This is a genomic window from Myxococcus sp. MH1 (assembly GCF_059738865.1).
The window spans coordinates 463097-519266 of the sequence record NZ_AP026947.1; the positions used below are offsets into that span (position 1 = coordinate 463097).

At 71.4% G+C, this 56170-nt stretch carries 46 protein-coding genes (2 of these 46 cut by a window edge); 21 read left to right on the forward strand and 25 right to left on the reverse strand.

The genetic code is table 11. From position 1 onward, the window contains the following. Positions 1-899: the 3' portion of an adenosylmethionine--8-amino-7-oxononanoate transaminase gene (gene bioA / locus AC6JA9_RS01870; RefSeq protein ID WP_483576755.1), read on the forward strand. 433 nt of this gene lie to the left of the window's left edge; only the last 899 of its 1332 coding nucleotides appear in the window; the start codon falls outside the window, past its left edge; it ends in the stop codon at positions 897-899. A 104-nt stretch (positions 900-1003) separates the two neighbouring features. Here the strand turns inward: bioA and AC6JA9_RS01875 are convergent, their stop codons facing one another. Both AC6JA9_RS01875 and AC6JA9_RS01880 read right to left on the reverse strand, forming a co-directional pair. Further along, positions 1004-2053, reverse strand: coding sequence for an AI-2E family transporter (locus AC6JA9_RS01875; RefSeq protein WP_223751464.1), 1050 nt, complete (start codon positions 2051-2053; stop codon positions 1004-1006). 245 nt (positions 2054-2298) lie between these two features. Further along, positions 2299-2823, reverse strand: a complete 525-nt coding sequence (locus AC6JA9_RS01880; protein WP_223751463.1) for a phage tail protein — start codon at positions 2821-2823, stop codon at positions 2299-2301. 364 nt (positions 2824-3187) lie between these two features. On the opposite strand from AC6JA9_RS01880, the gene AC6JA9_RS01885 reads away from it, so the two are divergent. Then, the gene (locus AC6JA9_RS01885) at positions 3188-5065 is read left to right on the forward strand and encodes a DUF7151 family protein (protein ID WP_497960618.1); all 1878 of its coding nucleotides are present in this window, start codon (positions 3188-3190) and stop codon (positions 5063-5065) included. A 584-nt stretch (positions 5066-5649) separates the two neighbouring features. Here the strand turns inward: AC6JA9_RS01885 and AC6JA9_RS01890 are convergent. Beyond that, positions 5650-6162 (reverse strand): GNAT family N-acetyltransferase, encoded by a 513-nt coding sequence (locus AC6JA9_RS01890; protein ID WP_223782188.1) that lies wholly within the window; start codon positions 6160-6162, stop codon positions 5650-5652. 165 nt (positions 6163-6327) lie between these two features. Here AC6JA9_RS01890 and AC6JA9_RS01895 point away from each other — a divergent pair, with 165 nt between their 5' ends. Next, positions 6328-6852 carry a hypothetical protein gene (locus tag AC6JA9_RS01895; RefSeq protein WP_141329688.1) on the forward strand — a complete coding sequence of 175 codons (525 nt, stop codon included), beginning with the start codon at positions 6328-6330 and terminating at the stop codon, positions 6850-6852. Positions 6853-7337: 485 nt separating this feature from the next. After that, entirely contained in the window at positions 7338-8087 is a 750-nt protein-coding gene (locus AC6JA9_RS01900) for a DUF1338 domain-containing protein (protein ID WP_046710520.1), read from the forward strand. 6 nt (positions 8088-8093) lie between these two features. On the opposite strand, the gene AC6JA9_RS01905 is transcribed toward AC6JA9_RS01900, so the two are convergent. Further along, on the reverse strand, positions 8094-8654 hold the full coding sequence (locus AC6JA9_RS01905) for a sugar O-acetyltransferase (RefSeq protein ID WP_223782189.1): 561 nt from the start codon (positions 8652-8654) through the stop codon (positions 8094-8096). Positions 8655-8870: 216 nt separating this feature from the next. Between AC6JA9_RS01905 and AC6JA9_RS01910 the strand changes: the two genes are divergently transcribed. Then, a complete protein-coding gene (locus AC6JA9_RS01910; RefSeq protein ID WP_483576760.1) occupies positions 8871-10946 on the forward strand; it encodes an alpha/beta hydrolase family protein in 2076 nt (691 codons plus the stop codon). Positions 10947-10955: 9 nt separating this feature from the next. Here the strand turns inward: AC6JA9_RS01910 and AC6JA9_RS01915 are convergent, their stop codons facing one another. From AC6JA9_RS01915 to AC6JA9_RS01930, 4 genes are all read right to left on the reverse strand, one after another. Beyond that, positions 10956-11276, reverse strand: coding sequence for a DMT family transporter (locus tag AC6JA9_RS01915; RefSeq protein ID WP_497959000.1), 321 nt, complete (start codon positions 11274-11276; stop codon positions 10956-10958). Positions 11277-11393: 117 nt separating this feature from the next. Beyond that, positions 11394-11984 carry a GNAT family N-acetyltransferase gene (locus AC6JA9_RS01920; protein ID WP_267698437.1) on the reverse strand — a complete coding sequence of 197 codons (591 nt, stop codon included), beginning with the start codon at positions 11982-11984 and terminating at the stop codon, positions 11394-11396. 107 nt (positions 11985-12091) lie between these two features. Further along, entirely contained in the window at positions 12092-13378 is a 1287-nt protein-coding gene (locus AC6JA9_RS01925; RefSeq protein ID WP_223782192.1) for an OmpA family protein, read from the reverse strand. A 24-nt stretch (positions 13379-13402) separates the two neighbouring features. Beyond that, positions 13403-13762 (reverse strand): DUF4398 domain-containing protein, encoded by a 360-nt coding sequence (locus tag AC6JA9_RS01930; RefSeq protein WP_046710524.1) that lies wholly within the window; start codon positions 13760-13762, stop codon positions 13403-13405. A gap of 222 nt (positions 13763-13984) precedes the next feature. Between AC6JA9_RS01930 and AC6JA9_RS01935 the strand changes: the two genes are divergently transcribed. After that, a complete protein-coding gene (locus tag AC6JA9_RS01935; RefSeq protein ID WP_223751456.1) occupies positions 13985-14869 on the forward strand; it encodes a 5'-3' exonuclease in 885 nt (294 codons plus the stop codon). Here the strand turns inward: AC6JA9_RS01935 and AC6JA9_RS01940 are convergent. Continuing rightward, positions 14866-16515, reverse strand: a complete 1650-nt coding sequence (locus AC6JA9_RS01940; protein ID WP_497959001.1) for a hybrid sensor histidine kinase/response regulator — start codon at positions 16513-16515, stop codon at positions 14866-14868. The genes AC6JA9_RS01935 and AC6JA9_RS01940 overlap by 4 nt on opposite strands. 177 nt (positions 16516-16692) lie before the next feature. On the opposite strand from AC6JA9_RS01940, the gene AC6JA9_RS01945 reads away from it, so the two are divergent. The 3 genes from AC6JA9_RS01945 to AC6JA9_RS01955 all read left to right on the forward strand — a co-directional run bounded on the left by AC6JA9_RS01945 (position 16693) and on the right by AC6JA9_RS01955 (position 18795). After that, positions 16693-17148, forward strand: a complete 456-nt coding sequence (locus AC6JA9_RS01945; protein ID WP_223751454.1) for a globin domain-containing protein — start codon at positions 16693-16695, stop codon at positions 17146-17148. A gap of 55 nt (positions 17149-17203) precedes the next feature. Beyond that, positions 17204-17803 (forward strand): TetR/AcrR family transcriptional regulator, encoded by a 600-nt coding sequence (locus AC6JA9_RS01950; protein WP_046710528.1) that lies wholly within the window; start codon positions 17204-17206, stop codon positions 17801-17803. A gap of 89 nt (positions 17804-17892) precedes the next feature. Continuing rightward, positions 17893-18795, forward strand: a complete 903-nt coding sequence (locus AC6JA9_RS01955) for an alpha/beta fold hydrolase (protein WP_497959002.1) — start codon at positions 17893-17895, stop codon at positions 18793-18795. Positions 18796-19439: 644 nt separating this feature from the next. Here AC6JA9_RS01955 and AC6JA9_RS01960 read toward each other — a convergent pair. Together AC6JA9_RS01960 and AC6JA9_RS01965 are read right to left on the reverse strand one after the other, a co-directional pair. Further along, a complete protein-coding gene (locus AC6JA9_RS01960) occupies positions 19440-19946 on the reverse strand; it encodes a hypothetical protein (protein WP_408888382.1) in 507 nt (168 codons plus the stop codon). A 96-nt stretch (positions 19947-20042) separates the two neighbouring features. Continuing rightward, positions 20043-20675, reverse strand: coding sequence for a hypothetical protein (locus AC6JA9_RS01965; protein ID WP_426748436.1), 633 nt, complete (start codon positions 20673-20675; stop codon positions 20043-20045). A 266-nt stretch (positions 20676-20941) separates the two neighbouring features. Here AC6JA9_RS01965 and AC6JA9_RS01970 point away from each other — a divergent pair, with 266 nt between their 5' ends. Beyond that, entirely contained in the window at positions 20942-21589 is a 648-nt protein-coding gene (locus tag AC6JA9_RS01970) for a hypothetical protein (protein WP_223751449.1), read from the forward strand. 10 nt (positions 21590-21599) lie between these two features. Here the strand turns inward: AC6JA9_RS01970 and AC6JA9_RS01975 are convergent, their stop codons facing one another. From AC6JA9_RS01975 to AC6JA9_RS02000, 6 genes are all read right to left on the reverse strand, one after another. Further along, complete coding sequence (locus AC6JA9_RS01975; RefSeq protein WP_483576772.1) at positions 21600-22529, reverse strand: fatty acid desaturase; 930 nt, start codon at positions 22527-22529, stop codon at positions 21600-21602. Positions 22530-22669: 140 nt separating this feature from the next. Beyond that, the gene (locus AC6JA9_RS01980; protein ID WP_497959003.1) at positions 22670-24295 is read right to left on the reverse strand and encodes a caspase family protein; all 1626 of its coding nucleotides are present in this window, start codon (positions 24293-24295) and stop codon (positions 22670-22672) included. A 433-nt stretch (positions 24296-24728) separates the two neighbouring features. After that, positions 24729-25550 (reverse strand): hypothetical protein, encoded by an 822-nt coding sequence (locus tag AC6JA9_RS01985; RefSeq protein ID WP_408888379.1) that lies wholly within the window; start codon positions 25548-25550, stop codon positions 24729-24731. A gap of 16 nt (positions 25551-25566) precedes the next feature. Further along, positions 25567-26253, reverse strand: coding sequence for an RNA polymerase sigma factor (locus AC6JA9_RS01990; protein WP_141332987.1), 687 nt, complete (start codon positions 26251-26253; stop codon positions 25567-25569). A gap of 12 nt (positions 26254-26265) precedes the next feature. Beyond that, positions 26266-27486, reverse strand: coding sequence for an RCC1 domain-containing protein (locus AC6JA9_RS01995; protein WP_223751445.1), 1221 nt, complete (start codon positions 27484-27486; stop codon positions 26266-26268). A 111-nt stretch (positions 27487-27597) separates the two neighbouring features. After that, entirely contained in the window at positions 27598-29064 is a 1467-nt protein-coding gene (locus AC6JA9_RS02000; protein ID WP_497959004.1) for a DUF4397 domain-containing protein, read from the reverse strand. A 135-nt stretch (positions 29065-29199) separates the two neighbouring features. On the opposite strand from AC6JA9_RS02000, the gene AC6JA9_RS02005 reads away from it, so the two are divergent. The 3 genes from AC6JA9_RS02005 (at position 29200) to AC6JA9_RS02015 (ending at position 32596) form a co-directional block, all read left to right on the forward strand. Continuing rightward, a complete protein-coding gene (locus tag AC6JA9_RS02005; RefSeq protein ID WP_497959005.1) occupies positions 29200-31221 on the forward strand; it encodes a S9 family peptidase in 2022 nt (673 codons plus the stop codon). A gap of 111 nt (positions 31222-31332) precedes the next feature. Then, complete coding sequence (locus AC6JA9_RS02010) at positions 31333-31881, forward strand: hypothetical protein (protein WP_483576780.1); 549 nt, start codon at positions 31333-31335, stop codon at positions 31879-31881. Positions 31882-32050: 169 nt separating this feature from the next. After that, positions 32051-32596: a hypothetical protein gene (locus AC6JA9_RS02015; RefSeq protein ID WP_141324180.1), complete on the forward strand. Its 546-nt coding sequence runs from the start codon at positions 32051-32053 to the stop codon at positions 32594-32596. Between the two features lie 9 nt (positions 32597-32605). Here AC6JA9_RS02015 and AC6JA9_RS02020 read toward each other — a convergent pair whose 3' ends face one another. Then, the gene (locus tag AC6JA9_RS02020) at positions 32606-35341 is read right to left on the reverse strand and encodes a sensor histidine kinase (protein ID WP_223751441.1); all 2736 of its coding nucleotides are present in this window, start codon (positions 35339-35341) and stop codon (positions 32606-32608) included. Positions 35342-35555: 214 nt separating this feature from the next. Here AC6JA9_RS02020 and AC6JA9_RS02025 point away from each other — a divergent pair, with 214 nt between their 5' ends. Together AC6JA9_RS02025 and AC6JA9_RS02030 are read left to right on the forward strand one after the other, a co-directional pair. Then, a complete protein-coding gene (locus AC6JA9_RS02025; protein WP_370640435.1) occupies positions 35556-37502 on the forward strand; it encodes a potassium transporter Kup in 1947 nt (648 codons plus the stop codon). Positions 37503-38091: 589 nt separating this feature from the next. Further along, positions 38092-39114 carry a hotdog family protein gene (locus AC6JA9_RS02030; protein WP_223751439.1) on the forward strand — a complete coding sequence of 341 codons (1023 nt, stop codon included), beginning with the start codon at positions 38092-38094 and terminating at the stop codon, positions 39112-39114. Here the strand turns inward: AC6JA9_RS02030 and AC6JA9_RS02035 are convergent, their stop codons facing one another. Both AC6JA9_RS02035 and AC6JA9_RS02040 read right to left on the reverse strand, forming a co-directional pair. Further along, complete coding sequence (locus AC6JA9_RS02035; protein WP_223782206.1) at positions 39115-39696, reverse strand: TIGR02265 family protein; 582 nt, start codon at positions 39694-39696, stop codon at positions 39115-39117. A 63-nt stretch (positions 39697-39759) separates the two neighbouring features. Continuing rightward, positions 39760-40497 carry a metallophosphoesterase gene (locus AC6JA9_RS02040; protein ID WP_074948436.1) on the reverse strand — a complete coding sequence of 246 codons (738 nt, stop codon included), beginning with the start codon at positions 40495-40497 and terminating at the stop codon, positions 39760-39762. 441 nt (positions 40498-40938) lie between these two features. Here AC6JA9_RS02040 and AC6JA9_RS02045 point away from each other — a divergent pair, with 441 nt between their 5' ends. Both AC6JA9_RS02045 and AC6JA9_RS02050 read left to right on the forward strand, forming a co-directional pair. After that, positions 40939-42567 carry a golvesin C-terminal-like domain-containing protein gene (locus AC6JA9_RS02045; RefSeq protein ID WP_223751438.1) on the forward strand — a complete coding sequence of 543 codons (1629 nt, stop codon included), beginning with the start codon at positions 40939-40941 and terminating at the stop codon, positions 42565-42567. Positions 42568-42592: 25 nt separating this feature from the next. Next, positions 42593-43675, forward strand: a complete 1083-nt coding sequence (locus AC6JA9_RS02050; RefSeq protein WP_497959006.1) for a TolB family protein — start codon at positions 42593-42595, stop codon at positions 43673-43675. Positions 43676-43678: 3 nt separating this feature from the next. Here the strand turns inward: AC6JA9_RS02050 and AC6JA9_RS02055 are convergent, their stop codons facing one another. The 3 genes from AC6JA9_RS02055 to AC6JA9_RS02065 form a co-directional block, all read right to left on the reverse strand. Then, positions 43679-46075 (reverse strand): sensor histidine kinase, encoded by a 2397-nt coding sequence (locus AC6JA9_RS02055; RefSeq protein ID WP_473566670.1) that lies wholly within the window; start codon positions 46073-46075, stop codon positions 43679-43681. Between the two features lie 194 nt (positions 46076-46269). Next, complete coding sequence (locus AC6JA9_RS02060) at positions 46270-47025, reverse strand: carboxypeptidase regulatory-like domain-containing protein (protein WP_223782209.1); 756 nt, start codon at positions 47023-47025, stop codon at positions 46270-46272. 796 nt (positions 47026-47821) lie between these two features. Then, positions 47822-49087: a hypothetical protein gene (locus AC6JA9_RS02065; RefSeq protein WP_497959007.1), complete on the reverse strand. Its 1266-nt coding sequence runs from the start codon at positions 49085-49087 to the stop codon at positions 47822-47824. A gap of 241 nt (positions 49088-49328) precedes the next feature. Here AC6JA9_RS02065 and AC6JA9_RS02070 point away from each other — a divergent pair, with 241 nt between their 5' ends. Further along, entirely contained in the window at positions 49329-50321 is a 993-nt protein-coding gene (locus AC6JA9_RS02070) for an RING finger protein (RefSeq protein WP_497959008.1), read from the forward strand. Positions 50322-50387: 66 nt separating this feature from the next. Here the strand turns inward: AC6JA9_RS02070 and AC6JA9_RS02075 are convergent, their stop codons facing one another. Together AC6JA9_RS02075 and AC6JA9_RS02080 are read right to left on the reverse strand one after the other, a co-directional pair. Continuing rightward, positions 50388-51059: a DsbA family oxidoreductase gene (locus tag AC6JA9_RS02075; protein ID WP_046710549.1), complete on the reverse strand. Its 672-nt coding sequence runs from the start codon at positions 51057-51059 to the stop codon at positions 50388-50390. 161 nt (positions 51060-51220) lie between these two features. Next, positions 51221-52222, reverse strand: a complete 1002-nt coding sequence (locus AC6JA9_RS02080) for an ATP-grasp domain-containing protein (RefSeq protein WP_223751432.1) — start codon at positions 52220-52222, stop codon at positions 51221-51223. 79 nt (positions 52223-52301) lie between these two features. Here AC6JA9_RS02080 and AC6JA9_RS02085 point away from each other — a divergent pair, with 79 nt between their 5' ends. The 3 genes from AC6JA9_RS02085 to AC6JA9_RS02095 all read left to right on the forward strand — a co-directional run. Then, the gene (locus AC6JA9_RS02085) at positions 52302-53735 is read left to right on the forward strand and encodes a sigma 54-interacting transcriptional regulator (RefSeq protein WP_194869094.1); all 1434 of its coding nucleotides are present in this window, start codon (positions 52302-52304) and stop codon (positions 53733-53735) included. A 153-nt stretch (positions 53736-53888) separates the two neighbouring features. Further along, positions 53889-54671: a TadE/TadG family type IV pilus assembly protein gene (locus AC6JA9_RS02090; protein WP_141324167.1), complete on the forward strand. Its 783-nt coding sequence runs from the start codon at positions 53889-53891 to the stop codon at positions 54669-54671. Continuing rightward, positions 54668-56170 carry the 5' portion of a TadE/TadG family type IV pilus assembly protein gene (locus AC6JA9_RS02095; protein WP_141324166.1) on the forward strand. The gene runs 153 nt beyond the window's last position, so the window shows 1503 of its 1656 coding nt (coding positions 1-1503); it begins with the start codon at positions 54668-54670; its stop codon lies off the right edge, out of view. Before AC6JA9_RS02090 ends, AC6JA9_RS02095 begins: the two co-directional genes overlap by 4 nt.

Here is a 56170-nt window from a genome sequence, read left to right on the forward strand (position 1 = left end):
GGCAGCCCAAGCGCACGCGCTTCATCACGCTGACGGGCGCGTTCCACGGCGAGACGCTGGGCTCCACCAGCGTGGGCGGCGTGCGCGAGTTTCGCGACATCTTCGGCCCGCTGCTGTTCGACGTGGTGCACGTGCCGTCGCCGGCGGAGGAGGGCGGCTGGGAGCGCGCCTTCGCCCAGGTGCAGGCCGCGCTGCGCGAGCACCCGGAGGACATCGCGGGTGTCATCGTTGAGCCCGTCATCCAGGGCGCCTCTGGCATGCAGATGTACTCGCCGGACTTCCTGCGCGCGGTGCGCGAGGCCACCCGTCGGGTGGACACGTTCCTCATCGCGGACGAGGTCTTCACCGGCCTGGGGCGCACGGGCGCGCGCTTCGCGGTGGACCTGGCGGGCGTGGTGCCCGATTTGCTCTGCCTCGCGAAGGCGCTGTCGGGCGGGCTGATGCCCTTCGCGGTGACGCTCGCGTCGGAGCGCATCTTCTCGGGCTTCCTCGGCGCGTCGTCGCGGGCGCTGTATTACGGGCACTCGTACTGCGGCAACCCGCTGGGCGCGGCCATCGCGCGCGAGGTGCTCGCGGTGTACCGGGACGAGGACGTGCTGGGGCAGGTGGCGCGCAAGGCGCCGAAGGTGAAGGCCGCGTTCGAGCGGATGGCCGCGACGATTCCGGGCCTGGTGCGCCCGCGCGCCGTGGGCATGGTGGGCGCGGTGGACCTGGGCGGCGGTGGCTATCTCGCCAGCGGTGGATGGCGTGTGTACGAGGCCGCGCGCAAGCGGGGGCTGTACCTGCGCCCGCTCGGCGACACCGTGTACATCGCCCCCGCGCTGAACATCCCGGACACAGCGCTCGACGAGCTGCTGGGCGGCATGGAGGAGTCGCTGCGCGAGGTGGCGGGCGGCTGAGGCGCTCGCCGCTTCGGGTCTCACCGGGACGCGTGTCGCTCGCGGCCGTGCATGCGGAGGTCCGCCGCGTGGAGCGGCCACCGTCTCGCGTCAGCCTGGGTGACTCAGGTCAGCACGGAGGGTGGTGGTGGAGACTCGGGCCTGGCGATGCGGCGCTCCTGCCGGAAGAGGAGGATCTCCCGGAAGATGATCTGCACCGTGGCCGCGACGGGCACCGCCACCACCGCGCCGACGATGCCGCCCAGCTCCGCGCAGAAGAGCACCGCGAGCAGGATGAGCAGCGGGTTGACGTGCACCGTGCGCCGGAAGACGAGCGGCGCCAGCACGTTGCCCTCCAGCTGTCCGTACAGCACGAAGTACGCGAGCACGCCCAGCGCCATCCACATGCCGCCCGTGGCCCACGTCAGCAGGGTGATGAAGCCGCCGGCCACCACGGGGCCCGCGTAGGGCACCATGCTGGAGAAGCCGCTCATGATGCCCAGCGGCAGGAAGTACGGCACGCCCATGGCCGCGAGCACCGCGGAGGTGAGCAGCGCGTTGAACGTGCAGATGAGCGTGAGCCCCGTCAGGTAGCCGCCCGTGGCCCGATACACGTTGCGCATCACGCGCACGTAGCGGAGCCGGTGCTCGGGCTTGGGCAGGTCGAGCAGCCGCTTGAGCAGGCCGCCGCCGAAGACGAGCATGAACACGACCAGGAAGAAGACGCTCAGCGCGCCGCCGACGAGCCCCACCATGCTGCCCAGCGCGTACATGAGCAGCGAGGGCAAGGTCCCCGTCGCCAGCTCCGGCGTCGCGTCCTCGAGCGGGCGAATCCAGCCCAGGTTGTGGAGCCGCTGGTTCAGCCCTCGGAACGGGCGCGAGTCGCGCACCTCCTGCCAGAGCTGCGGCCACTGCACCACGAGCGCGTCCACCTGCGCCGCCGTCGCCGGAATCACCAGCAGCGCCAGCGTCGCCAGCACCGTCAGGGCGCCGGCCAGCATCAACGCGATGGCCAGCGCGCGCGGCACCCGCCAGCGCTCCAGCCGCGACACGCCGTGCTCCAGCGCGAGCGCTATCAGCGCCGCGATGCCCGTCAACGTGAGCGCCACGCGCGTGCGCACCACGAGCACCACGAGCGCTACCACCGCCAGCACCGCGAAACACACGGTGAACACCGTCTTCGGTGTCACCTGAGAGCGCTGTCTGGCTCCATCCTGCTCCGCCACCGTACCCCCGGGCCCCGGCTCACCGTTCACCGTGTCGCGGTAAGCACGATGGGGCCGGAGCGCCAGTGCCCGCATGCCCGGAGCGGCCCGGCTGTGGAGTGGGCTCCAGCCCGACGCCCGGCCATCACGAGGCCTGTCCACGGGTCGACAGCTGGCGCGTGAGGGGAACGCGCCTGGCCGTGACGCGGGATGCGTCAGTTGCGCGAGGGGAAGATGCCTTCCAGCGCGATGATGAAGTTGAGGCAGAGGAACGGCGACATGTTGTTGTGGGGCTGGCTGCCGCCCGCGATGCCGATGGCCGCCGGGTTCATGGTCCCGTCGATGGGCGCCGCGCGGTAGTTGAAGATGGTGCCGTTGTTGTCCGCCGCGAGCACCGTGCCCACCGGCGTCTCCGTGTCACCCTGCTGCGAGCTGACGTTGAGGCTGTGGGTGTGCTGCGGCATCTGGTTCGAAATCAGCGTCACCGTCTCGCTGCCGCCCTGCTCGCCGAGCGTCCGCGGCGACAGCCCCGGCCCCTGGCCCGGCTGCATCGGATAGCGACCGCGCAGGTCCGGCAGCGCGAACGTCGTCTGCCCGTTGCCGCCATACGTCGTGCCCAGAATCGAGAACAGCGCGGTGTTCTGCGCGATGGCGAGGATCTGCCCCTGGCAGAAGGCCCAACCGCGCGGCGCGAAGTTGCCCGCGAACATGCGGATCTCACCAATGTATGGCTCGGACATGGGTACACCTTTCGTGTGTGTGTTTCACGCGCCAATGAGTACGCGTCACACACACCAGAGCAAAGCATCGGCCAGCCCTTCCTCCTGGGTCGGGAACGAATCAGGGCCGTGTGTCGGTCCCTGCTTCACGAGGAGGGGCGCCCACGAAGGGATTTCCCGTCCGCGTGCGTCATGCGTTCCGGTGTGACGGCGCCGCGTCCCGAGGGAACGCGAACGGTCGTTCTTTGACGGACGGGATTCGAATCACAAGCACGCCTGCCCTGGTGGGTCGGTGGCGAACGGCTCGATAATCCATCCTGGCTCGTGACTTGCTCTGGCTCGCGCGCCGAGGTTCGACAAGAGGGGAGACGCATCAATGGCTCAGATGAAATGGCAAGGCGCCGCGACCTGGTCGCGGTGGCTGACGGCTCTACCCGTGGTGGCGCTGCTGTCGCTGACCGGCTGTGACGAAGGTCAGCAGGGGCCCCAGGGGCCGCAGGGACCGCAAGGACCCGCGGGGCCTGCCGGTGAGCAGGGACCCGCGGGGGCACAGGGTCCCGCGGGCGCGCAGGGGGACGTTGGACCGAAGGGTGACACGGGCGCTGTCGGCCCCGTGGGTCCGCAGGGTCCGCAGGGGCCAGAGGGCCCCGCGGGTGGTCCCGCCGGTCCTCAAGGGCCCGAGGGCAAGCGCTCCCTGGCCCGCACGTCCGTGGAGGACGCTGGCGCCAACTGCGCGACGGGCGGCGTGAGAATCGACACCGGCGTCGACGACGACAGCGATGGGACGCTGGACGAAGCCGAGGTGGATGCCACCAGCTACGTGTGCAACGGCCCCCAGGGTCCGCAGGGCGCGCGGGGTGAGACGGGCGCGCAGGGCCCCGTGGGTCCTCAAGGCGAGGTGGGTCCCCGGGGGGAGCAGGGGCCTCGCGGTGACACCGGCGCGGTGGGCCCGGTGGGCCCGCGAGGTGAGACGGGTCCCCAGGGCGAGCAGGGCCCGCGCGGCGAGCAGGGCCTGCGCGGCGAGCAGGGGCCGCAGGGCCTGCGCGGCGAGACGGGGCCGCAGGGCGCCGCGGGCATCCACTCGGTCGCGGCCACGGCCGCGGAGGCTGCTGGAGCCAACTGCGCGACGGGCGGCGTGCGGCTGCAGTTCGGCCAGGACGCCAACGGCAACGGCGTGCTGGACGCGGGCGAGGTCAACGCGGCGCTGACGCGCTACGTGTGCAACGGAGCCCAGGGGCCGCAGGGGGTGCCTGGCGCGACGGGCGCGACGGGTGCCACCGGCGCCACGGGCGCGCAGGGCCCCGTGGGAGCCACGGGCGCGACGGGTGCCACGGGCGCCACGGGTCCTCAGGGGCCGGCGGGCTCGACGGGGGTGTTCGGTGATGGCTCGGCCGGTGCGTACACCGTCTCGAACACGGTCGACCTGACCACGGTGAGCGGGTTCTCCACCCTCGCGGGACGGCACCACATGCAGTTCACCACCGTGAACGTCTCCGGCACGCTCATCGTCCCGAGCGGCACCGTCATCCGGGCCACGGGCGACGTCACCATCAGCGGCACCATCATCGTCGACCCAGGCTCGTTGGACACGGGCCCGGGCGGGGCGGATTCGGGCCTGTCCCGCGCTCCGGCGGGTGAGCCCTCGGGTGGGCTCGGCGTGTCGCCCGTCCACGCGGCGCAGCTGTTGCGACCCGGCAACAAGGGCGGCGGCTCGGGCGCGCGCACCGTGGCGGGTCCGTTCGGCGGCGGCGGTGGCTCGCTGGTCATCCTGTCCCAGGGCACCGTGCGCATCCAGGGCTCGGGCGTCATCAATGCCTCGGGCGCGTCGGGTGGCAATGTGCTCGACAACACCCCCGGCGCCGGTGGCGGGGCGGGTGGCGTGGTGGTCATCCTCGGCAAGGCCGGCGTGGTCGTGCAGGGCTTCGTCCGCGCGCAGGGCGGCCCCGGCGTGAACGGCAACAACCTGGGCGGCGCGGGCAAGGGCGGCGGCGGCGGTGGTGGCGGCGGCATCATCCAGGTCGTCTCCTCCGTTGCGCCCACCATCACTGGCGGCCTCGTCGTCACCGGCGGCGCGGCTGGGACGACGGCGCTTCCCACTGGCACCAGCCAGGTCATCCAGGCGGGCGGTGGTGGTGGCGCCATGGGCGGCGCGGGCGGCTCGGGTGGTGTCGGAAACATCACGGCCCCCACCCAGCCCGGCGCGGGCGCGGATGGCTACGTCATCCAGACGGTGGTGCCGACCCCGGAGAACCTCTTCCTCTGATTCGAGGGAGTCGATTGCGGCCATCGTCGGTCCCTCCGGACCGGCGGTGGTGCGCGGCCTCCTCCCGCGAGGTCTCATCGAGGGTCGTGGGTCGCGGCCATCGTCGGTCCCTCCGGACCGGCGGTGGCGCGCGGCATCCTCCGAGGTCTCATCGGGGAAACGAGGACCGCGCGGCGGCGCGCGGAGCCACGCGGTTCATGCTGACGGTGAGGCGGCCCGAGCGGGCTTCGCCTCGGCAGGACTTCGCGGAAGCGACAGGACGCCCGGCCCTCGTGTGCGGGTGCCTCGTGTCGCCCGCGGAGGTTGCACCCCGGAAGGTCGGCCCACCTCCGGGCGGCGGTGCATCCCGGCGCGCGCCGCGCGGCTCCTCACGGAGCCCATGACGCGGCGTCGCGGTGGATGCGGTCTGAAGCCGGGCGGAACGACTCGCCTTCGTGTCGGAGGGGGCCGCGGTAATCACGCGGGCCACGAAGGCGAGGCGGTCCGTTGCCTCAAGGACACGGGCTGCCTCGCGCGCAATCGGCGCGAGGCCCGTTCGTCCTTCGAGGCATGGCGCGTTTCCCCCGAGACGGCCCTCCTGGCCCTCACCCCGCGCGCGGCGCGGGACTCCACTGCATGGCGACATACGGCGGCCCCGCGTCCGGGGGCTGTGAGGACGGCTCCTCCTGGAAGCCCAGCCGGGCGTACAGCTCGCGCGCGGGACTGTCGTGCAGCACGTGCAGCCGCACGGGCACCCGGGCCTCGGTGGCCGCGTCCAACAGCTCACGCAAGAGCCGTGTCCCCAGTCCACCGCCCTGGTGGGAGGGAAGCAGGGCGATCTCCACCAATCGCCACTCCCGCGCACCTCGGTCCACCAGCAGCCTGCCGGCGGGCTGACCCGCCACCAACACCACCCGGTCCTCGGCCGTCGGATGGCGCACGGCCCAGTCGCGCCCGCGCGCCAACCACTGCATGCGCAGGAACGCCTCGCGCTGCGCGGGTGTCCAACCCCACGTCGCCAGCTCGCCCGCACGCGTGCTGGCGTACAGGTCGAAGAGGAAGCCGTCGTCGGAGGGAGCGCGGGGACGCGAGGTGAGCGGCACGGTGCCGGGCAGCATGGACGCGCGGACACCCGGGCGTCCACCACCCGACACGCCGCCAGGCGCCCGCGTCCAACCGACGACGCGGATTGAAGCAACCCCCGGCCCCCCACGTCCGCGAGGCGAGGGGCCGGACGTCAGACCTGGATGAGAGCTTCGGTGCATTCCCGATAGGAGTACGCGATGAAGAAGACCCGAGACCCCGAGCTGAGCCGGGCCCTCCAGGAGGCCCGCGAGACAGAGGAGAAGTGGCGTGGACTCGCCGCCCGGCTCCTGGAGCTCGGGGACGACGCGATGGACGCGCAGCTGCTGGTGGCCTTTCGCGCCGCGCGCGAGGAGGGCGTCGTACCGCCGGACGCCGGCTTCTTCCTGGTGGCCCACATCCTCACCGCCATGGCGGACGAGGCGCTGACGGAGGTGCCGCGCGTCCAGCGGCTCGCGCTGGAGCTGGACCTGATGGAGCGCGAGTACGGCATGGAGGACGGCGTGTGGCACGACGCCGACGAGCCGCCCCCCGAGGACTGGGAGGCCCTGCTCGCCGAGTACGAGGGCGCCTGCGACGAGGCTCGCGCCGCCTTCTTCCGCGCCTACGGCGAGGAGGACATGGCCCGCCTCTACGTGGAGGACCGCGTCTCTTTCCACCGCCGCTTCGAGTCCGGCCGCCGCTTCTTCCACGGCCTGCCCATGTACCCCGAGCACCTCCACTGACCTGCTCCACGCCGCATGGAGCGGCGCGTCAACCCCGAGGGCAGGCCGCCATGTGCCTTCCGAGCGGCGAGAAATCGAGAGGGGACGAGGTCATCCGCGCCGCTCTCCTTCTCGGAAGGTGGTGCGCACGCGGGCTCGCTCGGGGGTTTTCGTTTCAATCCGGCGGTGCGGGCACAGCGGGGACGAAACTTTACGTTCACAATTGTGTCAATTAGTGGGGCTACAGGCTGGCGCAATGGGACTTTGATGCTCACTCTTGCGTCGCGCTGGCGTTTTCCAACGTCACACCCTATTTGGCCGCACGACTTCAAGTGGTGCGGAGCGGGCCGGTACGGAAGTCAATGCATACCAAGGACAAGGACACAGAGACTCGAAACTCCAAGGCGAGTCTCTAGCGCGCGGCGCGCGTCTCCGAACGAAATCCCCTCCAAGGGCTCGGGGCCGCGCGCCGCCGCACTTTTCCTGGCGGATTAGACTGTTCCGCCATGTCGACCTCACAGGCCACCCGACTGTTGGACCTCCTCTGGGAGCGTTATGCCTCGGAGGTGCCGTACGCGCGCACCTTCGTGCAGCTCTCCGGGGGCAGCTTCCGCAATGACCACGTCGCGCTGCGCTCGCTGGCCCGGCCCGGCGGAGGCATCGCGCTGTTCTCGCGTCCCTTCGAGCGGCTGGGCTGGAAGCCGGCGGGGGCGTACACGTTCCCCGACGCGCACCTGTCCGCCATCTACCTGTCGCACCCGGAGGGGCTGCCGCGCGTCTTCATCTCCGAGCTGAAGTCGGAGGAGCTGTCGCCGCGCGCCCGGGAGCTGCTCGCCACGCTGCCGGACGACCCGCCCCCGCCCGAGGACGTGGACGCGCTGGCGTCGTGGTTCTGCTCGCCGCCGCCGCCGTCGGAGGCCGCGCTGCTGGAGCTGGAGAAGGAGTCGCAGTACGGCGCCTGGCTGCTCGCCTTCGGCCGCAAGGTGAACCACTTCACCGGCTCCGTGGATGACGTGGAGGCGTGGCAGCACCGCATGCGGGAGGCGGGCGTGCCCATGAAGGCGGACATCGAGGGCGCGCCGGGCACGTCGCTGAGGCAGACGGCCACCCAGGCGGCCCCGCTGTCGGTGGCCCTGCGCGAGGGAGGCCGTCGCCCCTGGCCCTACGCGTACTTCGAGATTGCGCAGCGCGCGCCGGACTTCGACGGCTTCCTGGGTCCGCAGGCGCGCGCGCTGTTCGACATGACGAAGCGCTGAAGTCCGTCAGCGCAGCGCGCGGATGACGCGGGCGGGGTTGCCCGCGGCGAGGACATGGGGCGGCACGTCCTTCGTCACCACGCTGCCGGCGCCCAGCGTGACGCCCTCCCCGACGGTGATGCCGGGGAGGATGATGGTGCCGCCGCCCACCCACGTCTTCGCGCCGATGGTGACGGGCTTGGACAGCTCCGGGCCCTTGATGCGCTCGTCCGCGTCGAGCGGGTGCGTGGCCGCGTAGATGTGCACGTTGGGGCCGAAGGACACGTCGTCTCCAATCGTCACCCGGTTGCAATCCAGGATGACGCACTGGAAGTTCATGTACACGCGCTTGCCCAGCTGGATGAAGGTGCCGTAGTCGCAGTGGAACGGCGGCTCCAGGTAGACGCCCTCGCCCACCTGTCCCAGCAGCTGTCCGAGCAGCTGCTTGCGCAGGTCCTCGTCCTCCATGAGCGTGTCGTTGTAGGCGCGCAAGAGCCGCCGCGCCCGTGAGCGCGCCGCCGTGAGCTGCGCGTCCCAGCCGTTGTACAGCTCGCCGGCCAGCATCTTCTCCATCTCGGTCCGTGCCATGGCCGGCAGTGTCCACGCCCGCGCCGGCGCGACGCGGAAGATGTCCGGTGCTTCGTTGGGGGATGGACGTGAGGGATTGTGCTCGCACGCCCAAATTTCCGAGGTCCAACGAATGCGGCGGGGCTGGGAATGGGCGCGAAGCGCCGTCCCACTCATGTAGTCTGGTGCCCTCTTCCTGACCCGTGGGGGGACGTGTTGATTCGGATGGTGGCGAGAATGCTGGCCCTGGCCGCCGTGCTGGGATTCGCGGCGCCCGTCGGCGCGCAGGAGTCGGCGCCCGCGCCGTCCGCGTTCGACCTGGCGGTGAGCGTCCCGCGAGGGGGCGCGGCGAAGTCGAGCAAGCCGTCGGTGGAGAGCCTGCTGGGTGTGATGGGACGCACCACGCGCTTCAAGCAGGTGGCAGTGTCTCCGGACGGCGAGTGGCTGGCGTGGGTGGAGGTGGCGGCGACGGGCGGCACGCTCATCCAGGCGATGGAGCTGGGCGCGCGCGAGCCGAAGGCGCTGCTGGTGAGCGCCTGTCCCGAGGGCAAGACGTGCGACGAGTCCTCCATCCAGTGGAGCCCGGCGGGGCGGCGGCTGCTGTTCCTGTCGGACGGGCACCAGCGCGGCAGGACGCAGGTGTACGTGGCGGATTTGAAGGAGGGCGTCGCGACGAAGCTGACGTCCTTCGAGAGCCCCATCGCCTCGCCCCGGTGGTCGCCGGACGGCGCGTCGGTGGGGGTGCTGGTGATGCAGGGCGAGGGCGCGGCGCAGGCCCTGGGGCCCCGCGGTCCCGGCGCGCGAGAGACGGGCGTGGTGCGCGAGTCGCATCCGGTGCAGCGGGTGGCGGTGGTGTCGGTGGCGGAGGGCTCGCACCGCTTCGTCACGCCGGAGCAGACCTTCGTCTACGAGTTCGCGTGGAGCCCGGACGCGGCGCGGCTGGCGTACACCGGCGCGCCGCCGCCGGGGGACGCGAGCTGGTGGCTGGCGAAGCTGCACGTGGTGGAGACGGCGAGCGCGCGCTCGCGTGTGCTGTACGCGCCGAAGTGGCAGCTCACCGAGCCGACCTGGAGCCCCGACGGCAAGCAGGTGGCCGTCATCGAGGGGCTGATGAGCGACCACGGCTCCAACGGCGGGGACGTGATGCTGGTGCCGCTGGACGGTGGCAAGGCGCGCAACCTCACGGCGGGGATGAAGGCGACGGCGATGTCGCTCGAGTGGGTGTCGTCGCGCTCGCTGGTGTTCGGCGCGCAGGTGCGGGGCGAGTCGGCGGTGGCCACGGTGGACCCGACGCAGCAGGGTGAGCCGCGCGTGCTGTGGAAGGGGGCCGAGCGCATCAGCGCGCGCGGTCAGGTGGGGCTGTCGCTGTCGCGCGACGGCAAGGTGAGCGCGGTGGTGCGCGAGTCGTTCTCCAGGGCGCAGAACCTCTGGGTGGGGCCGGTGGGGGAGTGGGAGCGCGTCACGCGGCGCGAGGAGGACCTGCGCGCGCTGGTGGGCGAGGCGAGGGATTTGACGTGGAAGAGCGACGGGGCGGAGGTGCAGGGCTGGCTGGTGGCGCCGCCTCCGTCGATGATGCCGCCCCCCGGTGTGCGGGCGCCCATGGTGACGATGGTGCACGGCGGGCCCGCGGCGGGCGTCGTGCCGGGCTTCCGTCCGGACGTGCTGATGTTCACCGCGCGCGGCTACTACGTGTTCCTGCCCAACTACCGGGGCAGCTTCGGCCAGGGGGCGCAGTTCGCGCAGGCCAACCGGCGCGACTTCGGCTTTGGAGACTTGCGCGACATCCTGTCCGGCGTGGACGCGGTGCTGGCGCGCGCGCCGGTGGACCCCGCACGGCTGGGCGTGACGGGGTGGAGCTACGGCGGCTTCATGGCGATGTGGGCGGTGACGCAGACGCAGCGCTTCCGCGCGGCGGTGGCGGGCGCGGGCATCTCCAACTGGCAGAGCTACTACGGCACCAACCGCATCGACGCGTGGATGAAGCCGTACTTCGGCGCGTCCCTGTACGACGAGCCGGAAATCTACACGCGCAGCTCCCCCATCAACTCCGTGAAGCTGGCGCGCACGCCCACGCTGGTGCTGCACGGCGAGCGGGACCTGGAGGTGCCCGTGACGCAAGGGCACGAGTTCCACCGCGCGCTGAAGGAGCTGGGCGTGAAGACGCAGCTCGTGGTCTACGCGGACGAGGGCCACACCCTGCGCAAACCCGAGCACGTGGTGGACCGGATGCGGCGCACGGTGGAGTGGATGGACGCGCACCTGCCCTCCGGCTCGGCCGGTGGCGCGGCGAGGACGTCGCTCCTGCCCCGCTGAGACGGTGCTTCAGTGGGCGCCGCGCAGGTTGAGCAGCACGACGCCGCCGATGATGAGCAGGATGCCGGCCACCTTGGTGAGGTTGATGGCCTCGCCGAGGAAGGTGACGCCGATGACGACGATGGCCGCGGTGCCCAGCCCGGACCACATCGCGTACGCGACGCCGATGGGCACCTGCTTCACCGCCTGCGAGAGCAGCGCGAAGGCCACGCCGTAGCCGGTGAGACACGCCACGGTGGGCCACGGCCGGGTGAAGCCCTCGGTGGACTTCATCAGGCTCGTCGCGGCCACCTCGAAGGCGATGGCCCCGAGCAGGAAGAGATACGCCATGTGCCGACCTCCAATCCCTGCTGTCCGTAGCCGCTCCGGGGCCACGTCGCCAGCGGGTCCTCGCTCCGGCTGGGACCGTGGGTCGGTGGACGCGGACGAATGTCTCGCGAGGGGGGGCTAGCGGGCGGCGGGCCTGTCCTCGGGGGCGACGAGGGAGGTGAGCACGTGGTCCCTCCAGCGGCCGTTGATCTCCAGGAAGTCGCGGGCGTAGCCCTCCACCACGAAGCCCAGCCGGCGCAGCACCGCCGCGCTGCGCAGGTTCTCCGGCAGGTGGTTGGCCTGGATGCGGTGCAGGCCCATGCCGTGGAACGCGTGGGCGCAGACGGCGCGCAGGGCCTCCGTCATCAAGCCCTTGCCCTCGTGGCGATGGTCCAGCCCGTAGCCCAGGTCCGTGGCCTGCAAGGGCCCTCGGCGGATGTGCGCGAGCGAGATGTTGCCGATGACGGGCGCGGAGGAGGGCGGCGCGTCGCGAGGCAGCACGACGAGGCGCAGGGAGCGGTCGAAGCGCGCGTCCTCCAGGTCCTGTGCCAGCCGCGTGCGCCAGTACGTCAGCGTGTAGAAGTTGCCGGGCCGCGAGGGGGACACCAGGCCCAGGTGTTCGCGGTTGGCCTCGTGGTAGGCGACGACGCGCGCGGCCCCGTCCGGAGGGAGCTGGGTGATGCGCAGGCGCTCGGTGGTGAGCAGGACGATGGGCTTGTCGGAGTCCATGGCGTGTCGGCGGCCGCGGAAGCTAACGCGCCACGCGCTGTCCCGCACGCCCCCGGAAAAGAAAGCTCCCGCCCGGAGCGTCTTCTCCGAGCGGGAGCGGTGAGGCGTTACTGCCGCACGTCCTGACTCGCACCGTCGCCCGAGCCATGGAACTGGTGGTGGTCGTCGGACGTGTCCTGCTGGCCGCCACTCTCCGAGGTGTCGCCCGAGCCGCCCGTGCCGGGCTGCTGGACGTCCCCCAAATCCTCGTCATGCACCGCGCCCGACTCCGGCGCCTGCTGCTGCTCGTCGCCGCTCGAGGAGCCGCCGGTGCCAGGCTGCTGTTGTTCGCCGCCGCTCGAGGAGCCGCCCGTGCCGGGCTGCTCCTGGCCGCTGCCGCCGACGGCGCGCGAGCCTCCGCGCTCCAGGATGATCTCCACGCGGCGGTTGTTCGCGCGGCCCTCGGCGGTGGAGTTGGAGGCCACCGGCCGGTACTCACCCATGCCGCGCGCCTCGATGCGGTTGGCGGGCACGCCCTGGTTGATGAGGAACTCCTTCACCCGCTCGGCGCGCTGATAGGACAGCCGCTCGTTGAGGGCGTCGGAGCCCTGCGAGTCCGTGTGTCCCTCGATGAGCAGCGGCCGGTCCCCTTCCTTCAGCACCTGGGCCACGTCCGCCAGCCTGTCACGCGCCACCGGCAGCAGGTCCGAGGCACCGGACGCGAAGAGCACGCTGCCCGACAACGTCAGCACCGTGCCTCGCGCCTCCTCGCGGACCTTCAGGTCCTTGTTGGCCCGGTCCAGCTTGGAGATGGCCTCGGCCGCCTGTCGCTCGGCCTCCACGCGCGCCTGACGCTCCGCCTCCAATTGCTGCGCGGCCTGCTGGTCCGCCTGGCTCTGCGTCTGCTGCTGGCCCTGGAGCAGCTGCGCCTGTCGCTGCAGCTCCTCGTTCTGGGCGCGCAGTTGCTGCGCCTCCTGCTCCACCTGCTGACGCCGCGCGGCCTCCTCGGACAGCCGCAGCTCGCCCTCCTGCTGACGGGCCTGCGCCAGGCGCTGCTGCTCCTGGAGCGCCTGGGCCTGGTTCAGCGCGACCTCCGCCTGGGCCTGCTGGCGCGCGGCGATGTCCGCCATGCCCCAGGCGCCCGCCGTCTCCGCCTTGCGCAGGGCCACGTAGGAGAGCACCCGCGTGCGCTGGGACTTCTCGTCGCGCTGGTACTCGCGCTCGGCGGCGCGCAGGGCGTCGCGGGCCTCGGCCACGTCGCGGGGACGCTCACGCCCCTGCGGACTCGCCGCGAGCTGTTGATAGGCGGCGCGGGCCTCCACCAGCTCCTTCGGCGCGGCCGCGCTCGCGCTCCCCGCCACGAGGAGCGCCGAGGCTCCGACGAGGGCCTTCCAACCATGTTTGCTGCCTGCCATGACGGTCTCCTCCCGGACTGGGGCTCACTGCAGGCCGCGCCGCAGCGCTTCGGCCTGCTGGGTGGTTCTCTTCGCCTGCTGCTCCATGGGCAGCGCGCGTGCGAGCGCCAGCGCGAGGTCCGCGTCCGCGTCCGCCTGCATGAAGCTCAGCTCCGCGCCTTCCGCGTCATCGTCCATCAGCAGCTGCTCGCCATGGTTGACTTGCTGGCGGGCGAACTCCAGATGGCGCGCGGCTTCCGGGATGCGCGCTGCGCCGGCTCCTTCCGCGGCGCGCATGGAGGCCACCGCCTCCGTCCGTCGGGTGTTCGAGGTGGGTTTCACGCTCTGACTGGCGCACCCCAACAGGGTGGCGCACAGCATCGCGGCAAGCAGCTTCGGGCGCACGGTCTACCTCCAGCCGTCGGTCCACGGAGCGCGGGTGTCGCGCCCCAGGTCCAGAAGTGTGCTCGGGCCGACAGCGCGGCAATCCACGAGGGCACAGGCCGCATGGGGAGGGACCGGGCATCCCCGGGGTGGGGCGGGCAGGGGTTGCGCTCGCCAAGCCGCGTGACGGTGCCGCAGCGCGCGCTGGCCGCCCGTCGTCGCAAGCGATAGGACGTGGGGCCTATGCGTCTGCACCTGGTGGATGGCACGTATGAGCTGTACCGCGCCCACTTCTCGCCCCGGCCGGGCCACGCCGCGCCGGATGGCCAGGACGTGAAGGCGACGGTGGGGTTGATGTCGTCGCTGCTCATGCTGCTGCACGACGCGGACGAGGCGGTGACGCACGTGGCGGTGGCGTTCGACAACCCCATCCGCTCGTTCCGCAACAGGCTGTTCGCCGACTACAAGGGGGACGAGGGCGTGCCGCCGGAGCTGCGCGCGCAGTTCGACCTGGCCGAGGAGGCGGTGGCGTCGCTGGGCGTGCGCGTGTGGTCCATGAAGGAGCACGAGGCGGACGACGCGCTGGCCACGGCGGCGGCGCGCTTTGGCGGCGAGGTGGAGCAGGTGCGCATCTGCACGCCGGACAAGGACCTGGGCCAGTGCGTGCGCGGCCAGCGCGTGGTGCAGGTGGACCGGCGACAGGAGAAGGTGCTGGACGAGGACGCGGTGCGCGCGAAGCTGGGCGTGCCGCCCACGAGCGTGCCGGACCTCCTGGCGCTGATGGGCGATGTCGCCGACGGAATCCCCGGGCTGGACGGCTTCGGGGAGAAGGGCGCGTCCGCGCTCGTGTCCGCGTATGGCCGGCTGGAGGCGATTCCGGACGACGCCTCCACCTGGTCCGTGCGGCCGCGCGGCGCGGACAAGCTGGCCGCCACGCTGCGCGCCCACCGTGAGGACGCGCTGTTGTACCGCAAGCTCGCCACGCTGGTGGAGGACGCGCCGCTGCCCGGGACGAAGACGCTCGCGGACGTGGCCTGGGCGGGCGTGCCTCGCCAGCGGTTCGAGGCGCTCTGCGACAGGCTGGGCGTCACCACGCTCAAGCGCCGACCGAAGCGCTGGGTGGACTAGCCCGCGGCCTTGTCGCCCTGGTCGTCCTGGGGCACGAGGGCGACGGGCGCCTGTCGCGGCAGGCGCACGGTGAAGGTGGTGCCGTCGTCCTGCGTGGAGCGCACGTCCACCGTCCCGCCGTGCGCCACGACGATGCTGCGCACGATGTAGAGCCCCAGGCCGATGCTGCGCATGCCCCGGTCCTCGGGCCGCTCCAGGCCGCGCTCGAGCGGCTCGAAGATGCGCGACTTGAGCTCCAGGGGGATGGGCAGGCCCTGGTTGTGGACCTCCAGCACCACGCCGCCCGAGTCCTCGCCCCGCGCGACGACGCGCACCACCGTGTCCGGCGCGCTGTACTGCATGGCGTTGCCCACCAGGTTGCCGAGCACCTGCGCCACGCGGTCCGGGTCCCACTGGCCCACGCCGTTGCCCGTGTACTCGGAGAGGATGCGCCGGTCCGGCCACGCCACCTGCAACTCGTCCAGCGCCGCGTGCACCACCTCGTGCAGGTCCATCAGCCTCGGGTACACCGGCAGGCCCCGGCCCTGGCGCGCGCGCGTGAAGTCGAGCAGGTCGCGAATCATCCGCGTGGCCCGGTCCGCCGCGCGCTGGATGCGCTGCACGTTGCGCTGCTGCCGCTCGTCCGCGTCCGGCGTCTGCGCCAGCAGCGACGCCGCCAGCGTGATGGCCCCCAGGGGGTTGCGCAAGTCGTGGCTGACGATGCCGATGAGCTGCCGCTCGAAGTCCGCCTGGGCGTGCACCTCCGCGAGCAGGCGCAGGCGCTCCGACTCCGTCTGCTGCATCTCGGTGACGTCCTGCATGGCGCCGACGACCTGCACCGCGATGCCCTCGGTGTCGCGGACGATGTGGCAGCGGTCCACCACGTGCGCCCAGGTGCCGTCGCCGCGCTGGAAGCGGTAGTTCTCCTGCCACTCGTGGCTCTGGCTGGACACCGCCAGGCGCAGGCCTCGCACCACGCGCTCGCGGTCCTCGGGGTGCAGCCGCTCCTCCCACCAGGCACGCGTGTCCCGGATGAGGGAGGAGGCATAGCCGAACTGCTCGTGCAGGCCGCTCGTCCAATCCACCGCGCCCGTGCGCGGGTCCCATTCCCAGACGGCGTCCCGCGTGGCCCGGGCGGCCAGCCGGAAGCGCAGCTCGCTGCGCCACGCGCGCTCCTCGGCCGCCTGCATCTCCGTCAGCGTGCCCTCCGCGAGCAGCCGCCGCGCGCGCTCGTCCTCCAATTGCTGGCGCCGCTTGCGCTCGTGGCTGGCCAGGGCCGTGACGCGCGCCTGGAGCTCCAGCGGGCGGAAGGGCTTGAAGACATAGTCATTGGCGCCCGCGGCCATCGCCTCCACCACGTCGGCCGCGCGGGTGTTGACGGTGAGCAGCAACACCGGCAGCAGCGCGGTGGTGGAGCCCTGGCGCACGAAGCGGCACACCTCCAGGCCCGTCATCCCTGGCAGGTACCAGTCCAGCACGAGCACGTCCGGCGTGCGGCCCTGACCCAGCGCCTCCAGCAGCGCGGCGCCATCCGTGAAGGTCACCACCTGGCAGATGGGCGTGAGCGCGCGGAGGATGGCCTCCGTCTCTCCGGCGCTGTCGTCGAGCACCCACACCAGGGGCGCGGCCTGCATCGGGTCCGGCAGGCGGGGGTCGGTGGGGGGCACGGGTGGAGCGAGGCTCTAGCAATCGATTCTCGCCTCGGTCAATTCTTCGATGGGCAACGCACGGCGGGACTGCCAACCTGTCGCCCGCTCGACACCTCTGATGGCGGCGGTGCGAGCGCTCGTGACGAGCAGTACGAGAGGGAAGCCGCCGGGCCCCGCGTGCCGTTGAAGGAAGTCATGTCTGTTGATTTGAAGCCCTTGGAGCTCAACGCTCCTGCCTCGGATGACTGGGTTCCCTCGCTGGAGGACACGCCGTACCAGCGCCTGGGCGGCGCGGACGCGGCGATGGCGCTGGCGGGCGCGTTCTATGACGCGATGGATGCCCACGAGCCCGCCCTGGCGAAGCTGCACGAACTGGATGCCGAAGGCCGGGTGAACCCTGGCACGCGTGAGCGCTTCGGCCTGTTCCTCATGGGTTGGCTGGGAGGACCCCAGCATTACGCGGAGCGCCATGGGCATCCGCGGCTGCGCATGCGCCATGGCCATGTGCCGGTGGATTTGTCCATGCGGGATGCCTGGCTTCGGGCCATGCAGCGCGCCATGGATGCCCGGGGCGTGACGGGCGGCCTGCGCCGCTTCCTGGACGAGCGCTTCGCCCAGGTGGCCGACTTCCTGCGCAACACCGAGGGCTGAGCCTCCGCATCGCCGTCGACTTGCGGAAAAAAGCACGGGCGTTTAGAAAGGCGCCATGCGCAAGGGCGAGCTCACCCATCAGGCGATTCTCGAGCGGGCCATCCAGCTCGCCAGCCGGGTGGGCCTGCAGGGGCTGAGCATCGGCGGGCTGGCGGAGGAGCTGCAGCTCTCCAAGAGCGGCCTGTTCGCGCACTTCCGTTCCAAGACGTCGCTCCAGGTGGAGATCCTCGAGGCGGCCACGGCGCTGTTCACCGAGCGGGTCATCCGTCCGGCGCTGATGCAGCCGCGCGGCGAGCCCCGGGTGCGGGCGCTCTTCGAGAACTGGCTGACGTGGGAGCGGGAGCTGGTGCCGGAGGGCGGGTGCATCTTCGTGGCGGCGGCGACGGAGCTGGATGACGCCCCGGGCCCCGCGCGCGACAGGCTGGTGCAGACGCAGCGCGACTGGATGGACTGCCTGGCCCAGGCCGCGCGCATCGCCGTGGCCGAGGGGCACTTCCACAAGGACGTGGACGTGGAGCAGTTCGCCCACGACGAGAACGCCCTGCTGTTGGGCTTCCACCACGCCGCCCGGCTCCTGAAGGAGCCCCGCGCGGAGACCTGGGCCCGCCGCGGCTTCGAGGCCCTGCTGCGCGCCGCCCGTCCCACGGGCTCCTGACTTCTTCAAAGGCTCTGTGTCCCTCCGAGGAGGACCTCGTCATGGCGGAAAATAGCACGAACGTTCGCGTTAAACTGGCGAAGTGGGGAATGCGTGCGGCGGCGTTGGGGGCGGGGACGGTGGCGCCCGGCCTGACGGCGGCGTGGGCGGACGAGCGGTTCCGCACGCCGTGGCGGCCGCACCGCTCCCGGACGGCGGAGGCGGTGCTGGCGCGGGGGCAGCCGAGGATGCTGACGCTCGGTGGCGAGGAGGTGGCGGTGTGGAGCTGGGGCGAGGGGCCGCGGGTGCTGCTGGTGCATGGGTGGAGTGGGTACGGCGGGCAGCTCACGGCGTTCGTGGACCCGTTGGTGGCGGCGGGGTTCTCGGTGGTGACGTACGACGCGCCGGGGCATGGGCGCTCGTCGGGGCGGACCAGCTCGCTGCCGGAGATGGCGGAGGTGGTGGCGGACGTGGCGAGGGCGACGGGGGGGCCGTACGCGGTGGTGGCGCACTCGCTGGGGGCGGCGGCCACGGCGGTGGCGATGCGGGACGGGCTGAAGGTGGGGCGCGCGGTGTTCGTGTCGCCGCCGGCGGACCCGCGTGGGGGCATCCAGGCCTTCGCGCGCGCCTTCGGGCTGACGGACGGGGTGTGGATGCGGATGGAGGAGCGCATCGAGCGGCGCTTCCACGTGCGGCTCAAGGACCTGGCGCTGCCGAACTTCGTGCCGCTGCTGGGGCAGGTGCCGCTGCACGTGTTCCACGACGTGGGGGACCGGGAGGTGCCGCTCGTCGCGGGGGAGGCGGTGGCGCGGGCGTGGCCGGGCGCGAGGCTGACGCGCACTCAGGGGCTGGGGCACCACCGCATCCTGTACGCGCCGGAGGTGGTGGCGCCGGCGGTGGAGTTCCTCACGCACGGCAAGCCGGAGACGCTGTCGCCGGAGGTGCCCATGCTGGCGGCCTCGGCGGCCACGGGCGCGCGAGTGCCATTGCGGCTGGTGCGCTCGGCGCCGTGAGGTGATGTCTGGCTTTCGGGCCGAGCGGGGATTCAACGCCAGCCGATTGCCTTTCAGATGAAGACCTTCGTCGTCGCGGTTCGCCTCAGGGCGGGGAAATGGCGGGAGGTCGTCTGCGTGGAGGGAGCGATGCTCTCCCTCGCATGCGGGTGAAGGTGTATCCGGGGCCGGTGTCCGCGCTGCGTGGCGTGGACCTGGAGATTCCGCTCGGGATGTTCGGCCTGCTGGAGCCCACGTCGGGTGAGGTGACGCTGGAGGGCGTGGACATCGTCCGCCAAGGTGTGCGCGGAGCTGCTCGAGCGGTTGGACCTCACGTTCGCGGCGAAGCGCGAGGTGAAGGAGTGTTCAGGAGGCATGCGGCAGCGGCTGGGCATCGCCCAGGCGCTCGCGGTGCGGCTGAGCGGACGACGCGCGGCGGACTCGGTGAGCCTGCTGGAGAAGCTGCGCCCCAGGGGGCTCGTGCGCGAGGCGTGGCGGCTGGCGCCGTGGGCGTTGGTGCCCGTGGTGGCGGCGGCGGTGCGGGTGGGCGAGGGCTGGCAGGGGACGCGGCGGAGGAGCGCGCCAAGGACTCCTGGCAGCGCAACCTGGCCACGTGGCTCCACGCGCGCCCCGGAAGCTCGTCGGGGCGCGCGGTGGCACAAGGGCTACTCGCCGGTGCGGTTGCCGGTCAGCTCCATGGTGAACTGGCCGGTGACGGGGATGGGGGCGCAGTTGCGCGAGGAGAAGTCGCCCTTCATGGAGAGGTGGAGCATGCCCGCCTCGTCCCGGTTGCCGGTGCCCGAGCGCACCGTCAACGTCCCGTCGCAGTTCTGCTCGTCCAGGTGGACCTGGCACTCGGTCTGCTGGACGGAGAACGCGCGCTCCCCGGTCATGGTGCCCGGGAAGCCGTCTCCGCACTCGAAGGCATCCGAGCGCAGGTTCAGGGCCGACTTGTTGGAGCCCGCGCTCGCGGCGATGCGAATCGTGTCCGAGAAGTCATTGGTCTGCGACTGGCCGAAGATGACCAGGGTCATCGTCCCCGTGCTGGCGTAGGCGCCCGTCACGTTGGGGCGATGGTCCACCGTCCCGCCGTCGTCGCCGCCGTCGTCACCTCCGCCACACGCTCCGAGCCCCAGCAACAGCGCCGCCGTCACCACGCGCATCCGCATCATCGACATCCTCCGCTCCCGACTGGAATCCTGGGGCCGGAGTATTCTTACGACGTCTCGGTCACGCAATTCACGGCGACGGCGCGTCGTCCGTCCGTGTCACGGCGTGTGTCCGGTTTCCGTCGACAGCAGCTCCAACGTGTCGGAGATGCTCGTCCCGAGCGACAGCTTCTCGAACGTCGTGTCCGGGGCGGACAGCCCGGAGGACGTGCCCGCCAGTCTCATGACGAACATCCGGCGGCTGGAGACCGGCCCGCACGTCATCGAGACTTCGCCGCGCAGTTCGAGCTGGAAGGCGCCGCCCGCGTCACGGCTGCCGCTCCCGTTGTTGACCTTCATGCTCGCGGTGCAGCCCGACTCCACGTCCACCGGGCACGTGCCCCCGCTGACGTCGAACGTGCGCTCCCCGTTCATCGCCGCGCGGATGCCGCCGCCGCAGCTCATGCTGGCGATGTTGATGCTCAGCAGGTTGAGACCACTCGTGTTCTCCGAGACGGTGATGGAGTCCCGGAGGTTGGCGATGTTGTGCCCGCTCCCGTCCGGAGCGTTGCTCTGCAGCGTGCCCGTGACGGCGTAGGTGCCCGTCACGTTGGAGCGCTGATATGTGACGGGAGGATTGGACCCGCCCGGCGGCGGCCTGTTCCCCGGCTCCTCCTGGGGCTCGCGGTCCTCACCCCCACACGCGCCAAGCGCCAACAACCCCACCACCCACAGCACACGCGAACGCGACATCGAAGGGCTCCATTCCCATACGAGAGAGTCAACGCGGGGAAGAACCCTGGCCGCGGGTTTCCTGCGCAATGCCTTGCGTCGAATCCCGGAATCGCTGTCAGCATGTCCGGCCCTGGAACGCGGAGTGCTGACAGGTTGTCCTCGGCGTCGGTCCTCGTCGAGCGCGGCTCCCTCTCGAAATGGGTTGTGCACGCGCGTTGCAGTGGGCGCGTGATGCCCAGGGAGGACCCTCCCGGGGTGTTGCATGCACAGGGGGAGTTCCGCACATGAGCGTCATGTCGTCGCTGTGTCTGGTGTTGCTGTCGTCCGCCGTCGCCCATGCCGATTCGTCGAGCACCGGGTCGACCGAGGCCGTGCCTCGCAAGACGGTGCTGGGGCTCGCCGTCAATCCCACGGACTGGGGACAGCTGGTGTTGGAGGGGGAGCGGGTGGTGGCCCCGCGCGTCAGCGTGGGGTTGGGGCTGCTCGTCGGATTCCATGTCTCGAATGGCAGCAGGGACCTGGAGCGGACGGAGCAGCGACTGGAGACGAGGGACTCCCTCTTCCAGCTGGGCGTCGTGCCGCGCGCCCGGTTCTTCCTGTCCGGGACGGCGCCCGAGGGGCTCTGGGTGTCACCGCAGCTGGAGGTCATCCACCAGTGGCGCGAGTACGAGCAGTTCGTCGTCGAGGACGAGGGCAATGAGAGCAGCATCCGCTCCCTGCAGCTCGGGGGCGCGGCCCTGGTGGGCTACACCGCCATCCTGGGACAGGGGCTCGCGGTGCAGGCGGGGGTCGGCGTGGGTGCACGTCATTCCTCGGACCGGTATGAGAGCCGTCAGCCGGTGCTGCCAAGCGGCGAGGTGAGCAGCACCACGAAGGGGCGGAGCTGGACCTTCGATGAGCGACTGCAAGTGTCCCTGGGCTGGGCCTTCTGACACGGTGGCGCTACAGCGCGGCGCCGTGCGCGCCTCGGGGGCAGGGGCCCTGTCCGCGTGGGGGCGCGGGGTGCTCCTTCACGCCGGGGCGCGGCGGGAGGTTGGCGGGCGTCTTGACGTCGTGCACCAGCCCCAGCGCGGCGAGCCCTCGCACCATCCACCATCCCGGGTCCGGCTGGCGCCAGCCGAGGCCCATCCGCGCCGAGCGCGGCCACGCGTGGTGGTTGTTGTGCCACGACTCCCCCATGCTGACGAAGGCGAGCCAGCCCGCGTTGCGGCCCTGCTCCGCGCAGCCGGGCAGCTCGTAGGGCTGCTCGCCCTCGACGTGGCTCACGTAGTGGACGAACCAGAAGCCGTCCTGCGTGAGCGCCAGTCGCACGAACACGCCCCACGCCACCCACGCGGGGCCGCCGAGCGCGTACAGCCCGAGCGCCAGCGGCACCTGGAGCCACAGGCCCCAGCGCTCCAGCGCGAGGAAGAAGGCGTCGTCCGCCACCGCGGGCTCCACCGGGGCCGCGGCGGTGGGCCTCTTCGGGTGCCACGTGCGGAAGAGGGCGTGGCTCATCGCGCTCAGGAAGCCGTCGCGGTAGCCGAAGTACTCGGGGCAGTCCGCCTCCGGCTGGTTCTGATGGAAGTCGCGCAGGTGGTGCATGCGGCTCATCGCGATGACGCCGCCCAGGCCCGCCAGGGTGCCCAGCAGTCCGAGCGCGCGCTCCACCGCGAGCGGCGCGCGGAAGGCCCGGTGGATGAGGCCGCGGTGGATGCCCACCGAGACGCCCAGGCACATCGTCAGGCCCGTGAGTGCGGCCCACACCGCCACGGCGCTCCACTCCAGGTACCGCGCGCCGCCGAGCAGGGCCGCCACGTGGAGGACGCTCCACCGGACGAGCTTCCCCGTGTCCCACCGCGCCTCGCCCCACCGTGTGTCGCTCGTGTCCATGGCCCGTCCCTTTCGGGAGGGGGCCATCGCAAGCGCCCTGCCAGCGCGGGGCGGGCCTGATTCCAGGGGCTTGGGCGGCCGAGCGGGCAGGACTGTCAACGCCGTTCACAGCGGCCGTGCACCGGGTGGACGGCGGTGGCTCAGCGCTCCAGGCCCAACTCGACGCCGGGTATCCACCGTCCCCGCCGTTGTCCGTCCACGCGGACCGAGTCCCAGTCCAGCCCCAGGGTGCCCCTCAGCGCGAAGTCACCCGTCTTCCAGCGCAGGCCCGCGGCGGCGCGCGCGGAGAGGCCCAGGGCGTCACCTTCGCGGCGGCCTGGTCGGTCCACCACGGTCATCAGCCAGCCAGCGCCCACCTCGGCGAAGGGGGCCAGGGTGCCGCGTCCTCCCAGGCCCGCCATCGCGAGCACGGACATGCGCTGGAGCGTGGCGTCGTCCGCCCAGGCGTCGGGTGCCAGCGCGTAGGTGGCGCGCGCGCCGAATCGGGTGAGGCCCGGGCCGGGGGCGCGCCAGGACAGGGCGAGGCCGCGAGCGACGCCGCGTCCTCCCAGGGGTGGCGTGCCCAGGGTGAGTCCGACCTCGAGGCCCAGTGAGCGCGGGACGCCGGAGGGTTCGCCGGGAGAGAGGGCGGTGGAGAAGTCGACGGCGGGCACGCCGGTGGAGGCGACATAGCCCTCGTAGAAGTCGCGGCCGAAGGGCAGGGCGAAGAGTCCCTGGAGGAGGCTCTCCTCGGCGGCGCCGCGAGAGGCGACCTCGGGTGGCGAGGAGGGCGGGAGCTCTCCGGACCTGAGGTCCGAGCGACGCACGCGCGCCTCGCCGCCGGGGGTGCGCAGCCAGTACGCCGCGCGCTCCGGCAACGCGAGCGTCAGGGGCTCTCCCGCCGCCTGGTGCGCGTCCACGAGACGCACGCCGGAGGTGTCCTCCACGGAGATGCGTGCGCCTCGGGGGGCTGGGGGGAGGTCGAGGCGAGGGCCGTCCGGGGCGGGGCCGACGAGCGCGCGCGAGGGGCTGAGGGCGGGAGGGAAGGTGCGCACCGCGAGCCGGGCCTGGGGGGACTTCACGCCGCGGATGGCGGCGGCGACGAAGGCGTCCAGTTCGCTGTACTCGACGCGACCATCGCCGTTGACGTCCGCGCCGCCGAGCAGCGCCGAGCGCGCCGCGTGACTGAAGACGCCCGCGCGGATGCGGGACCATTCGTGAGTCTCGCCCTCGGTGCTCTCCGCGAAGATGGCGCCCACGCGGGGGTGGCCGGCGAGCTGCTCCTGTTCCAGCGCGCGTCGCAGCCTGCGCAGCACGAGCGGGTCTCCGCCGCGGCTGCCGACGACGCCCGCCGCGTGGCACGCGTCGACGAGCAGGTGCACGTAGTCCGCGTCGAGCTTCTCCACCACGCGCGAGTAGAGGCCCTCCTGGTCCAGCTGTCCGTCGGCGAGCGTGAGGTAGGCGCGGCCCGACTCGCCGGTGCGGCCATGGCCCACGTAGATGAAGAGGAAGTCCACGGCGCGCCCGGCGGCGCGGTCCTCGGCGTTGCGACGCGCGAGCTGGTCCACGGTCTCATCGAGCACCGTGAGCGTGGGGAGGCGGGCGTCGGTCAGCCGCTCGCGCTCGGCCTGGGCGGTCTCGGCGTCGGGGACGGTGAGCAGGACCACGTCCACGCCGAGCCGGCGCAGCGTCTCGGCCCAGCGCACGCCGTCGTCATCCGCGTAGCGCAGCGGCGGCATGCCCGGGGTGTCGCTGCCGTTGTATGCGACCACCAAGGCGCGTCGCACGGGAGACGGCTCCGGCGAGGCCGGATTCTCGGCCTGCGCGGCGCTCATCGTCGCCGTGCACAGGAGCAGCAGCGCCCATGACCGCCCGAGGAGTGCGTAGCGCTCTCGACTCATCGCAGCCCCCGGGACCTGGAGAGGGAGCGAATCACCATGCTGCATGGAGTGCGCGTCACGCAGCTCGACGCGCCGATTCGTTCCGTGTCGATGCGCTCTTGGATGGATGAGGCTTCGAGTTGCCACACCTCGATGCGGCCTGAGGTGCGCGTCACGCGCTGCGATGTGACGGTGCACTCATGGAGGGGGCGCGATGCTTCGCGCCATCTCCCGCGCCGAGACTCCCGCATGCGCCGCGATGCCCCGAGCCGCCTCGCGCACGGCGACTCCCTCCCGGGCCCTTCGTGCGCGCCTCCACGCTCCCCTTCCATCCAGTGCGTCATGGCTTGCCGCCCCCCACTCGAACCCTGTGCCGCACCTGGACCACTTCGCCTTGCACCGTCTCTCCGCGCGCGGCCGAGAGCGCGACGCTCGCGCTCGACGCGAAGACCGCGGTGAGCTCCACCTCGCCCGACGCGGGCAGCCGTGGCGTGATGTCCAGCGCGGCCTCCGCGCCCGGAGCCGCCTTCACCTCGAACGGCCCCTCCACGCGCGAGCCCTGCTGCGTGCGCACCACCACCGCGACATGCGTGTACGGCGCCCGCACGCCCGCCGCGAACGCGAGGGACGCTCCCGAAGGACACGTGCCCTGTCCGCGCACTTCACGCAGCTCCGCGTCCGACGGCACGCAGAACAGCCGCAGCACCGCGGTGCCGGGGCCCTCGCCGCGCGCCGCCCACTCTCCCGTGTCTTCAGGCACGCCCATCCACAGCACCCCGGCGGACACCATCAGCGCCAGCACCCACGCCGTGCCCACGTGCCCGAGCGTCGGCATGTCCCACGCTCCGCGCACCCACTCGACCACGCGCGCCCACGGCCCCTTCGTCCCGTCGAAGGACTCCGAGGCCTCACGCCGCTCCAGCGCCCCCAGCACCGCCTGCAGGCCGTGTGTGGACAGCCGCTCCAGCTCTCCCGGGGTCGGCTCGGTGACGGTGTCCCGCGCGAACACGCGACGCAGGTTCATCACCTGTGCATAGCGGGCGCCACAGCGCTCGCAGCCTCGCGCATGACTCAGCACCCGGCTCCACTGTCGCGGAGGCAGGGTGCCGTCGTTGGCGAGGTGGACGAGCTGTCGGTCCACGTGGGGAGTGAACAAGGCCATGGGCAACTCACTCTCGTCAGGGCACGAAGAGGGGGAAGAGCAGGGCCACCATCGCGGCCGTGGCCGCGGCGGAAGGCAGCCCATCGGGCGACTCCGCCACCAGCCATCCCTCCTCCACGAGGAACGCCGTCATCGCGCGCCGCAGCTTCATCTCGCGCGTCCTCAGCTCCTGTCGGGACCACCCCAACAGCAGCCCCGCGCGCTCCTGGGACAACCCCTGCACGAAGCGCAGGTCCGCCAACCTCCGCGTCCCCTCGTCCAGCCCCGCGAGGAAGCGCCTCACCAGCTCCCGCAGCTCCCCCTCGAGCGCCCGGTCCTCGGGAGAGGGCGACGTGCTCGCCAGCCGCTCCGCCATCGGCGTGTCATCCAGCGCCACCGCCTCGCGCGCGATGCGGCCCGCCGAGCGCAGCACGTCCACCGCCGCCTGCTTCGCCACCGCGTTGAGCCACGTCGAATACGGACGCACGCCGTCGTACGCCAGCCGCGCCTGCTCACGGAAGGCGCGCACGAAGGTCTCCTGGTGCGCGGCCTCCAAATCCAACGGACCCACGCGTCCCAGGCCCCCAGGCCCGTGGGACACGTACGTGCGCGACAGGAACCGCGCCACGTGCGCGGAGTAGGCCCGATAGACGCGCGCGAGCGCCTCCGGTTCTCCTCGGCGGAAGGCCTGCAGCAACCGCGGGTCGTCCCTCAACAGTGACATGCCGTCCTCCCCTCAAGGGGCCTCGAGCCCCTGGACCTCGACGGGCCCGGCGCGCTCCGTCTGTGTCCCGTCACCCAGCTGCCCGGCGGCGTTGGCGCCCCAGCACTGCACGCGCCCATCCCTCAGCACCGTGCACGTGCTCGTCACACCCGTGCCCAGGTCCACCACCTCGTTCGCCAGGCCCGACACGTCCACCGGCGCCGCGCGATGCACCCGCGTCCCGTCGCCGAGCTGCCCGGCCTCGTTCAGGCCCCAGCAGCGCACCCGTCCCTCGGCGCTCAGCGCGCAGGTGAAGCCCGTGCCCGCGCGCACCTGGCGCATGTCCGCCGTCAGCCCCACCGGGCGCACCGGCACCGTGCTGTCGAGCGCGGTGTCATCCCCCAGCGCTCCCGAGGCATTGAAGCCCCAGCACTCCACCGCCCCGTCGCCCACGCGCGCGCAGGTGTGTCCCTTGCCCGCCGTCAGCGCCCTCACGGGCAGGGCCAGGCTCCGCGCCCGGACGGGCGGCGACTTCAGTCCCACGCCCGCGAGCCCATCTCCCAGCTCGCCGTAGGCGTTGTCGCCCCAGCACCACGCCTCGCCCGCCGTGGTGGCCGCGCAGGTGTGGTACGCGCCCGCCGCGAGCACCGTGAGGTTCGCGGGCAGGCCCCGCACCTCGACGGGCGTATAGCTCCGCTCGCTCACCTCCGACGCGCCCAATTGGAGTCGTGAGTTGTCGCCCCAGCACGTCACCTGTCCCCCCGCGTGCAGCGCGCAGGTGTGCGCTTCACCCGAGGCGACCGTCAGCACGTTGGAGCCCACGCCGCCGACATCCAGGGGCTCCAGCGACGACGACAGCGAGGCCTGACCCAGCTGCCCCGACGTGTTGTCTCCCCAGCAGCGCACGGTGCCGCCCTCCAGCACCGCGCAGGTGTGGTCCGCGCCCGCGGAGATACCGAGCACGCCGGTGGACAGGCCCTTCACCGCCACGGCGGAGGCCCGCAGCGCGCGTGTGCCGTCGCCCACCAGTCCCGTGCCGCCCCAGCACCGCACGCCGCCGCTCTCCAACAGCGCGCACGCGTGCTGCCGTCCCACCGTGACTTTTTCCGCCACGCCCCTCGGCTCGGAGTCCGGTTCCGGACACTCCTCGGTGTCCTCCTCGCACGCATCCGTCGGAGCGCTCCGGATGGGGTCCAGGCACGCGCCCGTCAGCGCGGTGAGGAGCAGCAGGATGGGCGCGACGCGGCGCTTCATGGAGCCTCCCTCCCGACGGCAGAACGAACGACTGGCGCCGCGGGCACGAGGCTTGCGCGGCGCCAGCTTGCTGGCCTGGATGTCCTCGCAGACGGACGGCGGGAAAATGCGTTACGGCTGCGGATGCACGTTGAGCGCGCTCCAGGGCGAGGTGCTCGTGTCCACCAGCACCAACCGGAAGGCCGCCTCGCTCTCCGTCGAGGGCGACAGCGCGCCCGCGGCCACCGCGAAGACGCCCCGGCCCAGGAAGGCGCTGGTGTCCAACTGGAACCGCGCCACCGGCGAGCGGTCGGCGGAGTTGGCCGCCGCCACGCCCACCAGCAGCTGGGCGCCGGGCAGCTCCCGGCCCTCCACCGAGGTGGCCAGCCGGTAGGGGAGGTCATCGAAGGCGGCGCTGGCCGGGACGACGCCGTTCTCCACCGGTGACACGTCCACCACGGGCGCGTCCGGCGAGGCGTGCACCACGCGCAGCCGCAGGCTGTCGGTGTCGGGCGTGAAGCCCTCCGTGAAGGCGAGCAGCTCGAAGGTGGAGTCCGCCGGGTCGTCCGCCGCGGGGCTCAGGAAGCCGGAGGCGAGGACCAGGTAGCTCTCACCGGCGACCAGCGCGGGCGTGGGCCGGCTGGCGGCGGGGGCGCCCGAGGGGCGCGTGCTCCCGGAGGCGCTGGCGAAGAAGTCCAGGGTGTAGCTGCCCGGCGGCACCTGGATGGGCGCGGACAGCTCGCCGAAGTTCAGGTCATCCACCAGCTCCGCGTTGCCGACGAAGACGTCCACGGAGGGCGCGTCCGGCGAGGCGTGCAGCGCGTAGACGACGGGGTTCTGGCGGACCAGCCCGACGCCCGCGGCGAGCAGCCCGAAGCCCGCGGGCGCGTGCGCCTTCTCGGACAGCCTGCCCGTGGCGATGACGAACACCTCGCCGCGCGAGGGCAGGGCGGGCACGGTGAAGGACGTCACCTTCTGGTTGTCGGTCGTGCGCACGCCCACCTGGAGCGACTGTCCGGAGGGCAGCTCCACGCCCGCGGCCCCCGTGTCCTGGAAGCGCGCCAGGCTGGTGATTTCAGAGCTGCCGTCGTCGCCCACGTCCAGCGCGACCGTGGGCGCGTCCGCGCCCGCGTGGACGATTCGCACGCGCGCACGGCCCTCCGCGGGCGCGCCGAAGCCCTCGGTGAGGGGCAGCACGCGGAAGCCGCTCGCGCTGTCGGTGGCGGTGAGCAGGCCCGCGGCCACCGCGCTCACGCTCTGGTCCTTCGTCAGCGTCAGGGGACCGGTGGAATAGACGGGCGCGGACGTGGCCGCCGAGCCCGCCGCGCGCACCTGCATGTTGTACGTCCCCGTCGGCACCGTGGCGTAGGACGTGGTGTCGCCGTAACGCACGTTGGTGAACAGTGGCGTGGAGTTGCCCTCCGCGTAGATATCCACGGCGGGCGCGTCCGGCGACGCGTGCACGACGCGCAGCTTCGCCTGGGTGGACGGCGTCGGGTCGGGCGGCGTCTCGTCGTCGTCTCCGCAGCCGACGAGCGCGGACAGCGTGGCGGCCAGCGCCAGGGTGATGCCACGGCGATTCCAGGCGTTCCTCTTCATGTGCGCCTCCATTGAAGCGGCCTTCGGGCTCGGGGGAGCCAGGGCCTGTTCGTTGTTGGAGGGCCCTTACGAAATGAGGCGGTGGACCTGGTTGATGGGACGTGTCCGCGCGAGCGCTGCTACCGTGCCCGCCCCATGAACCCAGGCCTGATTCCCCTCGTCGTGTCCTTGCTCTGGACCCAGGCGCCCGCGCCCGCCGCGACCCCCGCCGCCGCCCAGGGCGCCGCCGCGAAACCGTCGCAGGTGCCCGGAATCGCGCCGCTGCCCGGTCAGCCAAACGTGTGGGTGAGCAACGTGCCCCCGGTGCCGGACGCGCTGCGTCGCCGGATGGAGCAGTACCTGGAGTCCCGCACCGCGGCGCTCTCGGACGCCAGTGATGACGGCAAGCAGCTGCTCATCACCACGCGCTTCGCGGACACCAACCAGCTCCACGTGGTGGAGATGCCCATGGGCGCGCGCACGCAAATCACCTTCGCGAAGGAGCCCATCAACCGGGCTGTCTTCCAGCCGGGCGACGCGAACGTCGTCTACTACCTGCAGGACAAGGGCGGCGGTGAGTTCTTCCAGGTGTTCAAGCTGGACCGGCGCACGGGCCGCTCGGAGCTCCTGACGGATGGCAAGAGCCGCCACGAGGCGCTGCGCGTCTCCGCGGATGGCCGCTGGCTGGCGTACGCGGGCACGGGCCGCAACGGCAAGGACACAGACGTGTACGTGGCCCCCACGTCGGAGCCCACGAAGGCGCGCCGCCTCACGGAGCTGGAGGGCACGTACTCACCGCAGGAGTTCTCCGCGGATGGCTCGAAGCTGCTGGTGCAGCGCTTCCGGGCCGCGGATGACTCGGACCTGTTCCTGGTGGACGTGGCGTCCGGGGAGCGCCGTCAGCTCACGCCCTCCGAGGGCAAGGGCAGCGTCGACGGCGCCACCTTCACGAAGGACGGCCAGGGTGTGTACCTGGTGACGGACCGCTACAGCGACTTCTCCGAGCTGTACCTGCTCGACACGCGCACCGCGCCCACGGCCCAGCCGCCCGCGTCGCTGACGAAGGCGGTGCGGTGGAGCGTGACGGACCTGGCGCTGTCCCCGGACGGGCGCAAGCTGGCGGTGGCCTTCAACGAGGACGGCTACACCACGGTGTCGCTGCTCGACACGCGCACGCGCGCCCTGTCCGCGCTGACGGTCCTGCCCAAGGGCGTGGGCGGCGGGCTGAAGTTCCCGCGCAAGCGCTCGGACGTGCTGGCGCTCTCGCTGGGCAGCGCGCGCAGCCCCATGGACGTGTGGACGGTGGACTTGAAGTCGCGCAAGCCGACGCGCTGGACGCGCTCGGAGGTGGGCGGTCTGGACACGGAAGCGTTCGTGGAGCCCACGCTCGTGCGCTACCCGTCCACCGACGGCGTGCAGGTGCCCGCGCTCCTCTACGTGCCCAGGAACACGGGCGGCAAGAAGGTGCCTGTCGTCGTCAGCTTCCACGGCGGACCGGAGGGACAGAGCCGGCCGATGTTCAGCAACTTCACCCAGTTCATCGCCAGCGAGCTGGGCATGGCGGTGCTGGTGCCCAACGTGCGCGGCTCGGACGGGTACGGCAAGGCGTACCGCGCGATGGATGACGGCGTGAAGCGCGAGCAGAGCCTGAAGGACATCGGCGCGACGCTGGACTTCATCGCCTCTCGGCCGGAGCTGGACGCCACGCGAGTGGGTGTCTCGGGCGGTTCGTACGGCGGCTACATGACGCTGGCGTCGGTGGCCTTCTATCCCGACCGCTTCAAGGCCGCGGTGGACGTGGTGGGCATCTCCTCGCTGCCCAGCTTCCTGGAGAACACGCAGGCGTACCGCAGGGACCTGCGGCGCGCGGAGTACGGCGACGAGCGCATCCCCGAGGTGCGCCGCGTGCAGGAGCGCATCTCCCCGCTGGGCTCGGTGGACAAGATTCGCGCGGCGCTCTTCGTGCAGCAGGGGGCCAATGACCCGCGTGTGCCGCAGTCGGAGGCGGAGCAGATCGTCCAGGCCGTGCGTCAGCGCTCGCCGGACGTCTGGTACATGCTGGCCACCGACGAGGGCCACGGCTTCCAGAAGAAGCCCACCCGCGACTACGCGCAGATGACGACGATGATGTTCTTCGAGAAGCACCTGGGCGCGCCCCAGGTGCCCGCGCAGAAGTAGGCGCCCCGGACACAGCGTGCGCCCCCCCCCCCGGGACATCCCGGTATGTCCCGGGCGGCCGCGCGTTCCCTGAAGGTTGTTCCACGGCGTTTCCTGACGAGGAGCTTCCCGATGATGCGTTCTCCGAGCCCGCTCCGGCGGGGTGTTCTGGCGCTGGCGGTGGTCCTGGGCGCGGGGGTGGCGATGTCCGCGCCCAAGCAGGACGCCATCAACCTCCGGTTCGGTCTGCGGCAGGTCAACCTCACCATGCGGGCCGAGGACGTGACGGGCCAGCACTTCCAGGTGAGCCGGAAGGACAAGGGCCTGCGGGGGAGGACCGCCGTGGGCCTGGTGGACGTGAAGTTCGAGGACGGCGCGGTGAAGGGCTCATTGGGCCCCGCGCTGGTGAACCTGAAGGTGAAGCGCGACGGCGACACGGTGAAGGCCGAGGGCGGCTTCGGCGGCCGGCCCGCCACCGTGAAGTTCACCAAGGACGCGTTGGAGATCTACGTCCGGGACTGCACGCACCGGCTGAGCGCGAGCGAGGCGGGGCGCTCCTACGCGGGGCAGAGCAACTGCAGCGCGGGCGGCTCCGGGGGGGAGGCGGAGCTCTGGCTGCCGGACGCTTTCCTCGAGGCCAGCCCCGAGGAGCAGGTGACCCTGCTGCTGCTGGCGGTTTGACGTTGTCCGCCCCAGGGCCTCACGGACCGTCCCGGGGGTGGGGCGAGCAGGCGGCCGACCCGGGCGAGTGTCGTGCCCCGGATGCGAATCCGGGGAGTTGGGGGCATCGCGGTATGCGATGGGAAGAAGGACGTTTCAGGGAAGGTATTCCACGACGAGGAGCATTCCGATGAAGCGCTTTCTGAGCCCGCTGCGGCGGGGGGTATTGGCTCTGGCGGTGGTCCTGGGGGCGGGGGTGGCGGTGTCCGCGCCGAAGCAGGACGCCATCAACCTGCGAATCGCCCGGCAGCAGTACAACCTGGTGATGACGTCCGATGAAGTCACCGGCCAGGACTTCCAGGTGACCCGCACCAAGGATGGGCTCCGGGGCCGGACGTACCTGGGCGTGGTGGACGTGAAGTTCAAGGACGGCGAGGTGAAGGGCTCGCTGGGCCCCGCCGCGGTGAACCTGAAGGTGAAGCGCGACGGCGACACGGTGGAGGCCGAGGGCGGCTTCGGCGGCCGGCCCGCCACCGTGAAGTTCACCAAGGACGAGCTGAAGATCTACATCCGGGACTGCACGTACCGGCTGAAGGCGCGCGAGCCGGGGCGCTCCTACGCGGGCCGCCGCAGCTGCGACTCCGTCACGGTGCCGGAGTCGGAGGTCTGGCTGCCGGATGAGTTCCTCGCCGCCAGCCCCGAGGAGAAGGCCGCCCTGCTGCTGCTGGCGCTGTGAGCCGCTGGCTCAGGGGCGGGTGCGTGGCAGCTCCACGCTGAAGGTGGAGCCCACGCCCAGCTCGCTCTTCACGGTGATGAGGCCCCCCATGGCCTCCACAATCTGGCGCGAAATCCACAGCCCCAGGCCGAAGCCGCCGTAGTTCCGCTCGGACACGGCGCGCTGGAAGCGGTGGAACAGCCGCGCCAGGTTCTCCTCGCTGATGCCGATGCCGCCGTCCTGCACCTCCACGCGCACCGACGCCGGGCCCACCGTCATCACCACGTGCACCGGGTTGCCGCGCCCGTACTTCACCGCGTTGCTCACCAGGTTCGTCAGCACCTGGTCGATTCTCAGCTTGTCCCAGAGCCCGAACGACTCCGGCGCGAGCGTCAGCTCCAGCCGCGTGCCCGTGCGCTCCAGCTCCGGCTCGAAGCGCTCCACCACCTCGCGCACCAGCGCCGACAAATCCAGCGGCTCCGGGCTGAGCTCCAGCCGCCCCGCGCTGATGCGCGACACGTCCAGCAGGTCGTGGATGAGCTGCGTCTGGCGCTTCACCTGCCGGTCCACCACCTCCAGCGCCCGCCCCAGCCGCTCCGGCGTGAGGGCTGACGGCCCGCGCTTGAGCCCCGCCAGCAGGCTCTGCACCTGGAGCTGCAGCGCGCTGATGGGCGTCTTCAGCTCGTGGCTGGCGATGGAGAGGAACTCCTCGCGCAGGCGGATGGCGTGCCGGGCCTCGCGGTACAGCCGCGCGTTGTCGATGGCCAGGGCCGCGCGCCGCGCCAGCTCCTGCGCCAGCGCCAGGTCCTGCGCGTCGTAGTCGCGCCGCGAGGTGACGAAGGACAGCGCCCCCAGCGTCTGTCCGCGCACCTGGAGCGGCACGCACAGCCACGCCCAGCAGCCCTCCCCGCCGGGCGGGCGCACGCACTCGGGCGCGTCCGCGCTCAGCCCGGTGCGCAGCTCCGCCTCGCCGGAGGCCACCACTCGCGCGACGACGGCGAGCCCCGGCGCGGGCTGCCCGTCCGACGCGCGCAAGCCCGCGTCCGCGTGCGCCGAGGCCACGCACCGCACCTGTCCGTCCTCGTCCGCCAGGAAGACGCCGCAGCAGTCCGCGTACGACGGCACCGCCAGGTGCGCCACGCGCTCCAGCGTCTCCTCCTGCTCCAGGCTGGTGGCCAGCACGCCGCCCGCCTCCGCCAGGAAGTGCTGCGCGCTCTCGCTGCGCTGCCGCTCGGTGACGTCCACCGCCATGCTCAGCACCTGCTCGGAGCCGCCGCTCGCCGGCTGCACCACCGCCGTCCACAGCGCCACCTGCAGGGGCGTGCCGTCCTTGCGCATGCGCTGCATCACCGCGCCGCCCAGCGACTCACCCCGGCCCGCGCGGGCCAGGTTGCGGCGGAACTCCTCCTGCTTGCCGGGCGGCACCACCGGCAGCACCTGCCCCATCGCCTCCTGGGCCGTCCACCCGAAGATGCGCTCCGCGGCCGGGTTCCACATCCGCACCGTGCCATCCGCGTCCACCAGGATGATGGAGGCCGGCGAGGCCTGGATGATGGCCGCCAGCCGCTCGTTGACCTCGGCCAGCTGCGCGCGCGCCCGCTCCTCCTGCTCCAAGAGCCGCGCCCGCGCCAGCGCCTGTCCCGCGTGGTGGGCCAACAGCTCCAGGAACGCGCGCTCGTCCGCGTCGAACACGCGCGGCGCGGAGAAGGCGAACAGGAGCGTGCCCAGCGCCCGGCCCTCCACCGTCAACGGCAGACACGCCGACGCGGGGGACGGCGCGCGGATGGCGTGGTGGCGCTTCTGGTCCACCTCCGGATAGCGCGCCGTCAGCGCCTCGGGGGACTCCAGCCACACGGCCCGCCCCTCCCGCAGCGCCTCCGTCACCGGCCCCCGGCTCTCCAGCGGCAGCAGGCCGAACGCCTCCTCCACCGAGTCGGCGTCGTCATAGCCCGAGCACCTCAGGAGCCGCGCGTGTCCGTCCTCCTCCACCCACAGCCCGCCGCGCGCCGCGCCCACCGCCTCCACGCCCTGCTCGACGATGACCTCCGCCACGCGCGACGCCGACAGCACCTGGGACAGCTCCGCCGTCACCCGCTGCAGCCGCGCAAGCCGCCCCGCCGCCACCTCCGCCGCCTGCCTCGCCTGCTTCTCCGCCGCGTACGCGCGCGCCACGTCCAGCGCCATCGCGGCCCGGTCCGCCAGCTCCTGCAGGAGCAGCTGCTCCGCGGCCTCGACGGTGCGCTCGGGCGTGGGGGCCTTCCACACCGTGAGCGTGCCCAGCGCCTTCCCCCGGGCGCGCAGCGGCAGCACCATCCACCGCGTGAAGGGGAAGTCCTCCAGCAGCCCGTGCTGCTGCGGCGGCACCAATTGGCGCAGCTCCTCCGGGCTCGAGTCCGGCGCCCACTGCGCCTCGCCCGTGCGCAGCACCTCGCGCGAGGGGCCCTCGTCCGCGCGCAGCGCCGGAGGGCTGAGCGTCTGGAACAGGAGCCGGGCCTCGGGCGAGGCGGCGGCCGAGGCCATGGTGCGCAGCCACAGGCCATCCTCGGACAGCAGGCGCAGCGTGCACGCGGCGCCCAGGAAGGGCACCACCAGGGCGCACAGCCGCTCCATCACGGCGGGAGGCTCCAGGCTGGCGTCGGCCAGCACCCGCGACGCCTCCGCCAGCAGCGCCAGGCGCTCCTCCACCTCCGGGGCATGCGCCCCGAACTGTCGTGCGTCCGCGTACCGGGATACCGCCATCGTCATCGCGCCCCCGCGAGGTGGCATGGGAGCACGTGAAAGCAGGCAGGGGCATGTCCCCCGTGGCCCCCCGGCCTTCCTTCATGGCCAATCAACATACGCCCCCCTCTGACTGTTCGTTCCGGACGCCTGCTCCGTCGCGAACCGACGGAAGGAGCCGGCCTGGGGCTACCTGCTCGCACATGGGCGCACCTGGACGTTGGAATCCACGGGGCCCGTCTCCGGGTGGGTTGCTACTCATGTGGGTTCGGCTAAAGGGGGGCGCGTGAAAGCCACCACCACCGGAGTACCGGGCGGCGAGGAGATTCGGGAAGGCCCCGATACCTTCAAGCGCACGGCGCTCCTGGCCCTCGGGGCCCTGGGCATCGTCTATGGCGACATCGGGACGAGCCCGCTCTACGCGCTGCGCGAGTGCTTCACCGGCCCGCACGGCATCCACCCCACGCCGGAGAACGTCCTCGGGGTGCTGTCGCTCATCTTCTGGTCCCTGCTCATCATCGTCTCGGTGAAGTACCTCATCTTCGTGATGCGGGCGGACAACCGGGGCGAGGGCGGCATCCTGGCGCTGATGGCGCTGGTGATGCAGCGGCAGAAGGGACAGACCCACCTGAACCGCCCGGTGCTCATCACCCTGGGCATCTTCGGCGCGGCGCTCCTCTACGGCGACGGCCTCATCACCCCGGCCATCACGGTGCTCAGCGCGGTGGAGGGCCTGAGCGTGGCCACCCCCGTGTTCGAGCCCTTCGTCGTGCCCATCACCCTGGCCATCCTCTTCGTCGTCTTCATGGTCCAGCGTCACGGCACGGCGGGCATCGGCGCGGTGTTCGGCCCGGTGATGTGCGTGTGGTTCTTCACGCTCGCGGCGCTGGGCGTGAAGGAGCTGGTGCACAACCCCGCGGTGCTGGGCGCGCTGTCCCCCGTGCACGGGGTGATGCTCTTCGTGCACAACGGTTGGCACGGCTTCCTGGTCATGGGCGGCGTGTTCCTGGTCGTCACGGGCTGCGAGGCGCTCTACGCGGACATGGGCCACTTCGGCTGGAAGCCCATCCGCTGGGCGTGGTTCGGCGCGGTGCTGCCGGCCCTGATGCTCAACTACCTGGGCCAGGGCGCGCTGCTCCTGCGCGACGCGAGCGCGGCGCGCAATCCGTTCTACCTGCTGGCCCCCTCGTGGATGCTCTATCCGCTGGTGCTCCTGTCGGCGGTGGCGGGTGTCATCGCCTCCCAGGCGCTCATCTCCGGCGCCTTCTCGCTGACGCGCCAGGCGATGCAGCTGGGCTACAGCCCGCGCATGGAGGTGGTGCACACCTCCGCCGAGGAGATGGGGCAGATCTACCTGCCGGGCATCAACTGGGCGCTGATGGTGGGCGTCTTCACGCTGGTGCTGACGTTCCGCTCCTCGAGCGCGCTGGCGTCCGCGTACGGCATCGCCGTGTCCACGACGATGCTCATCACCTCCGTCATGGCCTATGTCGTCGCCCGCGAGCGCTGGGGCGTCAGCCGCGCGCTGGCCCTGCCCGTGGCGGGCCTGTTCCTCACGGTCGAGCTGGCCTTCTTCAGCGCCAACGCGATGAAGGTGGCGGACGGCGGCTGGTTCCCGCTGCTGCTGGCCGTCGTCATCTTCACCCTGATGACCACGTGGAAGCGCGGCCGCGACATCCTCGCCGCCAAGCTGCGCGCCGCGAGCATCCCCCTGAAGGAGCTGCTCGGCAGCTTCGGCGACCACCCGCCCGTGCGTGTGCCGGGCACCGCCATCTTCATGACGGGCAACGCCGAGGGCACGCCCCCCGCGCTGCTGCACAACCTCAAGCACAACAAGGTGCTGCACGAGCAGGTGGTGCTCCTGACGATGCAGACCCAGGACGTGCCTCACGTCCCCGCCGAGGAGCGCGTGGAGGTGGAGCCCCTTGAGCAGGGCTTCGTCCGCGTGGTGGCCACCTACGGCTTCACCGAGAACCCCAGCATCCCCGACGTGCTCAAGCGCTGCCGGGAGAAGGGGCTCCAGTTCCAGCTCATGGGCACCAGCTTCTTCCTGGGCCGCGAGACGCTGATTCCCTCCAAGAAGCCGGGCATGGCCATGTGGCGCGAGGCGCTCTTCTCCTGGATGAGCCGCAACGCCCGCAGCGCCACCGCCTACTTCCGGATTCCGCCCAACCGCGTGGTGGAGCTGGGAAGCCAGGTCGAGCTGTAGCCCCCTGGCCCGAGGCTGGCCCCGGGGCGCGCCCTCCACCCGCGCGCCCCGGTGTGGCCCCTCCCGCCCGGTGGAAAACCCCCGATGAAATCCCCCCCGAAATTCCGCCCCGATGCGGGAGTCCCCTGTCCGGTTGCGTCCGGCCACGTGAAACCCGCGTGGCGGCGTCCCTGGAATCCGCGTTTACGTTCCCGGAATCACCGCCAGGGCTGTAATCCTCCGCCGTTGGCATCACTTCCGCTTGGGGGTCAGAAAAGACGCGCTGCGTCTGGGCACCCAGTGACGGTGTAACTCTCCGGAAACACGGGCCGACTCGTCCCGATAATGGGGTGCTGCTCACCCCAGTCAGCGCGTTGACGCTACGCGTTGGGTGTGGGTGTGGGGGGCTCTTCGGCGCACTCCTGGTGCAGTGAAACGGTGATTTCTTTCCTTCCACGGTAGAAAATTACCGCTCACCAGCAACATTCGGCACGCTGTGGCGAGAATATTTTCATCAGGCAGAAATAATCCTGTACTGACGGAAGGCAGCTCGTTTACAGTGCTTTCAGGTGTCGCGCAGAACCCCGTGTCCGAACTGAGGTCATCCCCCATGCTCGACGTCGCCCCCGCCTCGCTCCTCTCCTCCGCTCTCTCCTCCGGCGCCCCCTCCGCGACGCCGTGGAACGACGTCCCGCAGCGCGACTGGTCGAACCTGGCCCCGCACACGGTGCTGAGCGCGCAGGAGCTGTACCCGCGCATCTGCGTGCGTGATCCGTACTTCGCGCTGAAGGACGTGACGGTGATGGGCAAGGGCGAGGTGGTGGCGCGCATCCCGGTGCAGCAGGACCCGGACGCGGAGGCGGGGCTCATCGGCATCGCGGAGGCGGGCCGTCACCTGGCCATCCTGGGCTCGTGCGCGTCCGCGCTGGTGGCGCCCAAGGACGGGCAGCACTTCTACCTGGCGTGCGGCGCGCGCGGTGAGTGGCTGCGCCGCGAGCCGATGGCGCGCTCCACGGACCTGCTCTGGGGCCTGGCGCAGGCCAGCCTCACCGGCAAGCGCACCGCCACCGCGCGCACGCTGCTGTCCGCGCCGGACGGCACCCCGGTGTTCCGCCTGGAGGTGGACTACAACGTGCTGTCCGCCGCCGCCTTCACCCGCCTGTTCGGCGAGGCGCGCCAGGACATGCGCCGCGAGCCGCGCCGCGACGACGGCATCCAGCGCACCCCCGAGGAGTGGGCCCGCCTGCGCTCCAACCCGTACGGCAAGGCGCTGGCCCTGCGCGACTGGCGCCCGGACGATGAGAGCCTCACCGCGTCCCTGGGCCCCGTCACCCCGGAGATGTGCAAGGGCCACTTCGCCCTGCACCCGGTGATGCCGGTGGCGATTGTGGCGAGCGGCATGACCCGCGTGGCGACGACGCTGTTGCGCAAGCTCGAGGGCGCGCCGTGGGCGCGGGTGCTGGCCAAGGACGTGCGCCTGAAGGCGGACAGCCTGGCGTACGCGGGCCAGACGGTGGTGTTCGGCGCGCACCGCCGCTCGCGCGATGGCGCCAACCACGTCTTCTCCTGCCAGGCCTCGGTGGGCGAGCGCGTGGTGGCGGAGCTGGACGTCACCTACGAGCGCGTGGAGTAGTCACTCCCAGGTGATGTCGTAGTCGACGCGGTCGATGCCCTGCGGATGGGCCTTCGCCGTGCCCTTCAAGCCCAACACCTTCAATGCGCCGGTGAGGATGCCCTCGTGGTACGCGGGGGGCAGCATGTCCCGACGCACGCGCAGGGTGCCGGACTTGGGCCCCGTGGTGACGTACTCGCGGGTGCCGTACGTGACGGCCGCGCTGTAGCCCATCTGCGCCCCGGAGAAGAGCTTCTGCGGGTCTCCTCGGGAGATGATGCCGAAGATGAGCATCCCCGGGCCCGTGGAGTAGCGCGTGACGTTGGACTCACCACACGCGTGGTACACGGCCTCCTCGGAGCCCAGCGGCTCCTCGAGCGCGTCCGCCGCCAGGTACAGCAGGTTCAGGAACTCCTGCACGGGGTAGGTGCGCAGGTCCGAGTAGTCCTTGGCCAGCGCCCCCACGCGCACCTGCTCCATCGCGGCCAGTCCGGCACGCTGTTGGACCAGGCTGAACACCGCCTTGAAGAACAGCCCTCGCACCGCGTCGCCGGGCTGCGTGGCCGCCAGTCGCGCGGCGAGCTCCGACTTGTTGGACGGCATCTCTCCACTCCTGCCTCGGTGACCGGCCCTGGGTGTATGGACGATGAGCGGTGGAGCTTATCCTCACACCTCGTCGAGCAGCACGGGCGAGAAGCCCGCCGCGTCGCACGACGCCAGCACGTAGCGCACGCCGGCCCGCTCGCCGGTGAAGCCCGCGGGGATGCCCGTCGAGTGCAGGTGGCCGTACACGCACACCTTCGGCTTGAACGCCTCGATGGGGTCGCTGAACGCGGTGGCCTTCTCGTTGGCGTACAGCGGCGGGAAGTGCACGGCGGCCACGCGCACCAGCGGCGTGGGACTGGCCGCCTCCTTCTTCTTCGCGTCCTCGATGGACGTCGCGAGCCTGCGCGTCTCGCGCTCCACGTAGCCCTGGTCGATGGGCTCGTCGCCCATCTCTCCGCCCGGCATCGGCGGGGCCTCGGGCGCCGTCCACAGCCGCGTGCCGGCAATCACCCACGGCCCCATCACCGCCGCGCTGTTGTGGAGGAACGCCTCCAGCGTCTTGAACGGCTCGAGCAGCTTGCGCAGCTTCGACGCCGAGTCGCCCCACCAGTAGTCGTGGTTGCCGCGCACCAGGAGCTTGCGCCCCGGCCGCTCGTCCAGCCACTTCAGGTCGTCCATCACCTCGTGAGGCCGCGTCGCCCAGGAGATGTCCCCCGCGACGATGACGATGTCCTCCGGCCGCACCTTCTCGTCCCACGCGCGCTGCAGGGGCCGCGGGTGCTCCATCCACCCGAAGCGCTCCATGTCCTTGTTCCGCGTGGAGGGCAGGTGCGTGTCGCCGATACCGAAAAGCCGCATGGCCCCCTCATAGCGGATGATTCGACCTCCCGCGCCTGGAACCCGGCCCGCCACCGAGGCCGCCTCCCACCTGGCCGGACGAGGCCCCATCCGCCCCCGTGGGAAAAGACGAGGGACATCAGAAAATGAGTAAAACGTGTTTACATGACCCCTGTCCCGAAACACGCCACTGCGACACCGGCGGCCATTCCGGACACGCCGGGTGGGTAGCCCTCTGTGGGCGACCTCGTGAATTCATGGGCTTGAAATGTTGACTCGGGCTCCGGTTCCCGAGTGGGAGGAGGTAGGGGCTGGAGCATCGACGCTCCAGTTCTCGTGGGTTGGGAGGCTGAAAGCGGGGAAGTCGGGGTTGGCACGCATGGTGCTCAGGGCACGCCGCACCGCCGCTCCCGAGGACGGGTGCGGAGCGCAGAGCTGCTGATCCCCTCTCAAGGAGCTCCCATGCACGTGTTGAGTAAGACGTTCGCGGCCACCGCCGCGGCCCTGGCCCTGTCTGCGTGTGGTCCGCAGCAAGAGGCGCCGCCGCCGGAGGCCCCGCCTTCCACGGAGGTGCCCTCGGGCGCTGCGGACGACGCGGCCCGCGCCATCGCGGACCAGGCGCGCCGCACCCCCAGCGAGCTGGACGCGCTGTTCGCCCAGGCGGCGAAGGAGTTCGACGTCCCGGTGAGCCTGCTCAAGGCCATCTCCTACACGGAGACGCGCTGGGAGCACGTGAAGGGCGAGGAGGAGTTCGAGGGCCGCCCCGCGGCGTTCGGTCTGTTGGCCCTGCGCGGTGAGAAGATCACCCAGGGCGCGGCGCTGGCCGGTGTGACGGAGGACCAGGTGCGCGGCGAGCCGCTGGCCAACCTGCGCGCGGGCGCGGCGCTGTTGTCCAGGCACGCGGCCGAGGCCGGCATCGACCGGAAGGATTTGGGCGCGTGGGCTCCGGTGGCGGTGGCGCTGACGGACATCACCGACCCGGACGTGCAGGCGTACTACGTCCACAACGAGGTCTACGCCACGCTGCGCGACGGCGCGGGCGCCTTCACGCCCGAGGGCAAGGTGGCCGTGTCGCTCGAGGGCGCGGCGGTGGAGGCGAAGTTCGCGCTGCCGAGGATGCAGGCGATGGCGGCGGGCCCGGACTACGCGGCCTCCATCTGGCGCGCGTCGCCCAACTACAACGCGCGTCCGTCCGGCACCAACGTGTCGATGATCATCATCCACACCTGTGAGGGCGGCTACTCCGGGTGCTGGGGCTGGCTGACGAACTCCGCGGCGGGCGTGTCCGCGCACTACGTGGTCAACGAGAGCGGCAGCGAGATTTCGCAGCTGGTGCGTGAGTCCAACCGCGCATGGCACGTGGGCGCGTCCTACGACTGCAACCTCAACGGCAAGGTGGACTGCGGCCTCCAGGGCACGTCGGTGAACCACTTCTCGGTGGGCATCGAGCACGGCGGCTTCGCCAGCCAGTCGTCCTTCCCGGCCGGGCAGATCGACGCGTCCGCGAAGCTGTCCTGCGACATCACCAAGGGGCAGGGCATCGTCCGCGACAGCTACCACATCGTCGCGCACGGCCGGCTCCAGCCCGCGTCCCGCACGGACCCGGGTCCGAACTGGCCGTGGAGCAGCTACATCAGCAAGATCAAGAGCTACTGCGGTGACGGCGGCACGCCCACGGGCACCATCGTCGTGGACAGCCACAACGCCAACAACGACACGAGCAAGGCGCGCGCGGACGTGCCTGCCTCGTGGGCGGCCGGCACCAGCGCGGGCTACTACGGCAGCGGCTACTACTACGCCTCCACGCAGCCCATCTCGGAGCCGGTGGTGTTCAACTTCTACCTGGCCTCGGCCGGCACGAAGACCATCGACGCGTGGTGGGTGGCGGGCACCAACCGCTCCCCCGCGGCGCCCTTCATCATCAACCACGCGGGCGGCAATGCGACGGTGACGAAGAACCAGCAGACCGGCGGCAGCGCGTGGAACACGCTGGGCACGTACTCCTTCAACGCGGGCTGGAACACGGTGCAGCTGAGCCGCTGGGCCACCGAGGGCTACGTCGTCATGGCGGACGCCATCCGGGTGCGGTGACGTGAGGATGCGAGGCCTCGAACGGATGCCGCGTTCCTGGCCGTGGTGGGCGCGGTGGAGTCTCACCGCGCTCGCCGTGCTCGGCGTCGGATGTTCCGGCCGGTGTGGCGGGACGTCGGGCGCCGGGCCGCTGTCGAAGGAGGAGGCGCGCGCCATCCCCGGCGCGGTGGTCTTCCTGTCGGAGCGGGCGGGTCAGAAGGACGTGTGGCAGGTGAGCCCTGACGGGACGGAGACGCGAATCACCAAGGGCCCCGAGGACGAGTACCCAGGTCCCGTGGCGCCGGATGGGAAGTCCCTGCTCGTGGTGGCGGTGCGGGAGCAGGGCGGGATGCAGTTCCAGCAGCTGCGCGTCCAGCCGCTCGCCGGTGGAGACGCTTTGCCGCTGCATGCGCCCCGGGCGCGCTCGCGCAACGCGAGCTGGGCGCCGGACGGCACGTGGCTGGTGGCCGAGTCGGACGCGCAGGGCTTCAGCGACCTGGTGCGACTGGAGCCGCGCGAGGGGGTGCAAGAGGTGCGGCTGACGCAGGTGAAGGAAGGCTGCTTCGAGCCCGCCATCTCCCCGGACGGTCAGGAGGTGGCCTTCGTGTGCAGCCGCGAGGGCGACCCGGAAATCTACGTGACGAAGGCCGACGGGACGGCCGAGCGGCGCCTCACCGCGTTCCATCGCGAGGACCGCTCCCCGGGATGGAGTCCGGACGGGAAGTGGCTCGTCTTCATCAGCGACCGGGAGAACCGGGAGCGGCTGTACCTGGTGCGGCCGGATGGCTCGGAGCTGCGCGCGGTGTCGGGCGAGCACTTCTCCGGTGACGAGCGCGAGCCGGCGTTCAGCCCGGACGGCCAGACGCTGGTGTACGTGAGCCGGGCGTCGGATGGCAGAAGCCGCATGTGGCGCGTGCCCGTGGCGGGCGGCGTGCCGGTGGCGCTGACGGACGGCCAGCGGCGCGACGACATGCCGGCGTGGAGCCCGGATGGGAAGTACCTGGCCTTCGTGTCGGAGCGCGAGGGGAACGCGGACGTGTACCTGATGCGCGCCGATGGCAGCGGCCAGACGCGCCTCACCACCGCCCAGGCGCCGGACTGGCTGCCGCGCTGGGTGGCGCGACGGTAGGGCTCACTCCTCCAGGCCCTTGGGTCCCATCTCTTCCTCGGGAGGGTGGGGCTCGGGGCCCTGGGGCGTGGCGGGCAGGCTGAAACAGAAGGTGGAGCCCTGACCCGGCTCGCTCTCCACCCAGATGCGTCCGCCGTGGGCCTCGATGATGAGCCGGCTGATGTAGAGGCCCAGCCCCAGGCCCTGCGTGTCGGACGCGCTGCCCTGACGGGTGCGGAAGTACTTGTCGAAGACGTGCTCCGCGTCCTCGCGCGCCAGGCCCGGGCCCTCGTCGCGCACCGCCACCACGACGTGGTCCTCCGGCGAGGCGGACACGCGCACGTGGATGGGGCGCCCGGCGGGGCTGTACTTGGCCGCGTTGCCCAGCAGGTTGGTGAGCACCCGCTCCAGTCGCGCGGTGTCCACCCACGCCAGGGGCACGGGTGTGGCGACCTCCAGCAGGAAGCGCTCGCGCAGGTCCGGCGGGACGTCGCGTTCGAGCACGCCTTCCAGGAAGCGCACCACGTCCGTCGGCTCGCGGCGCAGCTCCACGCGGCGAGACTCCAGGCGCGAGCCCTCGAGCAGCTCTTCAATCATGGACTTCATCCACTCGACGTTGCGGAGGATGGCCTCGGTGAGGGCCTCCTCGCGTGCCATGCCGCGCTCCTTCAGCGCGTGGGTGAGCAGGCTGGCGCGCAGGGTGATGCCCTGCAGGGGATTGCGCAGGTCATGCGAGATGAGGCTCACGTACTCCTCGCGCAGGCGCTCCAGCTCGTGGCGGGTCGTCAGGTCCTGGCCGGTGACGACCACGCCGCGCGGCTCTCCCTGGGGGCCGAACACCGGCGCGGCGGTGATGAGCACGGGCGTCGTCCCGCCATCGGGCCGCGTGATGAGCAGCTCCTCGGGGCCCACGACCTCGCCGGTCCGCACCGCTCGGGTGGAAGGCAGGTCCTCCATCGTCAACGGACGCCCGTCGGGGTGTCTCAGCCGGTCCAGGTAGGCGCCGCGCCTGGGGTGCTCCGGCATCGGGCCGAGCATCGTCTGTGCGAAGGGATTGGCCATCAGCAGCGAGTCCCGCGTCGGGTCCGTGAAGAGCACGCCCACGGGGGCGTGGTTGAGCACCGCCTGCACGAGCCCGCGTTGCACCTCGGCCTCTTCGTGCGCCGCCTGGAGCCGGGCAAGGGCCTGCTCGCGCTCGGTGACGTCGCGCAGGACGACGAGCAGGCTGGGGCCCTCGGGGCCATGCACGTTTCGCAACCGTGCTTCCAAAGCAACAGAAGTGCCGTCCGCCCGTCGTCCGCGCAGGGCGCGCGCGGTGGAGTCCCCGTCCAGGCGCTGGCCTCCGAAGAGCCCCTCGGGCACGAGCACCTCGACCTCGTGTCCGAGGAGGGCCTCGCGGGGGTGGCCGAACACGCGCTCCGCCTCCGTGTTGACGAAGCGCATCCGTCCGCTCGCGTCGACCATGAGCAGGGGCTCGGGGGTGGTCTCCAGCAGGCCCCGGTAGCGGGCCTCGGAGGCGGCGAGCGCGGCCGTGGCGCGGCGCTGTCCCGCCTCGAGCAACTCCAGCGCGCGTGCCACCAGCAGCACGAGCACCGCGCCGCCCGCGCTGAGGAGGGTGGCGAAGAGGGGCAGCTTCGCCTCGTGTCCGAGCAGTCCCGCCAGATGGAGCAGGGCCAGGCACGCGCCCAGCAGGGTGGGTCCCAGCAGGGCGAGGGGCACCATCCTCCGCGCGAGGAATCCGCCCAGCGAGTCCCGGGTGAGCCGCTCCGCCAGCCCTCGCTCGGGCCGCGAGCAGGGCACGCCCACGCCCAGCAGCAGCACGGCGATGGCGGTGTAGAGGCCCATGCTGCGCCGGGCTGGGAAGGTCTCTCCCGCCGCGCCGACGAGCGGGCCGAGCAGCAGGCCATTGAAGCCCAGGAGCGCCACCAGCGCCGCGGCCATCACGAGCGCGTCGTTCCACGACAGTCGAGGCCCCTTGCGCTCGGGGAGGAGCATCGCGGTGCCGAGCAGGAGCAGGCACAGGGCGGTGAGCGGCGAGGGGCGGATGCGCAGGTCGAGCACGCCGGACGCCTGGGTGAAGAGCGCGTCCAGGGGGCCCATGGGAGGCATGACGTCCTGTGCGGCGCTGACGAAGCCGATGAGCCACATGCCGGCGGCGCAGAGGGCGGACAGTCTCCGGCGCGCGCGGGAGGAGCGGGCAGACGACCTCAGGGCCAGGGCCAGGCCGCCGAGCACGAGGGCCAGGCTGGTGCGAGGCGCGGTGGCGGGTCTGCTATCGCCCTCGGGAAAGAGGGGGCGCGCCGAGAGCAGCCAGCCGGTGAGGGTGGCCAGTCCCAGCAGGAGGACGACCAGCGCCGCGACCCAGGCGAGTGCGCGGGCCACGCTCTGGTTGCGGGTCTGGCCCCCGCCATTCGGCTGCATCGGCGCCCCCCTGGGCCGCGCGGAGGTGGCGGTCGCGCGCGGACGATGTCGTCACACGCGTCGGTCCTCCGACTCGCTCCTCACGCACCTGTCCGGGAGATGGATGCACATCGCGTCCGAGCCCCGCGTCGCACGGCGGGGCAGGGTGGACGCTCGGCTGCCCAGGCCGCCGCGCGCGGGGCTCGTGCGCCCAGTCAGGGCGCGGCGGGCGCGTAGATGCCGGGGTAGACAGTGAGCACGAAGCCCCACCCGGGCGCGACGGAGGCGTTGCGAGCCACGTACGTGTCGTCACCCTCGACGCCGAGTCGGAACGTCTCCGCGTCCAGGCCGGTGTGGACGTAGATGAACAATCCATCCGAGGACGTGCCGACCTGGTCGACGCCGTTGAAGTCCGCGGACGGGTAGAAGATGCGCTCGGCCAGCTCGCTCCGGTCCGGCACCACGCGCACGCCCGCGCGAGGCTGTCCGCTCGCATCGACGACGCGTCCCAGCACGAAGCCCGCGTCGCGCAACGTGCGGGCGCGATCACTCGTCAGCCCGCGAAGGAGGGGCTCACCGAAGGTCGTGCTCAGCGCGTCATGGAACTGTTCGGGCAGGGCCCACACGCTCGCCTCGATGACGTCCGTGCGGGGGCGTGCTCCGGTGAAGACGCTGTCGTAGACGGGCGTGAGCGTGCGCACCAGTCCCGCGCCTTCCAGGCTCGTCGCCAGCCCCTGGTGGACCTCGCGGACGGGGACGTCCTCCACGGCGAAGGCGCCATCGGCTTCCACGGTGCCGGTGCCGAACGTGGGGTTGTCGTCATTCACCGCCACGCGGAGCGGCTCCTGGATGGCGATGGGGACTCCGTCCAACGTGGGCGTGGGTTGTCCCTGGGCGGCGAGCCATCGCTCGGCCTCGGGGAGCACGCGCGCGCGTCCGCTGACGCGGATGCGGAGGTTGTCCAGGTCCACCGACTCGGCATCCTCGGTCTGGAAGCCAGGGTCGGGGGCAGGGCCCCCGGAGCCACAAGCGGACGACGCGAGCCCGAGCAGTACACAAGAAGTCAGAAGAAAAGGGCGCTTCATCGCTCGCCAACATTTCCATGCCCTCTTCGCACGGCAATCCACCGCCGAGCTCTCCGTCCCCTGTTCGACGACTCGCCCCCACCCCGGAAAGCAGACACCGGGCCGCCCACCCGTCCGAGAGGGACGTGGGACGTGGCCCGGTGTCTTGAATCCATCAACTCCGAGGCGCGCTCGCGCCATGTGTTTCAGGGCCAGCCCCGCCTCGGAAGCGAATCCAACAACCTCCGAGGTGCGCCTGGTGAGTCAGCACCCGCCGCCAGGTCCATCGACTCCGAGACGCTCGCGGCCGGTGTGTCCCGCCGCCAGGTCCATCGACTCCGAGGTGCTCGCGGCCGGTGTGTCCCGCCGCCAGGTCCATCGACTCCGAGGTGCTCGCGGCCGGTGAGTCAGCACCCGCCGCCAGGCCCATCGACTCCGAGACGCTCGCGGTCAGTGAGTCCCGCCGCCAGGTCCATCGACTCCGAGGTGCTCGCGGCCGGTGAGTCAGCACCCGCCGCCAGGTCCCTCGACTCCGAGGTGCTCGCGGCTGGTGAGTCAGCACCCGCCGCCAGGTCCCTCGACTCCGAGGTGCTCGCGGCCGGTGAGTCAGCACCCGCCGCCAGGCCCATCGACTCCGAGACGCTCGCGGTCAGTGAGTCCCGCCGCCAGGTCCATCGACTCCGGGGCGCCTGTGCCCGATGAATCAGCGCCAGCCGCCGCCGCTGCTCTTGGAGCCGGAGGAACCGGAGCGGCCACTCGGCGCCGAGGAACCACCGCCAGAACTCCGACCGCCACCGCTGCTTGAGCCGCTGCTGCCACGCCCGCCACCGTTGCTCCAGCCGCCGCCACTGCTCCCGCCGCTGCTGCTGCCGCTGCTGCCGCGCCCGCCACCGTTGCTCCAGCCACCACCGCTGCTGCCGCTGCTCGAGCCGCTGCTGCCGCTGCTCGAGCCGCTGCTGCCGCTGCTCGAGCCGCTGCTGCCGCGTCCGCCACCAGTGTTCCAGCCGCCGCCGCTGCTCCCACGTCCGCCGCTGTTCCCACGGTCATTGCCACGGTCGTTATCGCGGTCATCGTCGCGGTTGCCGCGGCCGTAACCACCGCCGGAGTTGCCGCCGCCGCTCGGAGGCGTGCCGCCACCGCTGTTGCCGTACCCACCGCCGGAGCTACCACCACCGCTCGGAGGCGTGCCACCGCCGTTGTTCCCGTAGCCACCGCCGGAGTTGCCACCACCGCTCGGAGGCGTGCCGCCGCCGTTGTTGCCGTAGCCGCCGCCGCTGTTGCCCCAGCCGCCGCCGTTGTTGCCACGGTCGTCATCGTCGCGGTCCCGACCGTGGCCGCGTCCCGGACGCGAGCCACCGTTGTTGTCCCGCCCGTAGCCACCGCCGTTGTTGTTGCCCCCGCTGCTGCCCCAGCCGCCGCCGTTGTTGTTGTCGTTGTAGCGCGAGCCGCCGCGAGGAGGCTGCGTGCCCCAGCCCGTGCCACCCGGAGGCGGACGGTCATTGTCGCGAGGCGTGTAGTTGCGCGTCGTCGTCGGCCGCGAGCCGGGCCGCGTGTAGCTGTAGACCGCGGAGGCCGCGTGGGTCCGGTCGTACACGTAGCCGCGGTTGCGCTCCCAGCGGTACGCCCGACCCGACGAGGGGTAGTAGTCGTGCGAGTGCCGCCCGTGGTGGTGGCACGCGACGCCCAGCGGATCCAGGTGGAAGTCCCAGTACCAGACCACCGCCGGACCCCGGTAGTAGTACACGTCGTCGGTGTACGTGTAATACGTCGTCGACGGCTGGTAGCCGTGCGAGTGCACGTGGTCATACGGGCACCAGCCACCGCCGTCGTCATCCGGAATGGGGTGGTAGCCCGAGTAGCTGTACTCGACCACCACGGCGCGGCGAGCGGCGGGGCCGTGATAGTGGGCGTAGCAACCCGTTCCCATCATCAGGGCCAGGGGGATGGCGAGTGCGAGCAATCGGCGCATGTGACGAGTCTCCCGCGCGAAGGGCCTCTGCAGCCAGTCCCCCTTCGCGACCACGGAATTCCAGACGCGCAGGCCCCGAGAAAATTCACGCCCCCACGCTTCCCGCCCGCCCGCCACCTGCTTAAGCGCCCCTGTGCCCTGGTGAACACAGGGCTGGCTGGTGTAGGTCCTTCATGGAAGGACGGCGCGAGTCGAGGCAGCCGGGGTGAACCGGACCCGTCGCGCGAGGAGCAGGGCACTCATGTCGGATTCGGATTTCGGAAGGGCGAGGGGCGCGACGTGCCCGCTGCACCCGGATGACCTCGCGCAGCGGACCTGTACGCGCTGCGGCAACTTCATGTGTGACACGTGCAGCGAGCGCGGCACGCAGTCGCACTGTCCCCCCTGTCGCGCCCGCGAGGGCCTGGGCCGGGACTTCCCGTTGGACCGGGACAACTGGTCCTTCAGCCGCCTGTTCGACGTGTGCCTGGACGCGTTCAAGCGCGAGTGGGTGATGCTCAGCGTCGGCGCGCTGCTCGTCTTCGCCGCGTCCATCGGCGGAAACCTCCTGTCCCAGATGTTCTCGTTCATCGGCGCCGCCACCGACAGCGTGGTCGCCATGGTGATGACGACGCTGGTGGGCGTCGCGCTCACGTGGGTGATTCAGGGCGCGGTGACGCTGGGCTTCCTGCGCATGGCCATGGACGTGCTTCAGGGCCAGCGCGCGGACCTGGCGCGCGTGTTCTCCCAGTTCTCCAAGCTGGGCACCTACCTGCTCACGATGCTGCTGACGTTCGCGCTGGTGCTGCCGCTCGTGTTCGTCGGCCTGGGCATCCTGGTGGCCATCTTCGTCGCCGGCGCGGGTATCTCCCTGGCCGAGCTGAACTCCCTCTCCGAGTTCGACGGCGCGATGCGCGGCGTGTCACCCGGTCTCATCGGCTTGATGGTGCTCGTGTCCGCGGTGCTCTACCTGGGCCCGGGCATGTGGCTGATGCTCCCGCTGGTCCTCGTGCAGCCCGCGCTGGCGGACCAGGAGAACCCCACCGCGCTGGAGACCCTGCGCCTGGCCTACACCCACGCCAAGGGCTTCCGGCTCTCCATCCTCGGCGTCCTGGCGCTGGGCGGCTTCATCGTGGCGTTGGGCTTCATCCTGTGCTGCCTGCCCGCGCTGCCCGCCATGGGCCTCTTCCAGCTGCTGCTCGCGGGCCTCTACCTGGCCATCAGCCGCGGCGGACGCCAGGAGCGCTTCGGCTGAAGCCGGAGGACCTGCAGCCCACGGGGCCCGCGCGGCAGGGCGGGCCCCGGTGACGGCTTCGGTGCTTCAGTGCACCAGCCGCTCTGAAGAACCCGAGCGCGGCACGGCCACCCGGCCCATGCAGGCCAGGATGTGCTCGCGGTACTCGGACAGCTCGCGCAGGCCGCACAACATCCAGCGCCCACCGATGACCAGCGTGGGCACGCCGCGCACGCCGCGCCCGGCCGCGTCGCGGTGCTCATCCAGGATGAGCCGGCGCGTCTCCTCGGAGCGGAAGGCGGCGGAGAACTCGTTCATCGCCAGGCCCACGCGCGACGCCAGCTCGAACACCACGTCCGGCCGCGACACGTTGACGCCCTGCTCCAGCGCCGCGCGCTGCATCGCCCGCGCGAGGAACATCCGCGCATTCGGACCCTGCAGTCGCGCGGCCTCCAGCGCCGCCAGCGCCGGCACGCTGCTGCGCGGCGGGTCTCCGCCCAGCCACAGGTCCGTGGAGAGCAGTGGCGCGGTGAGGTCCGACTCGCGCTGCGCACGCTGCACTTCTTCCACGAGCCCGCGCTTCTCGCGCTCCGTGGGAAGCACGTCGTGAACGCGCAGAGGGTAGGGCCTCACGCTCCAGCGGACGGCGTCGCCAAACTCCTGGCGCAGTACGTCCAGGCGCAGGTCGGCGAGATAGCACCAGGCACAGAGCACGTCCTGGTAGACGGTAACCTGCAGCGGCTTGTGCAGCGTTTTCATGGGGGGCCGCCAGATTAGAGGCCACGCCGCGCCGCTGCCAACTCCCCATGACAACCGGCCCGTGAAGGCATTCCTGTGTTCCTGTGGAGCATCCAAGGTACCTGCGGCCCTGGCTGCTCGCCTGCTCCAGGGCATGCGAGCAGTCTTGGACACCGCGCCTGCTACCCGCCGGACACCCGCGTGCCACCGGACTTCGCCGCCGCGTAAGCCAGCGCGTGCTCGACGATTTCTCCCGCGATGTCGCGCCCCGTCGCCCTCTCCAACCCCTCGAAGCCGGGGCTGGAGTTGATCTCCATCAGCCGGGGACCCGCGTGGCCCTCCAGCATGTCCACGCCCGCCACCTCCAGGCCGATGATGCTCGCGGCCCGCACGGCCGCCTCCGTGTATGCCGCCGGAAGCTCGATTGCCTGCCCCTCGCCGCCGCGGTGGATGTTGGAGCGGAACTCGCCCTTCTTCGCGCGCCGCCGCATCGCCCCCACCACGCGCTGGCCCACCACCAGCGCCCGCACGTCCCGGCCCTCGCTCTCCGCGACGAACTCCTGGAGCACGATTTCCTGACCCAGGTCCCAGAACGTATCCAGGATGGTCTGCACCTCCGGCAGCGTGTGCGCAATCATCACGCCCACGCCCTGGGTGCCCTTGATGAGCTTGATGATGACGGGCAGCCCGCCCACCTCCTGCACCAGCTTCTTCACGTTGCTGCGGTCGTGCGCCATCACCGTGCGCGGGATGTCCAGTCCGGAACGCGACAGGAACTGCAGCGCGCGCAGCTTGTCCCGGCTGCGCGCGATGGAGGTCTGCGGGTTGAGCACCGGCACCCCCATCATCTCGAAGTGGTTCACCACCGCCAGCCCGTACGCGGTGATGGACGCGCCGATGCGCGGCACCACCACGTCCACGCCGCGCATCTCCACACCGCGGTAAGTCATGCGCGGCGTCCCCTGCGCGAGCAGCAGGCAGCAACGCAGCGTGTCCAGCACCAGCGGGCGGTGTCCCCGCTCCCGGATGGCCGCCACCAGGCGTCGGGTGGAGTACAACGAGCGCTTCCGGGACAGGATGGCCACCGTCTTCTTCACGCGGCCACGACGCGGCGCGGGATGCTCGGGTGCCTTGGACCCAGGCATGGCCGGGGCCTTCTTCTGCTGGATTTTTCGGGGAGACATGGGCGGAGCAATCGAGCGTAGCACGTACCCGCGGACACAGGCGGCTGCGGGGGGCGCGTTTGCTATCCTCCCGTGACAGATGAGCGCGACAGATCCGCATCCCGACGACATCCACACCAGCCCCGGAGATGCCGCCGGGTTAGACCTCGCCCACTCCCCGTTGTTGGGAGAGACGCTCGTGGTGGACCCGCGCACCACGGTGAAGCTCCACAAGTGCCGGCTGGCCGTGACGTCCGGGCCGGACACGGGCCGCTCCGTGGTGAGCGACAAGGAGCGCCTGCGCTGCGGCGCGCACCCGGGCAACGACCTGATTCTGGTGGAGGACCGCACCGCCAGCCGTCACCACTTCGAAATCCAGTTCACCGAGCGCGGCTACCTGCTCGTGGACCTGGGCTCCACCAACGGCACGTTCCTGGACGGGCGCAGGATTGAGCGCGCCTACCTGTCACCGGGCTCGCAGATTCGCGCGGGCTCGTCGGTGCTCACCTTCGCGCCGCTCGACGAGGAGGTCACCGTCGAGCCGGACCGCGACGGCGAGCTGTGCGGCATGGTTGGCCAGAGCATGAAGATGCGCCAGATATTCGGGCTCATCAAGAAGATCGCCCCGCTCGACGTGTCCGTCATCATCCAGGGCGAGACGGGCACCGGCAAGGAGCTCGTCGCCCGCGCCATCCACGAGCTGTCGGGCCGCAACAAGTCCCCCATGGAGGTGCTCGACTGCGGCGCCATTCCGCCCAACCTCATCGAGAGCGAGCTGTTCGGTCACGAGAAGGGCGCCTTCACCGGCGCGGTGAGCGGACGGCCCGGCGCCTTCGAGCGCGCGCACGGCGGCACCATCTTCCTGGACGAGCTGGGCGAATTGCGCCTGGACCTTCAGCCCAAGCTGTTGCGCGTGCTGGAGAACCACGAGGTGCGCCGCGTGGGCGGCAACGACGTCATCGAGGTCAGCTGCCGCGTCATCGCCGCCACCAACCGCGACCTCATGAAGGAGATACAGGCCGGCAACTTCCGCGAGGACCTCTACTTCCGCCTCTCCGTCATCACCATCCAGCTGCCCCCGCTGCGCCAGCGCCGCGACGACATCCCCCTCATCCTCAAGGGGGCCCTCGCCGCCCCCGACGTCGTCCAGAAGCACGGCAAGAAGCGCTTCTCCGCCGAGGCCATGGGCCTGCTCATGGCCTACCCCTGGCCCGGCAACGTCCGCGAGCTCATGAACGTCCTGTCGCATGTCTTGACGTTCAGCGAGGGTGAAGAAATCCAGCCGTCGAGCCTTCCTCCGCGCGTGCGGGGTCAGGCGCGGGAGGGCCCGCTGCCGTTCAACGAGCACCTCTCCTTCAAGGACGCCAAGGAGCAGCTGCTGGAGAACTTCGAGCGCGAGTACGTCACCAGCGTGCTCACCCGCTGCGAGGGGAACCTCTCCCGGGCCGCGCGCGAGAGCGGCCTGCACCGGAAGTCCATCGAGCGGCTGGTGAAGAAGTATCAGCTCGACACCAAGGGCATGAAGCCGCGCTGACCCTGGGGGTGTTTCCACCCCGCCCCCGGCGCATGTGACAGACATGAGACATGACGCGCTCGGTCTGTAGCGCCCACTGACAGACATCCCGCCCCCACGGGCAAGTTGACGTATGTCCTCCCGGGGAGAACTCCCGGGAAACTGCGTGCTGCCATGAATTCCTACCCCCGAGGGAATGGTGGCCAGTCAGGACAGGCGATGGTGGAGGCGGCCCTCACGCTTCCATTGGTCGTGTTCTTGTTGCTGGGCACGCTGCAGTTGTTCCTGATGCTGCAGGCGCGCGTGTTGGCGCACTACGCGGCGTTCCAGGCCACCCGTGCGGGCAGCATCGCGCATGGCGAATGCGAGCGGATGACGCATGCGGCCATCCTCGCGTTGATACCTTCGTTCCATTCGTTCCTGGGTCTGTCGAGCGCGACGGACGAGGTGCGGCATGGCGGCGGCGGCGGCGCGCCGGCGAAGCTCGCGGCGGCGTTCGCGGCGCGGCGGGACAACCGCTACCGCGGCGGCCTGGACGGCGTGCACACGGGCAGCATCGTGTGGATCAACCGCGCGCTGGTGGGCGGCGGCATCGACGGGCCGCAGGACCGCGCGTTCGATGATCCAGGCCACTTGAGGCGCCTGGAGGTCCAGCTGGTCTACTGGTACCCGATGCGCATCCCGTTCGCGAACTGGGTGATGTCGCGCATGTTCATGGCGCAGGCGGGCATCGAGGACTACACGGCGGCCAACCCGCTGATGCCCGCGGAGGCGAACGCGAACTGGAACCAGGGGGAGTTCACCTCGCCCATCCAGCTGGCCTCGGACGTCCGCTCGGAGCTCGCCGCGCGCGTGGCCCGCCAGCAGTACGTGTTTCCCATCGAGACCAGCTTCACCATGCGGATGCTGACGCCCGCCAAGCGGCGCCACTTCGCCACCATGGATTGCCCCCGATGACACGCGCCCATTCCCGTGGTCAGACGATGGTGCTGTTCGTGCTGGGCACGCTGCTCATGGTGCTGATGGTGAGCCTGACGCTCTCCTTCTCCATGAAGGTGCGCGAGCGCATCGAATTGCAGACGGTGACGGACGCGGCCGCGTACTCCAACGCCGTGGCCACCGCGCGCACCTTCAACAACATCGCGGTCATCAACCGCGCGCAGATTGGCCACGCGGTGGCGCAGGCGGGCGCCACCAGCCTGGTGAGCTGGGCCAGCCTCTACCGCGCGCAGCTCAACGCCGCGAACACGGGCTTCGGCATCGGCAAGAAGCCGTATCAGGCGGCCATCGCCAGCGGCTGTCCCTGCGCGCCCAAGAAGTCCTGGTGTCGCCAGCGGTGCCGCTGCGGCAAGAAGGGCGTGGCGGACCTGAACATGCTGCAGACGCAGCTGCGCATCGAGCAGGCCCGCGTGGAGGCCGTGTTCCAGTCCATGGAGCCCATGGTCAACCTGCAGATGCTCTCGCACCAGATTGCCCAGGGCGTCTTCTACGCGGCCCAGCAGCAGAACTACCAGGAGCTGCGCGACGCGGTGGACGACCAGGCCTTCGCCAACCGCATCCTCGGCAACGTGGTGGGGCGCGGACGCAACCCCCAGGACGCCGCCTGGCGCGTGCCGGACGTGGGCAACGTCAACGAGGACGAGCTCACCGGCGGCATCGCCTGCGCGGGTGATGGCGCCGTCTGTGACTTGCCGCTCACCGTCGCGCACGCCGTCAACGCGGCCATGGGCAGCCGTGGCTTCCACTTCGTCACCCACCGGCAGTGGCGGCTGGGTGACTACAGCGCGCACCAGGCCAACCTGGACTTCGTCATCTGGTTCCCCGACGAGGTGGTGGTGCTGCCGGACACCAACGGCACCACGTACTTCGGCAAGCCGGGCCGGAAGATGCCGATGCTCCCTCCGTACGCGCCTGCGCTCACGGGCGACGACACGGGCCGCATCGGCTGGATGTACGACCACCTGCTGCACGGCGGAGACCCGGTGGCCTGTCCGGCGAGCGTCGCGGGGGTGCAGTCCACCAAGGCCTCGCTGGTGACGTCCGGCGGTATCATGCCCCGCCCCGAGCACACCTGGACGGGAGGCAGGGACCCCGGCGGTCCGTTCAACCACATGCTGGTACCGTGTCTGGGCGGGCCCTCGTCGTGCCCGGGCATCTGGCCGCCGTTCCTCGACTACAACGTCGTGCGCATCAACAATGACGACAACAACTACGGGCAGCCGAAGAACTTCGCCGTCGTGCAGCGCGACCTGATGGCACGCAGGCTGGACCCGTGGGACCTGTCCTTCCGCTACCGCTTCGAGTCGGGCGGTGGGGGCAACGTGTATGACGCCCGCAGCTTCAACCTGGCGGACGGCACGCCCAACAACACGCAGACGGCGCTGTCCACGGGCATCGCCTACTACCACCGCGGGCAGAGCCTGGGCTTCCACCACTGGAGCGAGCCGCCCAACCTG

What these genes read in the sequence shown, in the direction of transcription:
- AC6JA9_RS01880 (WP_223751463.1), bottom strand. Translation starts at nt 2,823, where the DNA reads ATGTCCGAGCCATACATTGGTGAGATCCGCATGTTCGCGGGCAACTTC.
- AC6JA9_RS01885 (WP_497960618.1), top strand. Translation starts at nt 3,188, where the DNA reads ATGAAATGGCAAGGCGCCGCGACCTGGTCGCGGTGGCTGACGGCTCTA.
- AC6JA9_RS01890 (WP_223782188.1), bottom strand. Translation starts at nt 6,162, where the DNA reads ATGCTGCCCGGCACCGTGCCGCTCACCTCGCGTCCCCGCGCTCCCTCC.
- AC6JA9_RS01895 (WP_141329688.1), top strand. Translation starts at nt 6,328, where the DNA reads ATGAAGAAGACCCGAGACCCCGAGCTGAGCCGGGCCCTCCAGGAGGCC.
- AC6JA9_RS01900 (WP_046710520.1), top strand. Translation starts at nt 7,338, where the DNA reads ATGTCGACCTCACAGGCCACCCGACTGTTGGACCTCCTCTGGGAGCGT.
- AC6JA9_RS01905 (WP_223782189.1), bottom strand. Translation starts at nt 8,654, where the DNA reads ATGGCACGGACCGAGATGGAGAAGATGCTGGCCGGCGAGCTGTACAAC.
- AC6JA9_RS01910 (WP_483576760.1), top strand. Translation starts at nt 8,871, where the DNA reads ATGCTGGCCCTGGCCGCCGTGCTGGGATTCGCGGCGCCCGTCGGCGCG.
- AC6JA9_RS01915 (WP_497959000.1), bottom strand. Translation starts at nt 11,276, where the DNA reads ATGGCGTATCTCTTCCTGCTCGGGGCCATCGCCTTCGAGGTGGCCGCG.
- AC6JA9_RS01920 (WP_267698437.1), bottom strand. Translation starts at nt 11,984, where the DNA reads ATGGACTCCGACAAGCCCATCGTCCTGCTCACCACCGAGCGCCTGCGC.
- AC6JA9_RS01925 (WP_223782192.1), bottom strand. Translation starts at nt 13,378, where the DNA reads ATGGCAGGCAGCAAACATGGTTGGAAGGCCCTCGTCGGAGCCTCGGCG.
- AC6JA9_RS01935 (WP_223751456.1), top strand. Translation starts at nt 13,985, where the DNA reads ATGCGTCTGCACCTGGTGGATGGCACGTATGAGCTGTACCGCGCCCAC.
- AC6JA9_RS01945 (WP_223751454.1), top strand. Translation starts at nt 16,693, where the DNA reads ATGTCTGTTGATTTGAAGCCCTTGGAGCTCAACGCTCCTGCCTCGGAT.
- AC6JA9_RS01950 (WP_046710528.1), top strand. Translation starts at nt 17,204, where the DNA reads ATGCGCAAGGGCGAGCTCACCCATCAGGCGATTCTCGAGCGGGCCATC.
- AC6JA9_RS01955 (WP_497959002.1), top strand. Translation starts at nt 17,893, where the DNA reads ATGCGTGCGGCGGCGTTGGGGGCGGGGACGGTGGCGCCCGGCCTGACG.
- AC6JA9_RS01960 (WP_408888382.1), bottom strand. Translation starts at nt 19,946, where the DNA reads ATGATGCGGATGCGCGTGGTGACGGCGGCGCTGTTGCTGGGGCTCGGA.
- AC6JA9_RS01965 (WP_426748436.1), bottom strand. Translation starts at nt 20,675, where the DNA reads ATGTCGCGTTCGCGTGTGCTGTGGGTGGTGGGGTTGTTGGCGCTTGGC.
- AC6JA9_RS01970 (WP_223751449.1), top strand. Translation starts at nt 20,942, where the DNA reads ATGAGCGTCATGTCGTCGCTGTGTCTGGTGTTGCTGTCGTCCGCCGTC.
- AC6JA9_RS01975 (WP_483576772.1), bottom strand. Translation starts at nt 22,529, where the DNA reads ATGGACACGAGCGACACACGGTGGGGCGAGGCGCGGTGGGACACGGGG.
- AC6JA9_RS01985 (WP_408888379.1), bottom strand. Translation starts at nt 25,550, where the DNA reads ATGGCCTTGTTCACTCCCCACGTGGACCGACAGCTCGTCCACCTCGCC.
- AC6JA9_RS01990 (WP_141332987.1), bottom strand. Translation starts at nt 26,253, where the DNA reads ATGTCACTGTTGAGGGACGACCCGCGGTTGCTGCAGGCCTTCCGCCGA.
- AC6JA9_RS01995 (WP_223751445.1), bottom strand. Translation starts at nt 27,486, where the DNA reads ATGAAGCGCCGCGTCGCGCCCATCCTGCTGCTCCTCACCGCGCTGACG.
- AC6JA9_RS02000 (WP_497959004.1), bottom strand. Translation starts at nt 29,064, where the DNA reads ATGAAGAGGAACGCCTGGAATCGCCGTGGCATCACCCTGGCGCTGGCC.
- AC6JA9_RS02005 (WP_497959005.1), top strand. Translation starts at nt 29,200, where the DNA reads ATGAACCCAGGCCTGATTCCCCTCGTCGTGTCCTTGCTCTGGACCCAG.
- AC6JA9_RS02010 (WP_483576780.1), top strand. Translation starts at nt 31,333, where the DNA reads ATGATGCGTTCTCCGAGCCCGCTCCGGCGGGGTGTTCTGGCGCTGGCG.
- AC6JA9_RS02015 (WP_141324180.1), top strand. Translation starts at nt 32,051, where the DNA reads ATGAAGCGCTTTCTGAGCCCGCTGCGGCGGGGGGTATTGGCTCTGGCG.
- AC6JA9_RS02020 (WP_223751441.1), bottom strand. Translation starts at nt 35,341, where the DNA reads ATGCCACCTCGCGGGGGCGCGATGACGATGGCGGTATCCCGGTACGCG.
- AC6JA9_RS02030 (WP_223751439.1), top strand. Translation starts at nt 38,092, where the DNA reads ATGCTCGACGTCGCCCCCGCCTCGCTCCTCTCCTCCGCTCTCTCCTCC.
- AC6JA9_RS02035 (WP_223782206.1), bottom strand. Translation starts at nt 39,696, where the DNA reads ATGCCGTCCAACAAGTCGGAGCTCGCCGCGCGACTGGCGGCCACGCAG.
- AC6JA9_RS02040 (WP_074948436.1), bottom strand. Translation starts at nt 40,497, where the DNA reads ATGCGGCTTTTCGGTATCGGCGACACGCACCTGCCCTCCACGCGGAAC.
- AC6JA9_RS02045 (WP_223751438.1), top strand. Translation starts at nt 40,939, where the DNA reads ATGCACGTGTTGAGTAAGACGTTCGCGGCCACCGCCGCGGCCCTGGCC.
- AC6JA9_RS02050 (WP_497959006.1), top strand. Translation starts at nt 42,593, where the DNA reads ATGCCGCGTTCCTGGCCGTGGTGGGCGCGGTGGAGTCTCACCGCGCTC.
- AC6JA9_RS02055 (WP_473566670.1), bottom strand. Translation starts at nt 46,075, where the DNA reads ATGCAGCCGAATGGCGGGGGCCAGACCCGCAACCAGAGCGTGGCCCGC.
- AC6JA9_RS02065 (WP_497959007.1), bottom strand. Translation starts at nt 49,087, where the DNA reads ATGCGCCGATTGCTCGCACTCGCCATCCCCCTGGCCCTGATGATGGGA.
- AC6JA9_RS02070 (WP_497959008.1), top strand. Translation starts at nt 49,329, where the DNA reads ATGTCGGATTCGGATTTCGGAAGGGCGAGGGGCGCGACGTGCCCGCTG.
- AC6JA9_RS02075 (WP_046710549.1), bottom strand. Translation starts at nt 51,059, where the DNA reads ATGAAAACGCTGCACAAGCCGCTGCAGGTTACCGTCTACCAGGACGTG.
- AC6JA9_RS02080 (WP_223751432.1), bottom strand. Translation starts at nt 52,222, where the DNA reads ATGTCTCCCCGAAAAATCCAGCAGAAGAAGGCCCCGGCCATGCCTGGG.
- AC6JA9_RS02085 (WP_194869094.1), top strand. Translation starts at nt 52,302, where the DNA reads ATGAGCGCGACAGATCCGCATCCCGACGACATCCACACCAGCCCCGGA.
- AC6JA9_RS02090 (WP_141324167.1), top strand. Translation starts at nt 53,889, where the DNA reads ATGAATTCCTACCCCCGAGGGAATGGTGGCCAGTCAGGACAGGCGATG.